The organism is Spirosoma sp., from assembly GCF_026391055.1.
In the GTDB taxonomy this organism is placed as follows: domain Bacteria; phylum Bacteroidota; class Bacteroidia; order Cytophagales; family Spirosomataceae; genus Spirosoma.
Map to the genome: position 1 here is coordinate 57,672 of NZ_JAPLET010000021.1, position 57,671 is coordinate 115,342.

The 57,671-nt window shown below is 48.6% G+C and carries 51 protein-coding genes (2 of these 51 cut by a window edge); 33 read left to right on the forward strand and 18 right to left on the reverse strand.

From position 1 onward, the window contains the following. Both NT073_RS14815 and NT073_RS14820 read left to right on the forward strand, forming a co-directional pair. Positions 1-916 carry the 3' portion of an ROK family protein gene (locus NT073_RS14815; RefSeq protein WP_297374904.1) on the forward strand. 29 nt of this gene lie to the left of the window's left edge, so only the last 916 of its 945 coding nucleotides appear in the window; its start codon lies off the left edge, out of view; the stop codon is at positions 914-916. Positions 917-958: 42 nt separating this feature from the next. Then, a complete protein-coding gene (locus NT073_RS14820; protein ID WP_297374907.1) occupies positions 959-1,516 on the forward strand; it encodes an SIS domain-containing protein in 558 nt (185 codons plus the stop codon). 102 nt (positions 1,517-1,618) lie between these two features. Here the strand turns inward: NT073_RS14820 and NT073_RS14825 are convergent, their stop codons facing one another. The 3 genes from NT073_RS14825 to NT073_RS14835 form a co-directional block, all read right to left on the reverse strand. After that, positions 1,619-2,311: a sulfite oxidase-like oxidoreductase gene (locus NT073_RS14825; protein WP_297374910.1), complete on the reverse strand. Its 693-nt coding sequence runs from the start codon at positions 2,309-2,311 to the stop codon at positions 1,619-1,621. A 111-nt stretch (positions 2,312-2,422) separates the two neighbouring features. Continuing rightward, the gene (pheA, locus tag NT073_RS14830) at positions 2,423-3,496 is read right to left on the reverse strand and encodes a prephenate dehydratase (protein WP_297374913.1); all 1,074 of its coding nucleotides are present in this window, start codon (positions 3,494-3,496) and stop codon (positions 2,423-2,425) included. Between the two features lie 101 nt (positions 3,497-3,597). Next, positions 3,598-5,496 (reverse strand): DNA topoisomerase IV subunit B, encoded by a 1,899-nt coding sequence (locus NT073_RS14835; protein WP_297374916.1) that lies wholly within the window; start codon positions 5,494-5,496, stop codon positions 3,598-3,600. 480 nt (positions 5,497-5,976) lie between these two features. Here NT073_RS14835 and NT073_RS14840 point away from each other — a divergent pair, with 480 nt between their 5' ends. From NT073_RS14840 to NT073_RS14930, 19 genes are all read left to right on the forward strand, one after another. Continuing rightward, complete coding sequence (locus tag NT073_RS14840; RefSeq protein ID WP_366107334.1) at positions 5,977-8,337, forward strand: SLBB domain-containing protein; 2,361 nt, start codon at positions 5,977-5,979, stop codon at positions 8,335-8,337. 17 nt (positions 8,338-8,354) lie between these two features. Further along, a complete protein-coding gene (locus NT073_RS14845; protein WP_297374919.1) occupies positions 8,355-9,476 on the forward strand; it encodes a hypothetical protein in 1,122 nt (373 codons plus the stop codon). A 31-nt stretch (positions 9,477-9,507) separates the two neighbouring features. After that, on the forward strand, positions 9,508-10,347 hold the full coding sequence (locus tag NT073_RS14850; protein ID WP_297374921.1) for an ABC transporter permease: 840 nt from the start codon (positions 9,508-9,510) through the stop codon (positions 10,345-10,347). A 77-nt stretch (positions 10,348-10,424) separates the two neighbouring features. Further along, on the forward strand, positions 10,425-11,684 hold the full coding sequence (locus tag NT073_RS14855) for an ABC transporter ATP-binding protein (protein WP_297374924.1): 1,260 nt from the start codon (positions 10,425-10,427) through the stop codon (positions 11,682-11,684). 83 nt (positions 11,685-11,767) lie between these two features. Next, a complete protein-coding gene (locus NT073_RS14860; protein ID WP_297374927.1) occupies positions 11,768-12,877 on the forward strand; it encodes a DegT/DnrJ/EryC1/StrS family aminotransferase in 1,110 nt (369 codons plus the stop codon). 95 nt (positions 12,878-12,972) lie between these two features. Beyond that, a complete protein-coding gene (locus NT073_RS14865; protein WP_297374931.1) occupies positions 12,973-15,057 on the forward strand; it encodes a glycosyltransferase family 39 protein in 2,085 nt (694 codons plus the stop codon). A gap of 83 nt (positions 15,058-15,140) precedes the next feature. Further along, positions 15,141-15,839, forward strand: coding sequence for a WbqC family protein (locus NT073_RS14870; RefSeq protein ID WP_297374934.1), 699 nt, complete (start codon positions 15,141-15,143; stop codon positions 15,837-15,839). 69 nt (positions 15,840-15,908) lie between these two features. After that, positions 15,909-16,562 (forward strand): acetyltransferase, encoded by a 654-nt coding sequence (locus tag NT073_RS14875; RefSeq protein WP_297374936.1) that lies wholly within the window; start codon positions 15,909-15,911, stop codon positions 16,560-16,562. A 26-nt stretch (positions 16,563-16,588) separates the two neighbouring features. Beyond that, the gene (locus NT073_RS14880; protein ID WP_297374938.1) at positions 16,589-17,809 is read left to right on the forward strand and encodes a glycosyltransferase family 4 protein; all 1,221 of its coding nucleotides are present in this window, start codon (positions 16,589-16,591) and stop codon (positions 17,807-17,809) included. 40 nt (positions 17,810-17,849) lie between these two features. Beyond that, positions 17,850-18,920, forward strand: a complete 1,071-nt coding sequence (locus tag NT073_RS14885) for a glycosyl transferase (RefSeq protein WP_297374940.1) — start codon at positions 17,850-17,852, stop codon at positions 18,918-18,920. Positions 18,921-18,922: 2 nt separating this feature from the next. Then, entirely contained in the window at positions 18,923-19,957 is a 1,035-nt protein-coding gene (locus NT073_RS14890) for a glycosyltransferase family 9 protein (protein WP_297374942.1), read from the forward strand. Next, positions 19,954-20,781: a DUF5672 family protein gene (locus tag NT073_RS14895; protein WP_297374944.1), complete on the forward strand. Its 828-nt coding sequence runs from the start codon at positions 19,954-19,956 to the stop codon at positions 20,779-20,781. Before NT073_RS14890 ends, NT073_RS14895 begins: the two co-directional genes overlap by 4 nt. A gap of 8 nt (positions 20,782-20,789) precedes the next feature. Beyond that, positions 20,790-21,815 carry a glycosyltransferase gene (locus tag NT073_RS14900; protein ID WP_297374946.1) on the forward strand — a complete coding sequence of 342 codons (1,026 nt, stop codon included), beginning with the start codon at positions 20,790-20,792 and terminating at the stop codon, positions 21,813-21,815. 18 nt (positions 21,816-21,833) lie between these two features. Further along, entirely contained in the window at positions 21,834-22,841 is a 1,008-nt protein-coding gene (locus NT073_RS14905; protein ID WP_297374948.1) for a hypothetical protein, read from the forward strand. Between the two features lie 121 nt (positions 22,842-22,962). Next, the gene (locus NT073_RS14910; protein ID WP_297374950.1) at positions 22,963-24,072 is read left to right on the forward strand and encodes a glycosyltransferase family 1 protein; all 1,110 of its coding nucleotides are present in this window, start codon (positions 22,963-22,965) and stop codon (positions 24,070-24,072) included. Between the two features lie 3 nt (positions 24,073-24,075). Next, entirely contained in the window at positions 24,076-24,966 is an 891-nt protein-coding gene (locus NT073_RS14915; protein WP_297374952.1) for a glycosyltransferase, read from the forward strand. Between the two features lie 81 nt (positions 24,967-25,047). Then, a complete protein-coding gene (locus NT073_RS14920; RefSeq protein ID WP_297374954.1) occupies positions 25,048-26,427 on the forward strand; it encodes a hypothetical protein in 1,380 nt (459 codons plus the stop codon). Beyond that, complete coding sequence (locus tag NT073_RS14925) at positions 26,427-27,593, forward strand: glycosyltransferase family 4 protein (protein ID WP_297374956.1); 1,167 nt, start codon at positions 26,427-26,429, stop codon at positions 27,591-27,593. Before NT073_RS14920 ends, NT073_RS14925 begins: the two co-directional genes overlap by 1 nt. Positions 27,594-27,614: 21 nt before the next feature. After that, positions 27,615-28,769, forward strand: a complete 1,155-nt coding sequence (locus NT073_RS14930; protein ID WP_297374958.1) for a glycosyltransferase — start codon at positions 27,615-27,617, stop codon at positions 28,767-28,769. A 1-nt stretch (position 28,770) separates the two neighbouring features. Here NT073_RS14930 and NT073_RS14935 read toward each other — a convergent pair whose 3' ends face one another. The 3 genes from NT073_RS14935 to NT073_RS14945 form a co-directional block, all read right to left on the reverse strand. Next, positions 28,771-29,625: a polysaccharide deacetylase family protein gene (locus NT073_RS14935; RefSeq protein WP_297374960.1), complete on the reverse strand. Its 855-nt coding sequence runs from the start codon at positions 29,623-29,625 to the stop codon at positions 28,771-28,773. 97 nt (positions 29,626-29,722) lie between these two features. After that, a complete protein-coding gene (locus tag NT073_RS14940; RefSeq protein WP_297374962.1) occupies positions 29,723-30,487 on the reverse strand; it encodes a formyltransferase family protein in 765 nt (254 codons plus the stop codon). A 65-nt stretch (positions 30,488-30,552) separates the two neighbouring features. After that, the gene (locus tag NT073_RS14945) at positions 30,553-32,538 is read right to left on the reverse strand and encodes a sialate O-acetylesterase (protein ID WP_297374964.1); all 1,986 of its coding nucleotides are present in this window, start codon (positions 32,536-32,538) and stop codon (positions 30,553-30,555) included. A gap of 134 nt (positions 32,539-32,672) precedes the next feature. Between NT073_RS14945 and NT073_RS14950 the strand changes: the two genes are divergently transcribed. The 4 genes from NT073_RS14950 (at position 32,673) to NT073_RS14965 (ending at position 36,341) form a co-directional block, all read left to right on the forward strand. Continuing rightward, the gene (locus NT073_RS14950; protein ID WP_297374966.1) at positions 32,673-33,605 is read left to right on the forward strand and encodes a glycosyltransferase family 2 protein; all 933 of its coding nucleotides are present in this window, start codon (positions 32,673-32,675) and stop codon (positions 33,603-33,605) included. Continuing rightward, entirely contained in the window at positions 33,556-34,194 is a 639-nt protein-coding gene (locus tag NT073_RS14955; RefSeq protein WP_297374968.1) for a WcaF family extracellular polysaccharide biosynthesis acetyltransferase, read from the forward strand. The genes NT073_RS14950 and NT073_RS14955 overlap by 50 nt, the downstream gene beginning before the upstream one ends. After that, complete coding sequence (locus tag NT073_RS14960) at positions 34,191-34,961, forward strand: glycosyltransferase family 2 protein (RefSeq protein WP_297374970.1); 771 nt, start codon at positions 34,191-34,193, stop codon at positions 34,959-34,961. Before NT073_RS14955 ends, NT073_RS14960 begins: the two co-directional genes overlap by 4 nt. Positions 34,962-35,132: 171 nt before the next feature. Then, positions 35,133-36,341 carry an MraY family glycosyltransferase gene (locus tag NT073_RS14965; protein ID WP_297374972.1) on the forward strand — a complete coding sequence of 403 codons (1,209 nt, stop codon included), beginning with the start codon at positions 35,133-35,135 and terminating at the stop codon, positions 36,339-36,341. A 64-nt stretch (positions 36,342-36,405) separates the two neighbouring features. Here NT073_RS14965 and tkt read toward each other — a convergent pair whose 3' ends face one another. Then, positions 36,406-38,451 carry a transketolase gene (gene tkt / locus NT073_RS14970; protein ID WP_297374974.1) on the reverse strand — a complete coding sequence of 682 codons (2,046 nt, stop codon included), beginning with the start codon at positions 38,449-38,451 and terminating at the stop codon, positions 36,406-36,408. 391 nt (positions 38,452-38,842) lie between these two features. Here tkt and NT073_RS14975 point away from each other — a divergent pair, with 391 nt between their 5' ends. From NT073_RS14975 to NT073_RS14990, 4 genes are all read left to right on the forward strand, one after another. Beyond that, positions 38,843-39,508: a GNAT family N-acetyltransferase gene (locus NT073_RS14975; protein ID WP_297374977.1), complete on the forward strand. Its 666-nt coding sequence runs from the start codon at positions 38,843-38,845 to the stop codon at positions 39,506-39,508. 273 nt (positions 39,509-39,781) lie between these two features. Next, positions 39,782-40,741: a sugar phosphate nucleotidyltransferase gene (locus NT073_RS14980; RefSeq protein WP_297374979.1), complete on the forward strand. Its 960-nt coding sequence runs from the start codon at positions 39,782-39,784 to the stop codon at positions 40,739-40,741. A gap of 52 nt (positions 40,742-40,793) precedes the next feature. Further along, positions 40,794-44,153, forward strand: a complete 3,360-nt coding sequence (locus tag NT073_RS14985; protein WP_297374981.1) for a UTP--glucose-1-phosphate uridylyltransferase — start codon at positions 40,794-40,796, stop codon at positions 44,151-44,153. Between the two features lie 862 nt (positions 44,154-45,015). Further along, positions 45,016-45,489 carry a response regulator gene (locus NT073_RS14990; RefSeq protein WP_297374983.1) on the forward strand — a complete coding sequence of 158 codons (474 nt, stop codon included), beginning with the start codon at positions 45,016-45,018 and terminating at the stop codon, positions 45,487-45,489. A gap of 14 nt (positions 45,490-45,503) precedes the next feature. On the opposite strand, the gene NT073_RS14995 is transcribed toward NT073_RS14990, so the two are convergent. From NT073_RS14995 to NT073_RS15045, 11 genes are all read right to left on the reverse strand, one after another. After that, the gene (locus NT073_RS14995; protein WP_297374985.1) at positions 45,504-45,902 is read right to left on the reverse strand and encodes a response regulator; all 399 of its coding nucleotides are present in this window, start codon (positions 45,900-45,902) and stop codon (positions 45,504-45,506) included. A gap of 52 nt (positions 45,903-45,954) precedes the next feature. Next, complete coding sequence (locus tag NT073_RS15000; RefSeq protein WP_012927154.1) at positions 45,955-46,200, reverse strand: hypothetical protein; 246 nt, start codon at positions 46,198-46,200, stop codon at positions 45,955-45,957. A gap of 328 nt (positions 46,201-46,528) precedes the next feature. Continuing rightward, positions 46,529-46,954 (reverse strand): LytTR family DNA-binding domain-containing protein, encoded by a 426-nt coding sequence (locus tag NT073_RS15005; protein WP_297374988.1) that lies wholly within the window; start codon positions 46,952-46,954, stop codon positions 46,529-46,531. Between the two features lie 521 nt (positions 46,955-47,475). Next, the gene (locus NT073_RS15010) at positions 47,476-47,925 is read right to left on the reverse strand and encodes a response regulator (RefSeq protein WP_297374990.1); all 450 of its coding nucleotides are present in this window, start codon (positions 47,923-47,925) and stop codon (positions 47,476-47,478) included. A gap of 818 nt (positions 47,926-48,743) precedes the next feature. Then, complete coding sequence (locus NT073_RS15015; RefSeq protein ID WP_297374992.1) at positions 48,744-49,085, reverse strand: HPF/RaiA family ribosome-associated protein; 342 nt, start codon at positions 49,083-49,085, stop codon at positions 48,744-48,746. 22 nt (positions 49,086-49,107) lie between these two features. Continuing rightward, a complete protein-coding gene (locus tag NT073_RS15020) occupies positions 49,108-49,476 on the reverse strand; it encodes a heme-binding protein (protein ID WP_366107343.1) in 369 nt (122 codons plus the stop codon). Next, the gene (locus tag NT073_RS15025) at positions 49,445-49,576 is read right to left on the reverse strand and encodes a hypothetical protein (protein ID WP_297374996.1); all 132 of its coding nucleotides are present in this window, start codon (positions 49,574-49,576) and stop codon (positions 49,445-49,447) included. Before NT073_RS15025 ends, NT073_RS15020 begins: the two co-directional genes overlap by 32 nt. A gap of 18 nt (positions 49,577-49,594) precedes the next feature. Beyond that, positions 49,595-50,524, reverse strand: coding sequence for a 2-dehydropantoate 2-reductase (locus NT073_RS15030; protein WP_297374998.1), 930 nt, complete (start codon positions 50,522-50,524; stop codon positions 49,595-49,597). Positions 50,525-50,533: 9 nt separating this feature from the next. Beyond that, positions 50,534-51,313 (reverse strand): methyltransferase domain-containing protein, encoded by a 780-nt coding sequence (locus tag NT073_RS15035; protein WP_297375000.1) that lies wholly within the window; start codon positions 51,311-51,313, stop codon positions 50,534-50,536. A 72-nt stretch (positions 51,314-51,385) separates the two neighbouring features. Further along, complete coding sequence (locus NT073_RS15040) at positions 51,386-53,305, reverse strand: CocE/NonD family hydrolase (RefSeq protein ID WP_297375002.1); 1,920 nt, start codon at positions 53,303-53,305, stop codon at positions 51,386-51,388. Further along, positions 53,302-54,741: a PLP-dependent aminotransferase family protein gene (locus NT073_RS15045; protein WP_297375004.1), complete on the reverse strand. Its 1,440-nt coding sequence runs from the start codon at positions 54,739-54,741 to the stop codon at positions 53,302-53,304. The genes NT073_RS15040 and NT073_RS15045 overlap by 4 nt, the downstream gene beginning before the upstream one ends. A 199-nt stretch (positions 54,742-54,940) precedes the next feature. On the opposite strand from NT073_RS15045, the gene NT073_RS15050 reads away from it, so the two are divergent. The 4 genes from NT073_RS15050 to NT073_RS15065 form a co-directional block, all read left to right on the forward strand. Beyond that, positions 54,941-56,140 carry an aminotransferase class V-fold PLP-dependent enzyme gene (locus tag NT073_RS15050; protein WP_297375006.1) on the forward strand — a complete coding sequence of 400 codons (1,200 nt, stop codon included), beginning with the start codon at positions 54,941-54,943 and terminating at the stop codon, positions 56,138-56,140. A 48-nt stretch (positions 56,141-56,188) separates the two neighbouring features. Next, positions 56,189-56,794 carry a DUF1572 family protein gene (locus NT073_RS15055; RefSeq protein ID WP_297375008.1) on the forward strand — a complete coding sequence of 202 codons (606 nt, stop codon included), beginning with the start codon at positions 56,189-56,191 and terminating at the stop codon, positions 56,792-56,794. Next, positions 56,791-57,144 carry a nuclear transport factor 2 family protein gene (locus tag NT073_RS15060; protein WP_297375010.1) on the forward strand — a complete coding sequence of 118 codons (354 nt, stop codon included), beginning with the start codon at positions 56,791-56,793 and terminating at the stop codon, positions 57,142-57,144. The genes NT073_RS15055 and NT073_RS15060 overlap by 4 nt, the downstream gene beginning before the upstream one ends. 485 nt (positions 57,145-57,629) lie before the next feature. Further along, positions 57,630-57,671, forward strand: partial view of a hypothetical protein gene (locus NT073_RS15065; protein WP_297375012.1) — the start only. It continues 303 nt past the right edge of the window; the window shows 42 of its 345 coding nt (coding positions 1-42); it begins with the start codon at positions 57,630-57,632; its stop codon lies beyond the right edge, outside the window.

Genomic DNA, 57,671 nt, shown 5'->3' on the forward strand with positions numbered 1-57,671 from the left:
AAAGCTGCAACTGATCACAGGCGATGCTACCGGTCAGATTAGCCAGCGATTCCGCTACATCGTTGACCCCGCACAGGGCGCTGAAGGTATTCTGACCCAAATTTCCACCACCATCCGACAACTTCCCGAACCACCTACCGCCATTGGTGTTGGCTTCGGTGGCCCCGTCGACTGGACAACGGGTCGCATAGCTACATCACATCAGATTGGTGGCTGGTCGGGAGTCGACCTCGCCGGATGGCTTCGGGATCAGGCGCCGGGCGCTACGGTTCAAATTGAGAACGACGCCAACGTGGCCGCCCTCGGCGAAGCCTGCAAAGGCGTTGCAACGGGTTTTAACCGGGTGTTTTACATTACCCTTGGCAGCGGTGTTGGCGGGGGCATGGTCGTCGACCAAAACCTGTATCACGGCGCGCTACCCGGAGAAGCAGAAATTGGTCATTTGTGGCTTGTCCCGCCCGGCGATTCAACACCGGGGCAAACGGTTGAGCAGACCATCTCGGGCTGGGCCGTTGACCAGCAGATACGCGACCTTTTGCCGCAGTTACCGGACGATTCGGCCCTCAAGATGGCCGTGCAGGAAGCCCATGCTACCGGTGCTGTTGGTAAAGAAGCCCGGTTTCTACATCAGGCCTACGAAGCCAGCGATCCGGTTGCCAAAATGCTGATCGAACAGATTGGTTCGGTGCTGGCACTGGCGTTATCGCATGTTGTTCACTTGTTTCATCCAGACGCTATTGTGCTGGGGGGCGGCCTGTCGCTCATTGGCGAACCTCTGCGGGCAGCCGTACGGCAAACACTCCCCCGTTTTGTCATGAAGACCTTTCATCCAGCTCCTGTTGTACTTCTCGCCAAACTCGGTGAAGACGCTGTACCAATTGGCGCGTTAATGCTTACCATAAATACGGATGACTGATGAATTTACACAGAGCTATCATCACTCATCATTCCTTTACCCATGAACCAGACCTATTTCAAGAACTACCTCGACCGGCAGAAAGCCGCGTATGATGCTATTCCCATTGACCGGGTAGAGCATTTGATTAACCTTATCAAGAAATGCTGGGAGGAAGACCGGCAGTTTTTCGCCTTCGGCAATGGGGGTAGTGCCTCCAACGTATCGCACTTTATTACCGACCTCGGCAAAAGTGCGTCGGACCGCATGGGCAAGCGGTTTCGGTGTCTGTCGCTCAACGAAAATGTATCCTGGATCACGGCCCTTGGCAACGACTATGCCTACGAGGATATTTACCTGCGGCAACTTCAAAACTACGCCCGTCCCGGCGATCTGGTGCTTACCTTAAGCGTGAGTGGTAACTCACCCAACGTTGTCAAAGCCGTAGAATGGGCAAACGAGAACGGACTTACTACTATGGCACTCGTTGGCGGCAAGCGTGGTAAAATTGCCGACATTGCCCACGAGTCGATTGTTATTCAGGATGAGCATTACGGCCGGGTCGAAGATGCCCAGATGACCATTTGCCACATGCTGTGTTATGGATTTATTGAGAGTTAGGTGTTTGTAACAGGAGATGGGGGTTAGGAGCGAGAAGTGAGGAGTTGCTGACGCGTCTGTTTTTTGCATGCGTTAGCAACTCCTCACTCCTATTACTACGGCTCAAGAATACCGATCATTTCTCCAGGGGTAAGCGGTGTTGGAGTAACCGCGTTCTTCCCAGAAGCCCAATTGATTTTTAGTCAGGAATTCGATCCGTTTGATCCATTTTGAGCCTTTCCAGGCGTATAGCTGCGGGGTGATCATCCGCAGCGGGCCACCGTGTTCACGAGTTAAGGGCTGGCCATCGGCGGTGTGCACGAGCAAGACATCGGGCTTTAGGGCTTCTTCCAGCGAGACGTTGGTAGAGTAGCCATCATAGCCGTAACACATAACGTGCGTAGCTGTGCCTTTGGGGTCAACCAGGGCTGCCAGGTCCATAAACCGGACACCTACCCAGGGGACGTCTAACCGCGACCAGGTCGTTACACAATGAAAATCGCTGGTGTCCTCTACCTGCGGCAGTTCCATCAGATCTTCCCACTTCAGACGAACAGGGTTATTTACTTCACCATCAATATTGAGTTGCCACTTGTCGAGCGGGATGGCGGGCTGATAGCCTAAATCCAGCACCGGCCATTTTGTTGTAACCGTCTGGCCAACCGGTACGGCTGGCATACCATGTCGGTTTATCGGCCCGGAGCCCCGTGGCTTCTCGTCCGTCATGGAGGGCGTCTGGGCCATTTTTTCCTCAAACCGACGTTTGAGTTTCAGGCGGGCCTCAATGATTTTATCGGTCTTTTCGTTTGCGTCCATCGTATGCGAACTGGAAGTGTGTAGCGACTTTTCCTTTGTAAACTGTAATTTCTATTTTGTAGTTTTACACAAACGAAAAATGGCGTTATGGTAGCAAACCAGCGCCCTATTTTAGCTTACACGCACGTAACTGCCAAGTAGTTTAACTTCGGCCGCGTGGTGATTCAATATCTCGTGCAAATCAGGATCGCTGGCGTGACCTTCACACTCCAGCAGGAACCAGTAGCGGAATGTAGCCCCATCCCGTAAAGGCCGACTTTCAATCTTTGTCAGGTTGATGTTCCGGGTATTGAACTCCTGTAGAAACTCAGCCAGTACCCCCGGCGACTGAGTATTCGGCAAGCGGGCAATTAACGTGGTTTTATCATGCCCGCTGGGCTGATTCACAAAATCCTTAGCCAGAATTAAAAACCGGGTTCGGTTCAGGTCACTATCTTCAATATTATCGAATAGTACCGGCACATCGAACAGCTTAGCGGCAATATGCGAGCAGATAGCTGCGGTATTGGGTTGTTGAGCGGCCATTTTAGCCGCCTTCGATGTCGACTCGACCGGCACCATCTCGGCTTTCAACTCATCGAAATAATCGTTCAGGAACCGGCTGCACTGCCGGAAGGCGATGTCTTTTGAATAGATGTGGGTGATATCGGCTAAATTCTCGGCTTTTGTGGCAAAGGTAAAATGCACGGGAATCTGCACTTCGGCGGCTATTCGCAGGTCTTTCTCCAGTAGCAGATCGATGGCTTCTTCCACGACGCCCTCCTGGTTGTTTTCGATGGGCACAACGCCAAACCGAACCCGCCCTGTTTCAACACTTTCAAATACTGACCGGATTGTTGGCAGGGCCATATAGGCACTCATCGCCCCGAATCGGCTTTCGGCAGCCTGGTGGGTAAAGCTACCTTCGGGGCCTAAGTAAGCCACTCGTTCAGGTAACTCAAGGTTACGGGATACGGCGAAGATTTCAAGAAAGATCGCTTCAATGGCCGAACGGTTCAGCAAACCATCGTTTTGTCCATGAAGCCGGTCCAGGATTTGTTTCTCACGCTCCGGCCGGTAAATGACCGTATTGGTTGTTCGTTTGAGGTCGCCAACCCGGCGCACAAGTTCCATTCGTTGATTCAGTAACGTCAGGAGTTGATCATCGAGCGCATCAATGTCATTACGGAGAGACTCTAAAGTCATAAAAAAGTCGGTAAGGCAAAAGTCAATAAGTTGGTAAGCACGAAGCCAACATACAAACTTAGCACTTACCGACTTATTGACTTACTTACTTACAGACTTTTCTACACCAGAGCTACTTCGTCAACATCTTTTTCGACACGCAGATTGTCGATAATGAAACGCTGCCGGTCGGGCGTATTTTTGCCCATGTAATAACTAAGGAGCTTGGGAACAGATGTTTCCTTCTCCATGATGACCGGTTCCAGACGCATGTTTTCGCCGATAAACAAGCCAAACTCATCGGGAGAAATCTCGCCAAGCCCCTTAAAACGGGTTATCTCAACTTTTTTGGCGGCTTTCGTCAGTTTATCAATCGCCTTCTGTTTCTCGTCTTCCGAATAGCAATAGGTTGTTTCTTTATGGTTCTTTGGATTGCGAACCCGGAACAACGGAGTTTCGAGAATATACAAATGCCCATTACGCACCAGATCGGGGAAAAACTGAAGGAAGAACGTCAGCATCAAGAGTCGGATGTGCATGCCATCAACGTCGGCATCGGTTGCAATAACGATTCGGTTGTAGCGCAATCCCTCCAGGCCCTCCTCTATATCCAGCGCATGTTGCAGCAAGTTAAATTCTTCATTCTCGTACACCACCTTTTTTGTGAGTCCAAAACAGTTAAGCGGTTTACCACGCAAACTGAAAACGGCCTGCGACTGCACATTGCGGGATTTGGTAATAGAACCACTGGCAGAATCCCCCTCGGTGATAAACAGGGTCGACTGGTAGCGGTCATCGGCTTTCAGATCGGGCAGGTGATTGCGGCAGTCGCGCAATTTTTTGTTGTGAAGGCTCGCTTTTTTGGCACGATCATTGGCTAGTTTCTTGATACCCGCCAGTTCCTTCCGTTCCCGTTCCGATTGTTCGATCCGCTTCTTGAGGGCTTCCCGAACAGCGGGGTTCATGTGCAGGAAATCGTCCAGGCGCTCTTTTACAAAATCCTTTACGAAAGAACTTACAGATTGTGCATTCGGCTCGGGCGACATATTCTGCGAACCAAGCTTAGTTTTCGTCTGTGATTCAAAAACGGGTTCCTGCACCCGAATACTAACGGCCGCAATGATTGACGAACGAATATCTGACACCTCATAGTTTTTATCGAAATGGCGTCGAACCGTTTCCACAACCGCTTCTTTAAGCGCGTTGAGATGCGTACCTCCCTGGGTGGTATACTGCCCGTTTACGAACGAATAATACTCTTCGCCGTACTGATTCCCGTGAGTCAGGGCTATTTCGAGGTCATTTCCTTTCAGGTGAATAATTGGATACCGCAGCGAATCCTCATCCTTCTTCGTTTTATCACGAAGCAAGTCGAGCAGTCCATTTTGCGACAAGTATTTCTGCTTGTTGAACGAGATGGTCAGGCCAGCATTCAGGTAGCAGTAGTTCCAAATCATGTTCTCCAGAAACTGGGGGATGAAATGAAAATGCTTAAATACCGTATCATCCGGTTCAAAGCAGATGAGGGTACCGTTCCGCTCAGTCGTGACGTCTTCGCCCCGCTGTTTCAGTTCGCCCCGGTCAAATTCGGCCCAAACCGTTTTACCCTCCCGGAACGACTGAACCCGGAAATAACTAGACAGTGCATTGACGGCTTTTGTACCGACTCCGTTGAGGCCTACCGATTTCTGGAAAGCCCCGGAATCGTATTTACCTCCGGTGTTTATTTTAGAAACAACTTCAACAACCTTACCAAGTGGAATACCCCGGCCAAAATCCCGTACCTCAACGCGATGATCCGTTACGCGTACTTCGATGACTTTACCAAAGCCCATGACGTGCTCATCGATACAGTTGTCGATGGTTTCTTTGATTAATACATAGATGCCATCATCGGCGGCTGACCCATCGCCAAGTTTACCGATATACATACCGGGCCGCAAACGGATGTGCTCTCGCCAATCCAGTGAACGGATACTATCTTCGTTGTATTGAACAGCTTGATTTAGCAATTCTGCCATAAGAGATTTTTTACTAATAGGCTAAAACCGACTATGTAATTGAATAGCCATTTTAACGAAACATTGGAAAAATTATACCCTGTGTTTTGGAAACGCGAAAATTTGCCGCTCGATATGAAACTATTTATAATCCAACAAAAGTTCGCTTACTTTGTCGACTGAACTGCACTATGTACCACAAGATTCACTTTGTTCGTTAGATACAGGCTTCGTCTTCTTCGGTGCCGCGCTGTTCGACTTCTTAAAAATATGCAAAATCTAAGACTTTTCCACCTCTCGTCGAAATTTTTTTTTCATTTTTCTGCGGCATCAGTTCAAGGCCAAATTAAGGCTTTTCTAATCATTTTTACACTACTGATAGCGGGCTCTACAGCACAGGGTCAAATTGCAGTTCCCTCATCCTCAGGTTCAACAGGGCTTCCGGGCGGCACTACCGGAATACCCGCAAACGCTATACCGAAAGGAGTTAACCCCGCTAATTTGCCAGCTAACGTCAGGCAGCAGGTCAACGGCAAAACCAGCCAGCCCCGGACTACGACTACGGGTCGTACGTCGCCTACCTCACAAACACTTAAAGACAGAAAACAGGGTGTCAATGCGGCCAATCAGCAGGTCACCCCGGCCGATACGACTGATCCCGGCCCCGTCTCCGATGAAGAAATTATCCGGGAAGGAGCCGAGCGCGCACAACGTCGTGAACAGCAGGAAAAGCGCCAGAGAACGTTTGGTTACTCGCTCTTCAACGATCCGGCTATGGAGCGCACCTTCGAACCCAATCTAAACATAGCTACCCCCCGAAACTACGTTGTAGGCCCCGGCGATCAGCTTAACATTCAGATGTACGGGTATTCGGAAATTGACTTTTCACAAACCGTTTCATCGGAAGGTAATGTCTATTTCGGACAGTCGACCGGTGTTGGTCCGGTTTCCGTAGCCGGCCTCACGATCGAGCAGGCCAAAGCGCGGATCATCGGGCGGCTCACTAAGCGATTTGCGGGTTTGCGCAGCTCTGCCTACGGTCCCCAGAATACATTCCTCGAAGTATCGCTGGGCGGAACGATACGGAGTATACGTGTAACGGTAACAGGCGATGCTGTCCGGCCGGGAACGTACACGCTTTCTTCATTGGCAACGGTTATGAATGCCATTTACCAGGCTGGTGGTCCAAATGACATTGGCTCTTATCGCCGGGTACAGCTCATCCGGAATAATAAAGTGGCGGCCACCCTCGACTTGTATGATTACCTGCTAAGTGGTATTCAGCGCAACGACCTCCGCCTGCAGGATAACGACAATATCCGATTTACAACCTTCCTTGAGAAAGTGGAGATTACCGGAACCGTAAAACGTGCCAACATTTTTGAGATGTTACCAGGTGAAACCCTCGACCGGCTTCTGTTCTATGCAGGTGGTTTTGCGGCTCAGGCGTACAAAAACAGGCTCAAAGTTACCCGGCTGACCGACCGTGAAGTAAAGGTAATTGACGTTACAACGCCCGAGTTTAAAACCTTTGAGATTCAGGATGGTGATCTGGTCACGGTTTCTCGTTTGCTTGAGCGTTTCGAAAACCAGATCACGATTGAAGGGGCTGTGTTTCGCCCCGGCCAGTACTCGCTCGATAAGAACCGAACGCTGAAAGAGCTGATTACCAACGCGGAGGGGCTGAAGGGCGATGCCTTTACCGGCCGTATTACAATCGTTCGCACTCGGGAAGATCTGGCTATCGAAAACCTCTCCGTTAATCTGGCTAATATCCTGGCGGGTAACGAGCCTGACGTACCGCTGCAACGCGAAGACCAGGTTATCGTGCCATCCCGATTTGATCAGGTGGAGCAGGCAACCATTTCTGTGCAGGGGGAGGTCAACGCGCCCGAAACGGATATTCCTTATATTGCCAATATGACCCTGAACGATGTACTGCTGCGTACAGGCGGTTTAAAAGAATCGGCGGCTGCGTCTATGGTTGAAGTGGTTCGTCGCAAGAAAGACGCCGATCCTCGCTCTCCAACAGCGCAGATTGCTGAAACCTTCCGGTTCAACGTTGACCGTGACTTATCGATCGGAGCGGATGCAAACAAGAATTTTATTCTGCAACCCTTTGATCAGATCATCGTTCGTCGGTCGCCCAACTATGCCATTCAAACGTATGCGTATGTGGCCGGTGAAGTCATTATGCCGGGCTCCTATCCAATTCGGTCTAAAGACCAGAAAGTATCGGATCTTGTAACCCAGGCAGGTGGTTTAACGTCTCAGGCTTATGTAGAAGGAGCAACGCTGGTCCGCCCGGTTAAACTGAGCGCTGACGAGCTAAAACGAAAGCAAAAGGCAATTGAAGAAGTTGCTGACAATACAACCAAAACGATTGTGGAAACGGAAGTCGTTACGCCGAACGTTGCCGAAGCGATTGGTATTAATTTGAAGAAGATTCTGGCAAAACCCGGCTCATCGGAAGACATTCTGCTACAGGAAGGCGATACATTACGTATTCCGAAATTGCTCGAAACAGTGCGGATTCAGGGGGAAGTACAATTGCCGAATACAGTAAAATTCCGGGAAGGTGAAACGTTTCAGGACTACATTTCACAAACGGGTGGCTTTACGTCGAAATCACAGCGTCGCCGGGCATTTATTATCTATGCCAACGGCTCGGTCGATCGGACCCGGAAATTCATGTTCTTCAATGTGTATCCGCGTGTTGAGCCAGGCTCTGAGATTGTAATCCCCAAACGGGCGACTTCGCCACTCACGGCACAGCAGATTCTGAGTTCGACGGTTGGTATTGCCGGCTCGTTATTAACACTTGTTACAACCCTGATTTTACTCACCCGGGTTAGCAACTAAAAAGGAATTTTCAGTATATGGCTTCTACAAACTTATCTGATACAAACAATCCGAACCATCTGGCAGCGGCTCGGCCGTTACCACCTGATCAGATTTCCCCCAAATCGGTGGTGTTAAGCGTTTTTCAGTTGAAGCATGTATTCATGCGCAACTGGAAGGTACTTCTGCTTCTGGTATGTCTGGGTGGCGCTATTGGGTTCATTTATGACTTATTTCATAAGACAAAGGTTACCTATACCGGCACCATCATGTTTAACCTGGGCGGCAGTTCGTCGGGAGGTGGATTCGGTGGTGAATTGGGCCAGTTAGCGGGCGCGTTTGGCCTAAGCTCAGGTGCTCCCGATGCCAACATATTTGTTGGCGACAACTTCCTGATTTATGCCAAATCAAGACCCGTTGTCGAAAAGACGTTGATGCAGACCGATACTATCAACGGGAAAGACACCCTGCTTGTCAATTACTACATTCGCCATAGTGGTATTCGCGACCAGGAATGGGAAGACAACGATTCATTGCGGGCCTTTTATTTCAAGAGGGCCAAATTACCTAATGAATACACCAAGACGGAGCAACTGGTAATGTCGGACATTTACGCCCGAATTGAAGGTGAAATGGCCGTTAAGCAACCGGAACGGAAATCGTCGTTTATGGAGCTTAGCTGTTTTATGGAAAATGAGCAGTTGGCGGCCACCTTTCTGACCAATCACCTTAAGACTATTGAGCAGGATTACCAGAAAAAGCAGACGAAAAAAACCCGCGAAATGTATGACCTGCTCATAGACAGAGTGGACTCCCTTCAGTCACGTTTGACGGGTACAGAAAATAAGCTGGCCCAGTACATGGACCAAAACCAGCAGGTGGTTGTTGCACAGGGCCGTATGACGGAAAATAAGCTGACACGAAATTCCGGCTTTCTCACTACCCTGTATTATCAGGCACTCCAGCAGGCCGACAACATGCGCTTATCCCTGATTCGGGAAACGCCGTTGTTTACCATCATTAAACCCGTTTATTATCCACTCCACATAGACACGATTGCAACGGCTGGCCTACAGATTGGCATAATCGTTGGCCTGGTGCTGTCTATCCTGGTTATTTTTCTGCGAGAAACGTACCGCTCCGTAATGCGGGAAGCTTAGTAATGACATCTTTTTTTATTGCCCTAATACATTGAAAACGCACGAAGTTATCATCCAGCCTGGCCGGTCAGAACGGCACTATTGGCGCGACCTGTGGCGTAACCGCGAGTTGATGTATATTTTATCCATGCGGGATGTTTCCGTGCGGTATAAGCAGACAGCTCTGGGTACAGCCTGGGGGCTGATACGTCCATTGACGACCATGCTCATCATGGTATTTGTGTTCAGTAAAATAGCCAAACTACCCGCCGACCCTGGGGTTCCTTACCCGCTTATGGTACTGGGCGGAATAACCGTCTGGACATTTTTCGCAACGGCTTTTACGCAGATCAGCAATAGCGTGACCATGAATTCAAACCTGGTCACGAAAGTTTATTTTCCACGCCTGATCATGCCCATTAGTTCGGTGGCGGTTAGTTTTATTGACTTTCTCGTATCGCTGGGGTTGTTCATTGTCCTTGCCATGTGGTACCGGTTTATTCCCGACTGGCATTTGCTCATGCTGCCAGCATTTATTGTACTGGCTTTACTGGCTTCTTTTGCATTCGGATTATTTTTTGCGGCTGTTAATGTACGTTTTCGTGACATAGGCCAGCTTATTCCGTTTATAGTACAGGTAGGTTTTTATATTTGCCCAATAGCCTACAGCAGTCGGCTAGTAGCGGATAAACAAGACGAATGGTGGACGCCTTTTTACTGGATGAATCCTATGGTTGGTATAATTGACGGGTTCCGCTGGTCGTTACTGGGTGAAAAGGCATACTTTAACCCGCAAAGTCTGCTTATATCCATTAGCATTGTGGGCGTTTGTTTGGCCTTGTCACTTTACTTCTACCGGAAACGCGAGAACACATTTGTGGATGATATTTAAAGAATTACAATTTATTATTTATGACGCGTGGATGGCCCAGGCGGCCGTAAACTGTAGATCGTAAATCGTAAATCAATATGTCTGTTATTACTGTCGAAAATATAAGCAAGCAATACATCATTGACCACAAAAAGGGCAAAGGTGCCAATACGCTGCGTGATGTGATTTCGGAAAACGTCCGGTCTCTTTTTGGAAATAAAAAAGAAAAGGATGTGGTCACGCACGAAGAGTTCTGGGCACTTCGCGATGTAAACTTTTCGATCGAACAGGGCGACCGCGTGGGTATTGTTGGTCATAACGGGGCCGGAAAATCAACCATGCTCAAAATTCTGAGCAAGATTATCGAACCCACCACCGGCACTGTCCGCATCAAAGGCCGGGTAGCCAGCCTGCTCGAAGTAGGAACGGGGTTCCACCCTGAACTGACCGGCCGGGAAAACATTTACCTGAACGGTTCATTACTGGGTATGACGCGCAGCGAAATCAGGAAGCAGTTCGATGAAATCGTGGCGTTTGCGGGTGTCGAAAAATTCCTCGATACGCCCGTCAAACGCTATTCATCAGGCATGTACGTTCGATTGGGATTTGCTATCTCGGCACACCTCGACCCCGAAATCATGATTGTTGATGAGGTGCTGGCGGTAGGTGATGCCGAGTTTCAGAAAAAAAGCCTCGGTAAAATGCGGGATAACTCGGCCAGCGGCCGAACCATCATTTTCGTTAGCCATAACCTTACGGCCGTTCAGGCGCTGTGTAACAAGACCCTTTACTTCGAAAAAGGGCAGCTTATCGAACAGGGTGAGACCAACCAGGTTATTGCGTCATATCTGAGCAAGGTGTCGAAAACAAGGCTCCTGCGCCAGTGGGAAACGCCCGAAGAGGCTCCCGGCAATGACCTCGTTCGCGTGCGCCGGATTGAACTCGTTCCAGAATACCTTGACGATCTGACCCATATCGATGTCAGAACGTCGATGAAATTCAGGTTTGAGTTTTGGAACCTGATGGATCATGCGAACCTCAACCTGAGTCTGCATCTGAATTCGATGACCGGTGAGTGTATCTTTAACATTGGTACACAATCAAAACCCTTTGGCAAAGGATTGATTGCCGGAGAGTGTACCATTCCGGGATTTTTCCTGAACGACGGATCGTACACAATCTCCATGATGATTGTTAAGGATACAGTTACCCCCCTATTCGTAATGGAAGAAGGCATTACCTTTGATGTGGAAGATTATCGGGAGGGAATTGCCTGGTATGGAAAGTGGCCGGGTTACGTTCGCCCGCAAATACCCTTTCATACAATAATGCTGGAACCAGTCACCAGTGAACAATAACTTGCAGGCAGTTTTGCCGTTACAGTTAGTACTATCGGCATTCACTACCTATTTATTGTTGACTCTTATCTTTTAGTTGCTTAATGATTAATGTCACGAAATCTTATCTGCCAGAACTCGACGAGTATACTGCCTACTTGAAAGGTATCTGGGAGCGTGTTCATTTGACGAACGATGGGCCACTTCTGCGCAGGCTGGAAGATGAGCTGAAAGAGTTTCTGGATGTAAAATACCTGAAATTCTGCACCAACGGCACTATTGTGCTTCAGATGGCTCTCAAAGCACTGGACATAAAGAAAGAAGTCATCACAACGCCTTTTTCCTACGTGGCTACGACGAACGCGCTGCTCTGGGAAGGCTGCACACCTGTATTCGCCGACATCAGCCCGGATGATTATAATATCGATCCGGAGAAAATCGAACCGTTGATTACGGCCGATACGCAGGCAATTATGGCCACGCATGTGTATGGCAATGCGTGTAAGATCGAACAGATTCAGGCCATCGCCGATAAGTATAATTTAAAAGTTATTTACGACGCAGCTCATACATTCGGGGCAAGTTATAACGGCAAGTCTATCTTGAGTTACGGCGACCTGAGCACCTGTAGCTTCCACGCTACCAAGGTATTCCATACTGTTGAAGGAGGTTGTATCGTAACCAACGATGCCGATATGGCCCAGAAGCTGCACTACATGCGGTCGTTCGGGCATCAGAATGATAACTACTACGGTGTTGGCATCAACGCCAAAAACTCGGAGTTACATGCCGCCATGGGTTTGTGCGTGCTGCCAAAAGTACCCGAGTTGATTGCTGCCCGTAAAGAACGATTCGGGTATTACGACAGTCAGCTGGACTTCAGTAAAATAACCCGACCCACCCTGACGCCCGGTGTCGATTATAACTACGCCTATTATCCGGTAATTTTTGATTCTGAAGAGACGCTGTTACGGGTAACTGATGCCCTTAAGGCAGAGGATGTTATGCCGCGCCGGTATTTCTATCCTTCGCTCAACACCTTACCTTTTACCTTTAGGCCGGGTACGACAACTGCGCAACCCTGTCCGGTTTCGGAAGATGTATCCTTACGGGTGCTTTGCCTGCCCCTCTACCCTGACCTGGCCGAAGCAGATGTTGACCGCATTGTTGCGACTGTCAATCTGGCCGTCGGTATCGTACCCGAAAGCGTATAACAGAGCCCCAAACTGGCCAGTAGACTGACTTACATCGATCAAGTCGGTTTATGAGGCCTTTTTTTTAGGTGCATCTGTCCGAGAACTATCCTTCTATGAGTAGCTTATACATTATTCCTCTTATTCTGTTTGTCATTTATGTCGGACGGCTTTCCTCGCAGATTTGCCGACGCTCCCTGACAGAATGGTGGCTGACAACATTTTTGCTAGGTGCCGGTAGCGTTATTTTGACAGGCTTCGTGCTATCCGCCCTGTATCTGACGGCCAACGCACCAGTTTGGGCGGGTTCGGTATTTATTACGGCAACCTTACTCGGAAAACTACTAAGTCGCCTATCTGGCCAGAATGCCGGTTTTTCGGTCAGAAAACTTGTTCAGGAACGTCTTCAAACGGGTAAGAACTGGTTCGCAGAGTTGTCTGCCTACCCCCGTTTTTTATTCATACTGTTATTCAGCACCTTAGGCATCATTGCGGTTACCAACCTCCTGCTGGTGTTCTTTACCGTTCCTAATGAATGGGATAGTATGACCGGCCACCTCAACCGCGTGATGCAATACATACAGCGGGGTACCATGCGGCATTTTGGCGGGACGAACTGGAACATAGATACGTATCCGAAGAGTGTTTGTACCCTTCAGATTTATTCGTTTCTGATGACCGGCCATTTTGAGAATGGCTTCAAATTTATTCATCACTTGAGTTACTGGACAGCCATTGTTGCCGTTTTCGGCATTGTACAGCGCATTGGTCAGAACCGGCTATCGGCTAGTTTTTTCTGTGCGTTGGCGTATGCCCTGCTTCCCGATTTTCTGATGCAGGCGATTACCACCGAAACCGACATTGTTCTAACTGCCTACCTGAGCGTACTGCTATACATGCTGTTCACGTACCGCACGATCGGTATCCAAACGGCCGATAGCCGGTATCTGTATCTGGCGGGTATGGCGTTTGGGATTGCATTTGGGCACAAAATTACCTTTGCCTTACTGTTGCCTTCTGTATTCGTCATCATGATATATACGGTTTTCCTGTCGCGTTCGTGGGCCATAACGTTCGGGCGGGTATGGCGTCTGGGACTGGCAATCGGGGTTGGGGTTTGCCTGTGGACACTACCGACCGGTTACCTTAAAAACATTGAAGTATTTGGTCACCCAATTGGTCCTCCAACAGCCCTTAAACACCAATCAGTGGAGCGGGCAGGTTCTCTCCCCAACTTACTTGAACAGGGGAGCCGCAATGTGGTTCGGTACGTCTACGACCATGTGAATCTGGACGGCATCCGAAACGTAAAAGCTGGCGCCGACCTGAACCATGCTATGCGCAAGCCAATGGTATTGCTGGAAGATAAATTACATATGCGGCTGGACGAAGAGACCGACTTTTCCATTCAGGCGTTTGCCTTCGATCGTAAGTTTGTGTTTTATAACGCCAATCCCTATTGGGGCATTTTCGGGTTTGGGTTGATCTTGCCACTATTGGTGCTGGTATTGGTGGGCTTCATTCGCTCAACCCCGCACATTTATGTAGGGATTGCCCTGTTGCTCCATTTTGCAGCTCTATCCTATTCGGCCCCGTATGACCCCTTTAAAGGACGTTATTTTATAGAAACAGGGTTGTTTGGCGTTACCTTTCTGGCGCTGCTGTTTCTCCACCCACGCACAACCGTCGATGTACCCAACCGACCAATCTGGAAAGGCTATGTAGCCCTCGTTACGGTAATGGGCTGCCTGTCGGCACTCATGTGCGTCTTCCTGAACACCCGTGCACTACCATTCGCCTGGACGGGCCCCGATGGCATTTCCTTCCCGTCGGCATTCACGTCTGACAGAATCCGGCAGATAACTATTGGGCGCCCTGACACTTACACTCCCTACAAACGCTTCGACGAGTTGGTGCCCGAAAGTGCAACCGTCGCGCTGGCAACCATCAACGATGACTATGAGTATCCACTCTACGGACCCAAATTATCCCGTCGGTTGATAGCCATCAATCCGTTTGAGCAGGGACTTAAACCAATTCCGAAAGAGGCCGATTACCTGTTTTTCGACAAAAGCGTTATTTCACCCCAACCCGGCGATATACGTCTGGGTACCGATACCACCCTGCGCGCCAGAATGATCGTACCGGGAGAAGATTATTATCTACGGAAACTGAAAAAAGGAGTGAAGAGCGAGGAGTGAGGAGTTGCTGACGCGCGAATACTACCAGCGTCAGCAACTCCTCACTCCTGACACCTCACTCCTGACACCTAACTCCTGAAAAGATGACCCTTGCCATAATGCAACCTTATTTCCTGCCTTACATTGGCTACATGCAGTTGATGGGAGCAGTGGATACCTTTGTTTTGTATGATGATGTCGCGTTTATCAACCGGGGGTGGATTAATCGAAACAGATTGCTGATTAATGGTCAGGAGTATTTATTTACCATTCCGTTAAAAGATGCCAGCCAGAACAAACGAATCAACGAAGTTCATCTGGCCGATGACCCAAAATGGCGCAGTAAATTGCTGAAGACCATTGAGCAGGGCTATCGGAAAGCGCCCTGTTATCAAACGGTTATGCCCCTAACGGAAAAAATCATCAATTTTACGACTGATTCCATCGCCGATCTGATCTATTTTAGCCTCGTCGAATTAAATACGTACCTTGGTTTATCGACGCGACTGGTTGCCTCTTCGACCATCTACGGCAATAGTGAATTAAAAGCACAAGAACGGATTCTGGACATCTGTCGGCAGGAAAACGTATCCCGTTACATCAATCCCATTGGGGGCATGGAGTTGTACACTACCCCAGCTTTTGCCCAGGCAGGTATCGATCTCAAGTTTATAAAAGCCAAACGGGCTGATTATCCACAGTTTAAAAATGATTTTGTCCCCTGGTTATCCGTCCTGGACGCACTTATGTTTAACGACATACCAAACCTCCGGAAGTTGCTGGGGGAATATGAATTAGTTTAGTAGTCGAAGCAAGAAGTTGTCCGAATACATATCCGGTCTAACTTTCTGCTCCTCCCACCTTATCAAACTATGGCAAAAGTGATCATCTTCGGGGTTATGGACACGGCAGAGCTGGCCCATTTCTACCTCACCCACGATTCGGAACACGACGTAGCGGCTTTCACCGTAAGTCGTGAATACATAACAGGCACTGAATTTCAGGGTTTACCACTAGTCGCATTCGAAGACGTAGAAACGCTGTTCTCTCCGCAGGAGTACAAGTTTTTTGCGCCTATGACCGGCCGGAACATGAATCGTAACCGGGAGCGTATCTACCTCGAAGCCAAAGCCAAAGGGTATGAGTTCATTTCCTATATCAGTTCAAAAGCCACCTTGTTTGGCAACCAGATCGGGGAGAACTGCTTTATTCTGGAAGACAACACCATCCAGCCATTTACGACCATTGGCAACAATGTGGTTCTATGGAGCGGCAACCATATCGGGCACCACGGGCAAATAAAAGACCATGTATTCTTTACCTCGCACGTAGTTATGTCGGGCCACTGCGTGATTGAGCCTTACTGCTTTTTTGGCGTGAATAGTACCATTCGCGACTTCCTCCACATCGCTACCGGAACCCTTGTTGGCATGGCCTCTGCTATTTATAAAGACACCGATGAGTGGGGTTTATACCTCGGCAACCCGGCCAAAAAACTTCCCAAGCCCAGTTACGAAGCGTATTAAAGCGTAAAGCCTGCTAGTCTATACTATTGAAAAAGCTGCTGTTAATAGGCCACGATGCCAACCGTGCCGGCGCACAAATTGTGCTGCTCAACCTGATGCGGTTGTTGAAGCAGGAAGGCCTTTCCATGCATTTACTGCTGGGAGAAGGCGGTCCGCTGCTCGACGACTACCGGGCAATTTGCCCGGTAACCATCTGGCCTGCCCCCAGCCCGTACGTAGTCGGAGCACTCGCCGATAAAGTGCTGTTTAAAACAGGACTATGGGAGCGATTTCAAAAGCGGCAACGGGTGAGTCGGCAACAGGCTATACAGGCGGAGATTAACCTCGATTCGTTCGATCTGGTGCTCGTCAATACGGTTACCAGTAGTCGGTGGTTTAGCCAACTGATGATACCCGCCCGCACGCCCGTCGTTACCTTCGTGCATGAACTCGACATGTCGGTTCGGATATACACCCAACCCGACGAGCTGGCTTTCTTGCTTAACAGAACAACACAGCTGCTGGCGGTATCGAACGCGACTGCCCGGTATTACGAACAGCAGCACGGCTTCGATCCAGCCCGAATTACGCTCTATACACTTATCGATACCCCTACCCTGTCTCGAACGGTTCAACAGGCCCGCAAGCAGCCAAGTCCCTATTTGTCGCTGGGTTTGCCGGATAACGCCCTGATTGTGGGCGGGTGCGGCAATGCCGAATGGCGAAAAGGCAACGACCTCTTTATCACACTGGCCCGACAGGTAATTGGGCGCGTGCGGAACGACACAACAGCCCAAAAAGCGTCAATCGACCAACCTGTCCATTTTGTCTGGGTTGGCGTGCCATCGGGAAATCTGCGGGACGATCTGCTGGTCGATATTCGTAAAGCAGGGCTTGGTGATTACGTTCACCTGATTCCGCCTACGCCGGACGTACTGCGTTATCTGAGTCGGTTCGACGTTTTCGTACTCTGCTCCCGCGAAGATCCTTATCCGCTGGTGGTGTTTGAAGCGGGGTTAAGCGAAGTGCCGGTGGTCTGTTTTGACGATGCCGGTGGCTCGCCCGAACTGGTGGAAACAGACGGTGGTTTTGTTGTGCCTTACCTCGACCTCGACGCCATGAGCAACCGTGTCATCGACCTGCTCCAGGAGCCGGATTTACGAAAAAGGATGGGGCAGCAACTTGCTCAAAAAATACTTGACCGCCATCCGGCTCAGCAAAGCGTCGAAACTCTTGTAACTTTGTTTGAGAAACTGACTCGACAATAGCCCCTTCTACCCCTTAGTGGTCGTTTGCCGTGCCCCCTGTATGACTCTTGCATTCACGATTTGTTCCATAAATTATTTAGCTCAGGCCCGTACCTTGGGCGACTCATTACGACAGACCAACCCCGATTACCAGTACATAATTGGGTTAGTTGATAAATTGAGTGTTGCTAACTTACCCGCAGAGCTGGTTCCGGAATACCCCATGCTGGAGGTAGACAAAATCGGCATTCCTGATTTTGCGGCCATGTGCGATCGGTATGATATTACGGAGTTAAACACCGCCGTAAAGCCGTTTTATATCGACTACCTGTATCAAACGTACCCCAATGCCAGCGAGGTTATCTATTTTGATCCCGATATCATCGTTTTTCAACCGCTTCAGGAGTTAAATGAAGCCTTGGCTACACACAGTCTGGTATTGACGCCCCACACCTGTTCGCCAACCACCGACTGGGAGCGCCCGAACGAACAGCATCACCTGAACACGGGCATATTCAACCTAGGTTTTATTGGGCTGCGTAACGATGCCACCGCCCGTCAGTTCGTCAACTGGTGGAAAGATAGACTGGTGTATGAGTGCCGGATTGACCTCTGCGAAGGCCTTTTTGTCGATCAGCACTGGGCCAACTTCGCTCCCGTTTACTTCAACAACGTCCTGGTTGACCATCACTTAGGCTACAATATGGCCTACTGGAACCTGCATGAACGATTTATCAGCCAAAACGAAGCCGGAAGCTGGATGGTTAGTGGCGAACGGACGTCGCAGCATCTCTATCAAACCGAACCGTTGCAGTTTTTTCATTTCAGCGGTTATAATCCCGACAAACCCGAGGAGATTTCCAAGTACCAGACACGCTATAGCTTTCCCAAGCAAGCCAACCAGGCCAGTGGTAAACCAGTCCGCTTTGCCGATCGGCCCGAACAGCAGCGACCCGATGTAAGGCCTTTGTTCGATTTGTACCGCAGCCGACTGCTGGCTAACCAGAACGAACTGTACCGCCAGTATCCCTGTGTGTATATCAAGCCGCCTAAAATTTTTCGTTATCAACGGGTACGCAGGTTGTTGAAGACTCCTTTCAACCGCCTTATCACGCTCCTAGAATCTCGTTAGTTATGACAGAAGGGCCTCGTTTTCGGGAAGTCTGGATTTACCGCTTTCATAAAATCACCCATATTATCGGGAAATTCTGGTCGTTTGCCGTTAAGTACCTTCAACTCCGGTTACTGAAAAGTAGACTAGGGAATCGGCAGCTAATCGCCATTATCCTGTCGGAACAGATGGGTGATATTATTGCCTGCGAGCCGGTTTCGCGGGAAGTACGCCAGCGTCATCCTGATGCCTATATCCTCTGGGTCGTAAAGGAAGCCTTCGCTGATCTGGTTAGGTACAACCCCAATCTGGATGGATTCCTGACCGAAAAATGCCCCGGAGAACGGGTACAACTGCTCCGCTCCGGCATCTACGATAAGGTCTACAACCTGCATATTTCGCACCGTAAGTGCAAATACTGCCCCGAAGACCCCGTGAACCCAACGGCCGATCAGATTGGCCTTACCTTCGATAATTACTATCACCAGGGCGATTTACTGTACATGTTCTCGCAGGCGGCCGGGCTACCACCCATGACCGACGAGCCCCGGATGTACATTCCGGAAACCATTAAAGAATCTGTACTAGCCCGGCAACTTCCAGATCGGCCCATTGTTATACATTGTCAGTCGAGCCATATTGCCCGAGACTGGCCCGCTACGAACTGGAATAAGCTGGTAGACTGGCTGCTGGCAACGTATCCTTATCCAATTATCGAAGTGGGACTTACGCCAACTATCCGTACCACTAACTCACGGTTTATTAACTTGTGCGGTCAGCTAAATTTACTTGAAACGGCCGAAGTTATCCGACAGGCGCAATTGTTTATTGGTATTGACAGCGGGCCCGCCCATATGGCCAATGCAACGGGGGCAAAAGGCATTCTGCTTTTGGGCAAACTGTATGATTTTGTCGATTATCTGCCCTACTCAGGTCGTTATAAACGCGGAGAAGGTGTGACTATTCTAAACAACTTTGGTCATCCATGCGCTGAATTACCTTACGAGTGGGTACAACAGGCCGTTCAGCAACAAGTAGGTCAACCCAAACGAGTATGATGCAGTCCAGGTCTGTTAGTGTCAATATAGTTATACCGGCCTACAAGGCTCAACTTACCGATTATGAGCGCATTGCCTTAACGCAATGTGTGCGGGTGCTGGGCAATTATCCCATATGGCTCGCCACACCCCACACCCTAGATATTACGGCTTATCAGGAAATAGGTCCCGGTATTAATGCACGTACGTTCGACGAGCGGTACTTCACGGATGTACAAGGCTACAACCGGCTCATGCTGTCGGAAGAGTTCTATAGTGCTTTTGCCGATCAGGAATACCTATTGATTCACCAGTTGGACGCGTTTGTTTTTCAGGATGATCTGGCTTACTGGTGTCAGCAGAACTACGATTACATTGGCGCGCCCTGGCTCCGTGACCGCGACTTTACAGGCTTGTTCGACAAACTTGACTTTACAATTCGACAACGCCTGGCTACCTGGTTGAACATGAAAAAACCGGACGGCATTACCCCGCGCGAAATCATTAACCTCAACGGCGTAGGCAACGGCGGCCTTACCCTCCGGCGCGTATCGGCGATGTTGCGTTGCTTAAAACGGTTCAAGCATAAAATTGAGGAGTACGAGCGCAAAACGATGCATCAATACCACGAAGATGTTTTCTGGGGTATTGAAGTCAATCGGTACTGGCCCCATTTACGCATTCCGCCTTATCGGAAAGCGCTCCACTTTTCGATTGAATTTTTCCCTGAATGGGCGATTGAGCATTATAATCAGGGCAAGCTACCCTTCGGTTGCCACGCCTGGAATATACACGGTACTGATTACTGGCGCACTGTTTTCGCCCGGTATGGCTACCAAATCTGATTTTTTGCATGAATGAAAGTCCGCGTCCATCCATCTCAATTGCGCTTTGTACGTACAATGGCATGGCCTACTTACCCGTACAATGGCAGAGCTTGCTGGAGCAGCAGCAACTGCCCGACGAAATCGTTATCTGCGATGACCAGTCTACCGACGGAACCGACGAATTGCTTACCCAACTTGCCGCCGACGCACCTTTTGTGGTGCGGGTTCTTGAAAATACCGTACGGCTGGGGTCTAATAAAAATTTTGAACGGTCACTGTCGGCCTGTACCGGCGATCTGATCTTTCTATGCGACCAGGATGACTTCTGGCTGCCCGAAAAAATAGCTACGATGACCCGTTATATGACTCAGCATCCCGAAGCGCAGGTGGCTTTTTGCGACGCCTGGGTTACGGATGAGCAGCTTCAGGAAAAGAAGGGCCGGTTTTGGGAGGTTGTACGCTTTGATAAAAAAGCACAGCATCGCTGGCGAACGGGCGAATCGCTGGAAGTACTGCTGGACGGCAATCGAATGATGGGCTGCGCAACCGTTGTCCGGAAATCCTTCCTGAAAGTGGTACTGCCCGTACCCAACGATTTACCCGCCGATTATATTTATGATGGCTGGATGGCTTTAGTAGCCGCCACCAGCAACTCGGTACATTTTATTGATGCTCCTTTACAGCTATACCGGACGCACGTTCATCAACAGGTAGGTGTGCGTGAAAAAGAAGCGACTGATTCGGTGCGATTGCAGGACCGATTGGCCCGGCGTAGAGCGGGCAAACTTGCTCCCCTTCGTGAGAAGCAGTTGAATCTGAACAAAATAAGCCAGTTATTGAATGCGCGTGTTTCAGCAACTGCGCCGGGATTTTCTCAACTTCGCCGGCGATTAGGCCATTTTACGATGCGCAGCAGTTTACCTGACAACCGGCTTGGGCGTGTACTACCGGTTCTGCGTAGTTTACAACGTGGCAACTACAACCGGTATGCCGATGCATCAGCCAACTGGTATGCCCCATACTTGGCAATGTTGGGCGATTTACTTGAATGACGTAGCTTTGTATTTACTGTGCTATTAACCATCTGTACCCTCTCACAACTTCCCCAGGCTATTGCACTGGGCGATAGTTTTGTCCGCCATTCGGGCAGTTCGACCAGCATCCCTCCGGTTATTCTGGGTCTGGTCGATGATCCGGCCCGATTACCTGCTGGCTTTGTTTCTCCCTATCCGCTCCTGCCGGTCAATGAACTGGTTGCGTCTGTGTCACTGGCAGAGTTATCCTCGCTTTATACACCCACCGAATTCGCTGCGGCCTGCAAACCAGCTTTTATAACGGAAGTATTTCGGCGCTATCCCGAAATTGATAAACTTCTTTATGCCGACCCGAATATCTGTTTCATGGGTCCGTTGTCGACAATCTGGCAGCAGCTTGAAGAGTCAACCGCCCTGCTGACACCGTTTATTACGCGCAATCCAGCCGATTCGCTTTGGCCCGACGAGAAGTTTTTTCAGAACATCGGCCTGTATAGTTCCGACTTCCTGGGTTTCCGCCGATCTGACGAAACGGATCGATTATTAGCCTGGTGGACGGACCGGGTTCAGCAAAGAGCGTTTATAAACTACTGCGAAGGGCTTTGTCTCGACCAGATCTGGCTAATGCACGTACCGGTCTTTTTCAAGCATGTACGTATAGTTAAAAACCCTGGCTGGCACGTTGCTCTCTGGAATCTGCCCGAGCGTAGCCTCCACCAAACCCAAAACGGCTGGCAGGTAACCGGCCCCGAAGGGCAGAACCAGCCCCTTTTGTTCATGAATGTTAAAGGATGGCTTTATCCCGATCAGGGCTTTTTTCCGCATCAGAACCGGCTTCGCCTGTCGGACAGACCCGAACTTGGCTCCTTACTGGACACTTACCGGCAAACATTGCCCCCTTCTTCAGAGCTTAGTGGGAAATCAATAAAACCGGCTTATGGGCAACAGCCTGAACCGGTGGTTCTGCGCGGATGGCGTTATTCGGCTGTTCAGTCATTTCGAAGTATTACCCGATTTATTGATCAGTTATCTCTCCCAGGCTAAGGCTGCGGACCGTTCGAGGAATATTAACCAACGAGTAAGGTTTTATCCCCTATTAACTCTAATTTTGTAGGCAAATCATCTCAGAAAAATACAAACGCCTGCCGTTTGTAGATTTCCCTTCATGAAAGTACTTTACGACCATCAATCGTTCACGGGCGTACCCTACGGGGGCGTTTCCCGCTATTTTTTTGAACTGATGCGTTCGTTTGCCAAGCGAACAGATATTGAATTTGAACTATCCCTGCGATTATCTAATAACGAATATCTTGATCAGGCTTCCTTTAGTCGGCACCTACGGTATCGAAGTTTGGCTCAGGTACGAAATGTTCATCGGGTTGCCTCCGTCCTAAATCGCCTTTACAGCCTTCGGCGCGTGAAAGCGGGCAAATACGACATTTTTCACCCAACCTACTACCATCGCTATTTTCTGGACGCGCTGGGCAATAAACCCTTTGTCATCTCCTTCCACGACGCAACCAGCGAACGGTACGGCAAACTATACCCCGAAGTGGGCGAAGGATTATACGACCTAAAAAAGCTGTTGCTGCGCCGGGCTGATTGTATCATTGCCGTTTCGGAATTCTCGAAGCAGGAAATTCTGCGTTTTTTTACCGTCGACCCGGACAAAATAAAAGTTATTCACCTGGGTACTACCCTTGGAGAATATGCTTCGGCAAGTGAATACACCACCCCGCCCTTACAGGCACCATACCTGCTGTATGTTGGCAAACGGGGTTTATACAAAAACTTCACCGGCTTTTTTCGGGCTATACAGCCCGTTTTACAACGGTATCCCGATGTTCACCTGATCTGCGCCGGAGGTGGCGCGTTCAGTAAAGAAGAACAAACCCTGTTTCATGCAGCCCGGTTAGCTAACCGCGTCCATTACCGACCGGCTTCCGATGCCAGTCTGCTGGCCCTGTACAAACACGCCCGTGCCTTTGTTTTTCCGTCACTCAATGAAGGCTTCGGTATACCGGTTTTGGAAGCCTATAGCGGAGGCTGTGCTACTGTGTTGAGCAACCGCAGCTCATTGCCCGAAGTAGCCGCCGATGCTGCGCTTTATTTCGACCCTGAAAACGATGAGTCAATGGCTTCGGCCATCGAACGCATTATTACAGACGATGCGCTGTGTGCAGACCTGAGCCTGAAAGGAATTGAGCGGCTGAAGAATTTTTCATGTGATAAAACCGCCTGTCAGACATTGGAGGTTTATCAATCTCTACATTAACCGATGGCATCGACTCCCGCTTCACTCCATCCATTTGTTACTAAGCCGTACTCGTCTGTTTCTACCAATCGCACGGATAGCCGAACGTATCCCAAACTTACTGTCGTTACCCCGTCTTACAACCAGGCCCAGTACCTGGAACGTACTATTTTGAGCGTACTGAACCAGCAGTACCCTAATCTGGAGTATTTCATTATGGATGGCGGCTCTACCGATGGCAGTGTCGATATCATCAAAAAGTATGCGCCTTACTTAGCTGGCTGGGTGAGCGAAAAGGATAAAGGGCAAACCGATGCGATAAATAAAGGTTTTAAACGGGCAACCGGTGATTACGTCGCGTTTCAAAACTCCGACGACGTGTTTGCTCCAGACGCGTTTCATCGGGTTGCCGAAGCTTGGCGCAAAGCCCCGGATACGGACGTTTTTTTCGGAGATATGTACATCACAGACGAAGCTGACGTTATTCTGGAAGAAATGCGGGCACCGGCCTTCTGCGCAGAATGCCATATTTACGAGGGAATGCAGGTGTTTAACCAGTCGCTTTTTATTCGCCGGGAACATTTAATCCGTTTTGGCATGCTCGATGAAAGCCTGCGTTTCGTGATCGATTACGAAATTGTAGCGCGGTTGGGCGTTCAACCCGGTATGCAGTTTAAACACGTTAACGGGTTCTGGGGCGGCTTTCGGGTCCAGCCCGACGCCAAATCGTCAACGATTGCAAGCACCGTAGGCCTTCAGGAACACAGGCAGGTAAAAGAGAAATACCAGCCTATGTTAACCTCGCACCTGGGAGCCTCCTTCTGGCAACGGTACTGCCGCCTGCGTAAGCTGATGACGTTCGTACTTAAAGGCGAATTCGCCTATGTACGGCACCGGCTTCGGCTGAATAAATAAATTGTCAATTAGTTACAGAAATACGTATGCCAACGTCAAACCAGTACAATTGACCTTAAACCTATTAACCGATTCGCATTTATGAACAATTTCATTCGCTTTGTACAGACACTCGACTATATGCGAATGGTTGTCGGTATCTGTATTATTCTTGATGGGTATCCTTTAATCTTCTTTTTTCGGGAAACCCTGAAACTCGCCCCCGGTAGTACTGCCTTTACGGCGGCTGCACTGGCAGGGGGCTTATTACTCATGGTTCCGTTTACGCTACTTCGCCGATTGTATCGACCCAATATGTTAATGCTCACGCTGGGAATTAGCTACATTCTACTGAGCGTCTTTTACATGTTCTATTTCAATGCGGTACCAGGCTTTAAAGATTATGACCGCGACCTGATTTATTTTGCGTATGTTCTTATCTTTTTATTCCTGCTCATAAACGTACCAAATGAGGTCATCCGGGTTTTTATCCCTATAGTTGTCTTGTTCACGCTGGTTTCTAATCTGGGCTTAATTTATGCGTTAATTACAGACCCTACCTGGGCCATTGGTCAGCGGGCAACCATTACCCTCAATAATGGAGACGAAGGGTCTGGCAACCCTCACGCTTTTTCGCGAAATGCGTACATGGGCATCATCGCCTGTGCCATCGGCCTTTTACGGCCTCAGTCGAATATCCTGTTCAAGTTACTTTGTTTCTTTGCGGGGGTGTTGAACATTGCCGTTCTGGTACTTACCCAGACTCGGTCGGGCATTCTGGCTTTTATTCTGGCAACAATTCTATTTATGTATTTTCACGTTCGGCCGGCTGAGATTCGTTCGGCGGTTCGTAGCCTCGTCAAACCGGTCCCCATCTTTATCATGATTGTGGGCGTGATTGGAGTCGTCTATTTCTTTCAGCGCTACTTTACGGCTTACCTGATTTTATATGACTATGTTTCCAGCTTTTTGGAGCGTAACCTGGAAAACGTCTATGCGCTGTTTGGACAGAAATCGCAGGGGGCTGATTACAAAGCGGTACTCGATGACTCGGCGGCTAACCGAACCGTTGGTCTGACATTCCTTCGAAACCTGATGGGCCCCAAAATTTATATGCTTATTTTAGGCTACGGGTATAAGTTCCAGTATTTCGATGTGCCTCTTCTGGAGGCACTAGTCAACCAGGGGCTTCTTGGCTTGTTGACATTCGGGGGCATTAACGGCATGGCGTTCTATTATTCCGTGCAAAATATGCGCACAAATCCCAATCAGCTAAATACTTTCCTGGCCTATTTTTATCTGCTTCTGATTGTACAGCTCTTCACCAATGGGCGACCGACGGAGATTTCTTACTGGTTTCCACTCTCAATGATGATTCGGTTTATGGGCGTGGAAAACTTATTTCCCGCTCATCTTACCAACCATGCCGTTGACAATACCCAGGATCAATTTATTGTTGTGCCTTCCGCTGAACCAGCCTGATGCGTATTCTTATCGTTCATAATCTATTATGGGCTCATTATAAATCCACTGTCTTTCAGGCGTTACAACAGTTGGTTGACCAGCAGCAAAACACTGAGGTTCGGGTTCTGCAAATTGCCCGTAACGAGCGCTCACGTGCCGGCCTGGAAGCCTTTACCGACGCTTCGGCACCTACTTATGCATACGAGCATGAATTACTGTTCGATCGATTCGTAGAAGAAGTTGGCCTGTATGAACGAGTTAAGGCCTTACTCCAACGCAGCAGGGCTTATCGACCCGACGTTATTCACCTGACGGGTTATTACGATCCGGCACAACTTACCCTATTACTCTGGGCAAAGGCCAACGGCATTCGGGTGGTCATGCAAAACGAAAGTACAGCTTCTGATCACCAGCGCGGGGGGTGGAAAGAGCAATTCAAACGCTGGTTTTTTCGTCAGTGCGATGGTTTTTTTTGCTTTGGCAGTCAATCGGCCGACTACCTGTTGCAGTTGGGTGTTCCGCCGGCCAAAATACTTCTTCGAAAAAATGCGGTAGATAACAACGCCCTTCGATCCGTTTACGAGAAGACACTCCCAAACCGGGAAAGCATCCGGCAGGCGATGGAGTTGCGAGCCAAAAATTTCATTTTTGTGGGACGGCTCATTCAGGCCAAGAATCTACCCGTTTTACTTGATGCGTTCAGCCAGGCCCTTCAGCGTACAGTCAATCCGTCTGTTTGGGGGCTAATACTACTGGGCGACGGCACCGAACACGAGCCCCTTGTTGAGCAGATCAGCGCACTTACCTTATCGAACGAAGTAACTATTTTACCCGGTCGACCCTGGTTTCGGGTGCCTGAAGTACTGGCTTTGAGCGACGTTCTGGTACTGCCAAGCCGCTCGGAGCCTTGGGGACTAGTTGTTAACGAAGCCATGGCTTGTGGACTGCCCGTTATTGTTTCGGACCACTGCGGCTGCGTGAAAGACCTGGTACATCATGAGAAAAACGGGTTCGTTTTCGACCCGGACCAACCTGCTCAACTAACGCAATACCTGCTTCGATTTATGGATGGTACTGTGAATGTCCGCCAAATGAGGCAATTCGCCAGAGAGTCTATTGAACCGTATGCGCCCGAAGTAGTCGCAAAGGAAATGCTTGATGGCTTTAGAAAAATCATGAATTAATCGAATTACCACGCAGCGTCTATGCGAATTTTAAATATCTGCGCTTACACCTGGCAATCGGGTGGTCCTCCCAAGATTATTTTCGATCATACCGAAGTCGTCCTCCGATATGGCCATCAGGTAGACATTCTGAGCCCTGTTTCGCCCGGCGAAAAGCCCTATCCTGTTCCAGACGGCGCACGGCTGATTTTATGTCAGCGGACCCCTGTTATCAATAAATTCTTCCGCGAATTCTCGATTGAGCTGTATCAGTATCTTAAAAAACACGCTCATGAGTACGACATTATCCATTGCCACGGTCTTTGGCATTTCGGCACGCTGGCTCCCTTCATGATTGACCGTACTGTGGCCAAGGTGATTACTGTTCATGGAGTACTGGATCGGTGGGTGTACGCGCACAACAACTGGAAGAAGCAGTTAATGGACTCACTGGCCCAAAAAGCATATCTACAGCGGGCTGATCTGGTGCAGATAAACAACACCGACGAGCAGGAAGATGTGCTGCGTTACCTTGGGCATGTTCATCCGAACCTGGTCATCATCCCAAACGGGGTTAAGATGAGCGACTTCGCTACGCTTCCGCCCAAGGGTACGTTCCGCCGGAAGTTTGGACTGCCTATGGATAAAAAGCTGGTGTTGTTTATGAGCCGCCTGAATGCAAAGAAAGGACTCGATCTACTGCTGCCCGGCTTTCGTGAATACGTTCGACAACACCCGGACACGGTGCTGGCTCTGGCGGGTCCTGACGACGGCTATGAAGCAACTGCCCGGCAGTTTATCGAACAATACAACCTCAGCGAATCGATTCGGATGGTGGGCATGCTAACCGGCGACGACAAGAAAGCGGCTCTCGCCGATGCCGATCTGTTTACCCTTCCCTCCTATTCTGAAGGTTTTTCAATGGCTGTACTCGAAGCTATGGCAGCGGGCACACCCACCCTGGTTTCCGATCGGGTTGGCTTTGGCGAAGTGATCCGGGAACACAAAGCAGCCGGGCTGTTAGCCAGTTTAACCCCGGCAAGTGTAACGGAAGGGCTGGAAATAGTACTTGCCGATGAACAGCTGCGCCAGAATATAGCCAGGAATGCAACGGCCTTGCTAAAAAAACAATATGATATCGATGTAGTTGCCAAACAGCTCCTGGATGAGTACACCAGAATTTGCAAAAAGCCCTGACCTACACCCGCACATCGCGACGTATTACAGTAGACCAATCAACCTGCCTGTCGGCTTCGGCGAGATCGACAAAGGGGAAATCGAGAAGTAGCCGCTGCAACTTGGGCAGACAGCTCTCCAGGCCATAATACGACTTAAACTGGCGGGCCCTGTTTAGGCCGGGAATCATGGGTTGGCCCGGATCGAAATCGCGGGGATGAAAATAGGTCATGACGTATTTTGACCGGCTCACTAACCCCTTTATGACCCGGTAGGGAAAAAGCCGGAAATAACCGCCACCTGAAAAGATAAGGTCCTGACCGAATACGGGGGCGGTATTGATCGGAAACTCCTTAAGCAACGCCCCGCCAATGTTCAGATAACCCGGCTCAAACATATTCAGAGACGCATCGCCCCCGTGCGAGCGACGGGCCGAAAAAACGGAGCAATCAATTTCGATTCCCTGTTCAAGCAAAACTGGGAAAACCCAGCGATTGTATTCTTTGATGGAAAATCCTGGTGCTCGATACGAGCGAACTTTTTTACCAGTTAAATCCTGTAAGTGCTTGATTGACCGCTCCAGATCGGCCTGAAATTCGGCGGGTGTCTGCTCATAAGCAAGCTGGTGTGCATAAGAATGGGTAGCAACCTCATAACCGGCAGCGTCGATCCGACGGATAATCTCGGGGTGCTTATCGGCCACCCAGCCCAGGCAAAAGAATGTGGCCCTGCTTTTAGTTTCTTCCAGGAGTTGAAAGATCCGGTCCATATTATGGTAAATCCGGGTCTCGTATCGGCTCCATTCCGCTTCTGTTCGGGTCGAAGCATTATCCAGAAGGTGAAACCACTCCTCAATATCAAACGTCAAAATATTCATAATAAGATCGAAAGGGACGAAGGGGAGGACAAGGACAGGAAGGAGCGCGGCTAGCCTCTCCTTTTTCTCCTTAATCCCTTTCCTCCCCTTCTTCCTTTTAATAAAACCGCTTACCGGCCGCCAGAAAAGCTTTTACATCGTCACGGGTTGGAAACGTGAAGTAAGTCATCTGGGATGCATCATTCTCTATTAACTCATACTTACCCGAGTGAATTTTTTCGATGGACTTGAGCATGGCGTCCATACCCATTTTCTTGGTCACATCAATTAATTCGGCCTGGGTCATGTTGCCAATGGCAAGCTTCTCCTGTACCAGAATAGGGCCGTTGTCAATGCCTTCATCCACAAAGAACACCGATACGCCCGTATGCGTTTCCCCGTTCTTTAACACCCAGAACGACGGCATCAGCCCACGATATTTGGGCAAAAGGGCCGTATGTAGGTTTATACAACCGTAAGTAGCTACATCCAGCAGCTTACGTTTAAAAATTTGATTCCCGGCAATCGAGAGAAATAAGTCAGGCTTATATTCCTTCAGCTTTTCCAGATTTTCATCTTTATTGATATTCCCATCGATATGAATGAGTGGAATATTTCGATCAGCCAGCACCTTGCGCACGTTGTTTCGGCTATCCAGTTTCGACGCGACAAATTTGAAGCCATAACGCACAAAAAACGGCAGGCCAAAAATATCGTACGTTTTCTTCATCTTCTCACTAAAGCTTTCCCGCTTACCAAACGGCGAAACATCAAACACAACTGTGGCAACAACTTCGGCGTATGGCGGTAAGTTTTTCAGCAAATAATCGATATTACGAGCAAGATAGAAAGGATCATCCTGCGTAAGAATCACAAGGCGCATAAACGAGTATATAACATTGAAGCCACAAAACTACGCATTAGGACCCGAAAGGCAGTATTCGTTTATCAACGTATAATCAGTTTTTGGCGAATTAAGTGTCCGTTAACGGTTTGTATGTCGGTAACATAAAGACCCGCTTCCAGATTGTCGAGTGCCAGCGAAACAACCTTTTTAGGCGTACCACGCCAGGTTTTTACGGCTCTCCCCAGTAAATCCCGCACAGTTAATTCAGTAAAAAGAGCCTGATCTGCTTCTACATACAACACTCGGTCAGATGCCACAGGATTCGGGTAAATCTTAACGAGCGGTTCGTTAGGTTCGGTACCCAGCACCAGCGGGCGGGCACTAACGACGTTGCTGTAGGCCGACTCGGAAACAGCACTGAACGCCCGTAAGCGGTAGTAATAGGTGCCAAACATATCCGGAACATTAGTATCGTTATACGCGCCGACTGTTCCGCCGAGATTGGCTAACGGTGTAAAATTTGTGGGGGTACCGATGGCCCGTTCCAGAATCTGGTTTTGGGTCGTTGGCAAGACAGCCCAGCTCAATTGTATCTGTTTTTCGGATATGGGCTTGGCCGCCAGTGTTGTTACAGCGGGGATCGCATCGGCAATAGCCACATTATCGAATGAGAAAGCCCGCATTCCGCGTGTATTCCGAAGCGTAGGCCCATCGTAGAACGGTGAAACGGCATCCGAGAAATAGGCAGGCAGATAGCGGATCGTTTTGGCCGAAGTCGGCTGTTTTAAACTTAAAATCACCCGATTTCCATTGGCCGAACCACCCGTCACCAAGCCCGACTGCCGGTCCAGATAAAAGAAATCCTTCTGTTCCCGGAAGGCAATTTTAGCGCCTGTTGCAAAATTGTAGAAGGTGGTATCGTTTTTCCAGACCATCTGCATCTGATCGTCGAAAACCAGCGTAATGGAATCTTTGCGGGTGTTATAAAATACCTTTTTTATATCCGGCGAGTTGATCTGGAGCGTATCCTTCGACCCATATATATCGCGGGCAATGAGCCTGAACTGCTCGAAAGCCATTCGCTGGTGCGCAAGTCCACTGTAATGAACCCCATCATAACCCGGTGTTCCAACGGTAGCAATGGTTTCTACATTGTTGAAGATATATTTTGTTCGTCGCTGAAAGTCGCGCAGGGCAGCAGCACTATCCTGCGGGTTGTTTAAAATATTGATTTGCCCTACGTAAATACGGGCGTTGCCGTAATCTTCTCTGAACTGATTATAGAGTGTAGTAAACTTTGCCGGGTACCCGGGCAGACCACTTCCCGCGTCTTCTTCGCCCTGTTTCCAGATGATCGCTTTCGTTTGTTTGGCAATCCCAGCCCATTGCGCCCGATTTAGCAGATCGCCATAGAACGTAATTGGATTGGCGTGATTGAGCGGGTCGCGAACAGACAAGGCACTGATGGGTGTTCCGCCCATGGCCCCATTGATGACACAGGTAGGAATACCATAATTTTCAAGAATAAGCCGCTGTAATGTCAAGCCTAACCCGCCAACGCTGGCAAAGGGCTGTTTGGCTGGATACCAACTCATTTGAGTGGGTAATCCAAGATAAGGGTAAGCTACATTCCGCATGTACTTGTCATTGAAATTAAACGAGTACAATTCATCGAAGTTACTCAGCGCCAGTGCGTTAGACTGCCCATGTATGATATAGACATCGCCACAGACAATCCGCTGGGAATTGGCAACCAGTAATGAATCCTGTCCCTTAAAGAGATATACCTGAAAAGAGTATTCGGCGGGTTCGGCTTTGATAATTGTTGATAAACTAAATGGGGCATTACTGCTCGATGGCTCCAGACTTTGGCTCACCACTTGCGTCAACACGCCCTCCCGCGCCATTCGCATCGTTATTTTTGTATAACCGGGCGTATCCATTTTGCCACTTACGATAACTTCGGCCTGGTTATTGGCATCGCGCGGATATAACTGTAATTCACGGGGTAGCCGCTCAAAAACCAGTTGTCCCTGAGCTTGGAAATAGTACAAAAACAATATAACCCCAATGTAAAGTCTATTCATTGGCTTTGTTGACTATAAAAAAAGTTATAATATTGTGCGCATTCTAGTTACGCAAACAAGCGGGTAAAAATACATTCTTTTTTTGCATAAAAGAATGAAAACACGCTTATATAAGGCCTATAGTTCATTTGAGTATGACCGATGTATCAGTCATCATTCTGACACATAACGAGGAAAAACACATTACTCGCTGTATTCAGAGTTTGCTGCCGTTTACACATAAAATATTTATTGTCGATTCGTTTTCGACTGACAGAACCGTTGAGATAGCCCGTTCACTGGGTGCTCAGGTGGTTCAAAATGTCTGGGTAAACTACGCTACTCAATTTAATTTTGGCATAAATAACACGCCTTTTCAAACAGGCTGGCTTATGCGTATGGATGCCGATGAGTACGTTATGCCCGAACTGGCCGACGAAATAAATCGACGTATGCACACCCTCCCCGCCGATGTAGGGGGTGTTTATGTAAAACGCCGGGTGTTCTTTCTGAACCGGTGGATGCGCCACGGAGGCTTCTATCCGATCTGGTTACTGAGGCTCTGGCGACGGGGAGACGGTTTCTGCGAACAGGTTTGGCACGATGAGCACATTAAACTGACCAAAGGAGCGCCCATTCAGTTCGATCATGACATTGTCGACCATAACTTGAACAACCTGACCTGGTGGACGCAAAAGCATAATCATTATACCATTCTGGAAATGATCAATCTGCTTAATTACCGCTATCATTTCGACAAAGCCGAAACGGTTCAACCGAGACTATTTGGAACACAAGATCAACGGATCCGGTTTTTAAAAGAGAAATACGCGTCGCTACCGCTTTTTACCAGGCCCATGTTATATTTTATCTACCGGTATTTTGTCCGGTTAGGTTTCCTGGATGGCCGGGCGGGCTTTGTCTGGTGTTGCCTACAGGCACTTTGGTACCGTTTTCTGGTTGATGCCAAACTCATGGAGGTAAACATTCGGGTAGGCACCGACAAAGAAGAACTTATCAACTATTTCCGAACGGAATATGGAAAAGACCTTAGACCAGCCCGACCCGAGCAAGTCAGTCAGCCCTGAATTAAGTACTAACCAGGCAACAGAACCTGACTTTCAGAACGGAAAAACAGATTTTACGAAGTTCAATATCAGCTGGTATAATCCGGGACCACGCTGGAAAGTTATACTTTGGTTTCTGGTAAATGCTTTTTTCCTAAATACTTATCTGCCCATTCCCATTGCCCTTAAGGTACTGGTACTCAGAATTTTCGGAGCAAAAATTGGTGAAGGATTTGTCATTAAACCAGCTGTTAATATTAAGTATCCCTGGTTACTTACAGTGGGTAATCAGGTCTGGATTGGTGAAAACGTCTGGATTGATAACCTGAGCGATGTGACCATTGGTAACAACGTTTGTCTATCTCAAGGTGCTATGTTGTTAACTGGTAATCATGACTACTCGCGGTCTACGTTTGATCTAACTACTCGGCCGATTGCCCTCGAGGATGGGGTCTGGATTGGGGCCAAAGCCATTGTTTGTGCGGGTGTTCGCTGCGAATCACATGCTGTGCTGGCCGTTAATTCGGTAGCTACGCATGCGCTCAAAGCATATGGTATTTATCAGGGAAACCCGGCTGTCTGGGTCCGTCAACGAAACATCAAAGCGTGAAAGTATCAATCATAACTGTTGTCTTCAATGGTGCAGAATTTGTCCGGGATTGCATTGAGTCTGTGCTCAGCCAAACGTATACCGACATCGAATACATTATTGTCGATGGGAAGTCGACTGATGGAACCGTAGCTATTGTCCAGTCGTATGGCACAAGAATTGCAAGATTCATATCCGAACCGGATAAGGGCTTGTACGATGCCATGAACAAGGGAATTCACTTAGCAACCGGCGACGTAATTGGCCTGTTGAATGCCGATGATTTTTACCGTCATGACCGCGTCATAGAAAACATGGTGGCCACATTCGAACGTACAGACAGCGATGCTGTGTATGGTGATATGCTTTATGTGGACCGAACAGACACCAAAAAGCTCAAACGTTACTGGCGTTCGGGCTGGTATAGTGAGAATGCGTTTCTTTGGGGATGGATGCCCGGGCACCTGTCATTCTTTGCCAAGCGATGGATGTATTTGCAGTACGGGCTTTTTCGCCTGGATATGAAGAGTGCTGCTGATTATGAACTGATGTTACGGTTCATTCACAAGCATAAAGCTAAACTGGCCTATATGGACGAGGTTACTATCGTTATGCGGGTTGGCGGTATCAGTAACAGCAGCTTACAAAACCGCCTTCGCGCTAATAGAGAAGATCAATTGGCCTGGCAATTGAATGGTTTAAAGCCTTATATGTTTACATTTTGGCTAAAGCCTTTACGTAAAATTAAGCAATACATCACAAAGCCGCCAGAAATACATATTAAGTAACTAAACATGCCATTAAATCAGATTTCGCAGGTATGAATAGGTAAAACCATAATTTTTACGCTCCTTCGATTCTCAAACCGGGCAACCGGCTTACGTAGGTAGCGTTATTTACGAGTTGTTTTTAACACTCAACGAGCTTAAAAGCTTGATAGTCTTTAAACGCCCCGCCTTATGAATATTGATTTATTAATTGCATACCTGCAAAATAAATTCAATGATGAAGCATTTACAATTGGCCTTTATCAGTGCGTACTGTCTTTTTTAGTTGCCTGTTTTGTGGCCGTGATTGCCATTCCCGTTGTAATTAAGATTTCGGAACTGAAATCGCTCATGGAGAAGCCCGGCGAGCGCCGGTCGCACTCCACCCCAACGCCAACTTTCGGTGGTATTGCCATCTTTGCCGCCATTTTGATTGGCTATTTCCTATGGCCCAGTCTTGACAGAACAGACATTTACAGTACCAATCTGTCAATCGTTGGCATGACCATCCTGTTCTTTATTGGCATTAAGGATGATCTGGTTGGTATTGACCCGGCCAAAAAGTTGATGTTTCAGGTGCTGGCAGCCATGATTTTAATTCTGTTCGGCGATTTGCGTGTCGATTACCTGTATGGCATTATGGGTTTCCACCATATACAACCCGCAGTAGGTGTCCTGTTAACCTGCTTCATTTTTATCGCCCTAACCAATGCCATTAACCTGATTGATGGCATTGACGGGTTAGCCGGTGGAATTTCAACAATTGCCAGCGCTACCTTTGGCGGCTGGTTTTTGCTGACAAATCATTTCACGATGGCGTGTCTGGCCTTTACGATGGCTGGCGCCCTGCTGGGCTTTTTACGGTTCAATTTTTCGAAGACCAGCAAAATTTTCATGGGTAATACCGGTTCGCTGATTATCGGCTTTATGCTGGCTTTCTTCGCGGTTCGGTTTGTTAACCTGAACGCGGCTTACCGATACGAACCAACCGCCTTCTTCAACGCCCCAATCATTGCTATTGTCATTTTGATCGTACCGATTTTTGATACATTGCGAGTCTTTCTAGTTAGAATTCTCGCTGGACGGTCGCCCTTTTCAGCCGACCGCAATCATATGCATCATATTTTGCTGGATAATGGCCTGTCTCATGCCGGAGCAACGGCTGTACTGTGCGGTATCTCCCTTTTCAACACCGTCTTGTTTTTATTCCTGCACCGTAATATCTCAAACACCTTATCCCTTGTAATCCTGGGCTGTTTATTTGGGTTATATATGATCGTAAGCTTTACGCTTAAAATGCGGGTGATGTACGTTTCAACCCACCCTCGCCGGAGAAAAGCAGTTTTGCGGAGAGAGTTGCAGAATGGAATTGTCGGACGACGAATCGTTGACTATCTATAATCACATTAGAACTCATAAGAAAATCCCTTCGAACATGTTCGAAGGGATTTTCTTACAAACAACCTCAGGACAATACTTCTTTTTTCTCGATACCGTCAGGATTGCCGTCTAAAACCGATTTAGCCGTATTTACTACATTTTCCACCGTAAAGCCAAAGTAAGCCATTACTTCTTCGGCGGGGCCGGACAAGCCAAATCGGTTCATACTAATTGTTGTTCCCTCGTCTGTAACGTACTTGTGCCAGCCAATTGGTGACCCCATTTCTACGGCCAGCCGCTTCCGAATTGAGGGTGGCAATACTTCATGGTGATAAGCCTGATCCTGCTTTTCGAACAACTCCCAGGAAGGCATACTGACAACCCGCGCCTGAATACCCTGTTTCTTTAGCTCCTCTTGCGCTTCCAGCACCAACGATACTTCAGAACCCGTAGCAATCAGTATCAGCTCGGGCGTACCATCGGCTTCACTTAGAATATAGGCTCCCTTCTCAAGACCACGCGCCGAACCATACTTTTCCTGATCCAGCACGGGCAACTTCTGGCGGGAAAGTATCAGCACCACGGGAGTTTTTGGCTGTTGCAGAGCCACGCGCCAGGCTTCAACAGTTTCGTTGGCGTCGGCCGGTCGCAAAACAATAATGTTCGGTATGGTTCGTAGCGAAACGACCTGTTCCACAGGTTGGTGCGTGGGTCCGTCTTCGCCCAAGCCAATGCTGTCGTGCGTAAACACGAACGTTGCCGACGACTCCGCCAGCGCCGTTAGCCGAATGGCTCCCCGCATATAATCGGAAAAGTTGAGGAAGGTACCGCCGTATGGGTGCACGCCACCGTGCTGGGCCATACCGTTCAGGGCCGCTCCCATGGCATGCTCACGTACCCCAAACCAGATGTTGGAATTTCCGTAATGACCGGGCTGAAAACTAATGTCGCCTTTCGTTGGCATCTCATTGGATGAAGCTAGATCGGCAGAGCCACCGAAGAGATAAGGCACTACTTTTTTGAGAGCCTCCAAGGCTTTGCCAGAAGCCTGTCGGGTGGCCAGCGGACCATCAGCAGGTGCAAACCTAGGCAGATCGGCTTCCCAATCGCTGGGAAACTTACCCGCAAATGACACGTCAAATAGCTCCGCCTGGTCTGAGAACTGGTTTTTGTAAGTCTCAAACCGTTTTTGCCAGTCGGTCTGAAGCTCGGCACCCCGCTTGCCGGCTTCCAGTAAATGAGGTTTTACTTCATCCGGAATGACAAATGACTGATCTGGGTCGAAACCATAAAACACTTTGGTTTTCCGTAAATTTTCATCACCCAGCGGGCTTCCGTGTACTTTGCTGGTTCCTTCCATTGGGCTACCAAAGCCGATAACCGTACGCACAGCAATTATAGACGGGCGATCTGTCTCGGCCTGGGCTGCGCGAATGGCCGCTTCAATGGCGTCCAGATCGTTGCCATCGGCAACATGCTGCGTATGCCAGCCATATGCATCGAAACGAGCCATTCGGTCTTCCGTAAACGCCAAGTTAGTAGGTCCATCCAGCGAGATGAGGTTATCGTCGTACAAATAAATCAGCTTCCCCAACTTAAGGTGGCCCGCCAGCGAAGCCGCTTCAGACGCGATCCCTTCCATTAAATCGCCATCACTCACAATGGAGTAGGTGTAATGGTCCATGACCGTGTGGCCTTCCCGGTTGTAGGTTGCAGCCAGAAATGCTTCGGCCATGGCCATGCCTACTCCGTTGGCAAACCCCTGCCCAAGCGGGCCAGTGGTTACTTCAACTCCCGGTGTCAGGTTAGACTCGGGGTGACCCGGCGTGCGGGAATCAATTTGCCGGAAACTTTTTACGTCCTCGAGCGACAGATCGTACCCATACAAATGCAATAAGCTGTACAACAAAGCCGAACCGTGCCCGGCCGAGAGCACAAACCGATCCCGATCCGGCCAGTGGGGGTCTTGTGGATTAAACCGCAAAAAGCGTGACCAAAGAACATATGCCATAGGAGCCGCGCCAAGCGGCAAACCAGGGTGTCCGGAATTGGCTTTCTGAACCGCATCAACCGACAAAAGCCGGATGGTATTGATACTGAGTTGGTCGAGGTCAACCGATTGAGTAGTCATAACAAAAGAAGGCAAACGTTGAAAAAACAAGTCGAGATAGCCGGTACAGGTAGTCAACCAGCTAACAGGTCCTATAATTAACTGCTAAACAGATAAGAAGATTGAAAATTTTTACCTCTTTCATGTTAAACTCTTGACTATCAAACACCTAATAAAGTCAATTAGTTAGCATTCGTCTTCTTTTTAAACAGAGCATGGATATGTAGGGGTGGTTAAATTCGTTACCTAATAAGAAGAATGGTACTTTTTATAGGGTTGTTCTGCATAATTTTCATTAAATTAATGGAGTGTACTTCCTGTCTTCCTTACTATATCTGTACATATTTTTACACTAAATTGCCTTCTATCGATAACCGTAAAAAAGGCGTTCACTGTTAACGTCTCTCCCTGCATGAAAGGAAGCGAATTGGACTTATTCCTCAGTATAGGCTATTTTCGAATGCAACAGGAAGTGTTCACGTGCCAGTACATTGTCTTCAATGATACTCTTTGTCCAGTACATTGGCTAAGACTTGCACTGGCGAACGTTACATTCGGTCCAAAGCAATCCCGGCTGTTTCGCATTAATGAGCCGTTTTCAGTAACCGTCAAGCCTTTTGTTTTAACGCAGGAAGTTGAAGCCCTTTATGCGCTTTATAAGCGATCTGTCGATTTTGACGCGCCCCTCTCGGTTGAATTCTGGTTACTGAATGGGGCGCTGAAATCGGGATTCGATACCTACGCCATCGAAGTACGGGATGGCAGTCGGCTTATTGCCGTAGGTATATTCGATAACGGGGAAACAAGCATTGCGGGCATTATGAATTTTTATCACCCGGATTATCGAAAGCAGAGCTTGGGTAAATACCTTATGCTGCTAAAGATAAACCACGCCCGGAGTCAGCAAAAACGCTACTATTACCCCGGTTATCTGGTTAGCTACTACCCAAAATTTGACTACAAGTTATTCCCCTGCGAAGCCGCCACCGAGGTATTTGATGAGAATACGGGCCGATGGGTCCCTTTCTCATGGGAAACAGTAGATGCTATGGCGACTTTTAAACTGGAACAACAATAGCAGATCCGTACCACTACGGTTACACCTCAGCCACTTACTGTTTTACCAAAACAATTTCGGTTTCCTACGCCTTTGGCGATGTCGTTGATCGATCAAGTGTCTTTACCACCAGCGCACAACTTTTTCCGGGCAATGGGTTTCTTTTACTGACCGATAGGAATAGAATTTATTACTTATGCCAGATAGTCAATATAAGGATGATTGATCAGGTGATTAAGGATAGATAAATTAGTTTTGTCCTATTATCTTCGACAGTTGAATACTCACTAGCCAATGAAAATAAGAAAAGCAGTAATTACAGCAGCCGCTCGCGGGGAACGATTGTATCCGGTAGCCGATACCATTCAGAAAGCTATGCTCCCCGTTATTGATACGGATGGCTTACACAAACCAGTCATTCAGGCGATTGCCGAGGAGGCTTTTCTAAGCGGCATTGAAGAAATATGCGTCGTTTGCGCCCCCGGTGATGGAGAACGTTACATCAATGCATTCACATCTTTACGAGATAATCTGGTAAAGTCGTATAAAGGGGTCGACTGGGCAAGGGAAGAGGCCGAAAAAATTGACAACCTCATCAGCCGAATTCAGTTCACCGAGCAGCAGGAGCCTCTTGGTTATGGCCATGCCGTTTACTGCGCCAGAGAATTTGTAAATGAAGAACCATTTCTGCTCCTGCTCGGCGATTATCTGTACGTCTCTAATCTGACTTGCAAGCGGTGTGCTGCACAGCTGATTGAACTGGCGATGCAGGAAGACTGCTCCGTGTCGGCGGTTAACCCAACCATTGAGCATCAGATCGGTCGTTATGGCACCCTGACCGGCAAGCACGTTGCGAACATGAACGGGGTGTACCAGATTGAAAAACTCATCGAAAAACCATCTCTGAGCGTCGCCGAGCTTGAACTACAGACGCCTGGTTTGCGCGTGGGCTACTACCTCTGCTTCTTTGGTATGCACGTGCTAACGCCTACGGTTTTTTCCTTGCTCGAAAAGCAACTAAAAGAAGGCAGCAAGAACGTCTTGTTAACTCCCGCCCTCCAGGCACTGGCCGATACGGAAAAATACTTGGCGTTGGAAGTGAAAGGAAATCGATACGACTTAAGCGGACGCCAGGGCCTGCTGCGGGCTCAAATGGCGCTGGGACTGGCGGGTATGGCTCATGACGAAACCCTGACCTCTATGGTAGAACTGCTGGCTGAAGCTAATACCAGAAAGGCGCAATTGGTTCAATAAGGCCCTTTTGGTTATCTCCAAACGTCCAACTCGTTTTCTAGCCTCACTCAACATGAATGTTTTTATAGAAACAATTACGTCTGCCAACACCGCTGCCCGCAACCGATCCTTTTTTGAATTAAGCCGAAATCTGTCGGCCAGAGATTTATTAAAAGACCTGCGTGAGCTAGATGAGTTCAGAAAATCCACCCCAAACCTGTACGATAAAGTCAGAGCCATTCTCTTCCTGTATGCCGGTTTCCGGTTTTTTCTGATGGAAGACCGGGCAACACCGGCAATTGGCAAAATTCCTTACGCTGGTTTTGAAGATTTACTGTCTCGTCGGTTTGAGCAGGCAATCGCTGTTTTTTTGCAGGATCTGGATAAACACGGCCCTAATGCCACCTTATTCAGTGCCTTGGCCGATAGTTATCATCAGTTGTCGTTCCAAATTCTGGCCGATCAGGTTCGTAAGAGCGTCCGTTCCAGCAAAGGCAATCAGTGGATGTTCCGGGTTGGCCATCAGGCCGAACACCCGATCCGTATTCACCCCAACCTGCTGCAACGCCCGGACAATTCCCTTTTCTACCCTATCCTGCACGAACAAACATCGGTTCGGATGGACCTGACCCACAGTGGATGGTCCGATATTTTCTTTCTGGGGATGGACTACCCCGAAGGCGCCAGGGTTATCAACATCTCGATTGACCTGGGGGTCTTTGGCCGCGACAAAGATATCAGGCCACCGCTGCACTGTTATGTGCGGGTGATCTCGGAGCCCGTCTTACGCCTGACCAGCGTTGACCTGAATACGACCAAGGATATTCATGACCTCGCCGATCTATTTAATTTTGGCAACGACTACCTGAGTCTGGTAAAAGCCGGGGTCATTGCTTCCGGCTTGATTCCTCCTTCTTTTGAGGGCACAAACCAGTCGCTGGCAGAAATCCTGACCCGCATTGTGGCGCCCGGTATGGGCATTGAACTGGTCACGAAAGTAAACGACATTCCTAAAGGTTCCCGTTTTGCGGTTTCTACAAACCTGCTCGGGTCCATTATCAGCCTGCTGATGCGGGCCACCGGACAAACGCAAAAGCTGGAAGGCGGTTTACTGGAAAGTGAACGGCGGCTGGTCGCATCGAGGGCCATTCTGGGCGAGTGGATCGGCGGCTCCGGCGGTGGCTGGCAGGACTCCGGGGGCGTTTGGCCGGGCATCAAAGCCATTCAGGGTACGTTTGCGCAGGAGGGTGATCCCGAGTCGGGCATCAGCCGGGGAACGCTACTCCCCCGCCACCGCGTGCTGGAAGGCAGCGAGGTACATCCCGAGATTCAGGAAAAAATCATGAACTCGCTAGTGCTTATGCACGGGGGTATGGCCTCCAACGTGGGACCAATTCTGGAAATGGTTACCGAAAAGTATCTGCTTCGTGGAGATAAGGAATGGGCGGCCCGTCAGCAGACAAACCAGATTTTCGACAATATTCTGGGCGCGATCAAGGAAGGAGATATCCGGAAACTGGGCGAAAATACTGCCCGTAACTGGGAATTTCCCATCAAAACGATCATTCCCTGGGCGTCAACGTATTTTACCGAGCAGATCATTGCCAAAGCAAAAAAACAGATTGGCGATGATTACTATGGCTTCCTGATGCTCGGGGGCATGTCTGGCGGGGGCATGGGCATGTTTGTTAATCCGGATCGCTACGAGGAGTATAAGCTACAAGTGCTGGAAATGCTTCGTAAAACAAAAAACGAGCTGTCCGACTCCTTGCCTTTTGCCATGGAACCTGTGGTGTATAACTGGAGCATCAACCCGAGAGGCACCTGGGCTACCCTGCAGGAAGGCAATCAGGCACTCATGCCGGAGCAGTATTATGGCATTCAGGTATCGGAACTAGTGCGTAAAGACCCTAGCTCCATACCGTATGTGCGTCGGGCGGAGATCGACTTTTTCACTACCTATTGCGATCAGAACAATTTGGCCTACCCGCTGCTGCGCACCATTGTCAGTAACCTCTTTAAAGTGTCTGATCCAACCTCTCAGGGTAACCGGGGTGCCGAAAACGACAAAGCCGACCGTATTAAGAAGGAGAACGGTTTCGACTATATTCAGCACGGAGAGATTCGTGAAGAGCTTCAGAAAGGCCGCATCGGACTTGCCCGCAACCGCCTATCGGCAGAGACAACGATTGAGGATGTTTTGCCGGATGATCTGGTCCAGTTCGACGCACTGGCCGCGTCAACTCAGGCTGGTGAGCAGGCGATCCGGTCGGGCCGGGTAGCTATTATGAGCCTGGCCGCCGGTGTTGGCAGCCGATGGACCAAAGGAGCCGGGGTCATCAAGGCGATCAATCCATTCGTTGACATTGAGGGAGAACACCGGAGTTTCCTGGAGATTCACATGGCCAAGACCCGAAAGGTAGCCGAGCAGTTCAACGCGACTATTCCGCACCTCGTTGCAACCAGCTATCTGACCCACGAGCCTATCCGGAAAAAACTGGAACAAACGGGCAACTTCGGTTATGGCGGGCCTGCTTTTCTATCGCCGGGTCGTTCTATTGGGCAGCGTTTTGTACCGATGGAACGCGATTTGCGGTTTATGTGGGAAGAAATGCCCCAGGAAACGCTGGACGAAAACAAACAAAAAGTGCGGGATGCCGTACGTCAGTCGATGATTGCCTGGGCGAAAGCAAAAGGCGAAGGAACCGATTACGTAGACAACATTGCGGCTCAACGGTTTTCTCCACTGGGCCACTGGTACGAGGTGTCTAACCTGTTGCGAAATGGCACGCTGGCCAAACTCCTTGCCAGTAATCCGCAGGTGGAAACCATCATGCTACACAATATTGATACCCTAGGCGCCAACCTCGACCCGGCCGTTCTTGGGTATCACCTTGAATCAAGCAATGCACTAACGTTTGAGGTTGTTCCCCGTCGAATCGAGGACAGAGGGGGCGGACTTGCGCGGGTAAATGGCCATGTCCGTCTATTGGAGGGTTTGGCACAGCCTCGTGAAGACGACGAACTGAATCTGAGCTACTATAACACCATGACCACTTGGATTCAGATTGATCCGCTGCTGCAGTTGTTTGGCCTGAGCCGCGCTGATTTGCAGAACGGCGACGAAGCCCAACTGGCCAAAGCGGTGCGGAGCGTAGCCCACCGGATTCCTACCTATGTAACCATTAAGGACGTGAAATACCGCTGGGGACATGGCCAGGAAGATATTTACCCTGTTGCACAGATTGAGAAGTTATGGAGCGATATGTCTGCACTGGCCGATGTTAAATGTGGCTATATTGCGGTTCCCAGATACCGTGGGCAGCAGATGAAAGATCCGGCTCAACTGGATTCTTGGGTAACAGACGGCAGTAAAGACTATGTAGCCTCGCTTTGCACATTTTCTGCTGTTCAAGCTGGACCGCAGCCTTAGGTAAGCTAGTACCAGCCACTTGAGTGGCACAAAGAATAAGTCTGATATTGAAGCCTCTGGTTTGACATTCAATACAGACTTATTCTTTGTGCCACTTTTTTTAAGCGTATCCTTACAATGAGTCAGCGCAGGATTTATACTTAGCTGCTCATATTGCTTTGGCGCTACAGAGCACCGCGCTTCATAGTAACTGACCGCCCAGTAAACCAGTATTAAATATTTACTGGATGGTAACTCTAAATCTTCAAAAAATACGAATTTGCATACAAGTTTTCACTGTAACTTCTACCTAACAAATGATAATGATTTGCTTTAAATATTCCGACTCGTCAGGCGACGTACAGGAATGTAGCTATGGAGGTCCTAACCTCGAATCGGGTCTGGACATGTTAACTGAGCTGATAAATCATGGATGGAAATTAACCGATATCCGGATCATCGGCACCAATAAGAACTTAATCAGTCTACCATTAAATGCATTTGATGGTAACTACTTCAGCGAGCCATTAGGAAAGCTTCAACAGGAATGGGAACATATTCTTCTTCCTGTTTCCTGAAAGTAAAGCCAAACGGGGGGGTGGGAAACCGATGAATTGGCTTCCATCGTTCAACCCTTTCAACAAGCAGATAGTACATAACAACTTTCTACACTCGCGAACTCCCTCCATTCAATTCTCTAAAGACTACTAGTATCTTAAGAAAACTGTAAGAATAAGTTGTATCAACTGATATGGCTCTATACGCTATGGTCAGCAATCACCTACTGTGTACGCTTACTAAATCGTATATTTTGCCTTATATCAGTACAACTAATTTCAACGTTACTTAGTGTAACGTCAACTACCTACCGGCTAACTTAAACATGAATCAATTTTCCTGTGCGTGCGTCTTTCACGTCGACGACGATGAAGACGATCGTTTTCTGTTGCAACAAGTATTTCGTCAGTATAGTCCAGAATGTGAAATTAAGCCGCTAGATAATGGCGAAGAACTGCTGGAAGCTTTAGCTGCTACTCCTGTCTTACCCTCGCTAATTCTGTTAGATTTGAATATGCCCATTATGGGTGGGTTTGAAGTACTGCGTTCTATCCGTCAGGAGCCCATATACGACTCCATCCCGGTCGTTATACTAACAACGTCTGACCAATCGACAGACCGTCACATGGCTTCTGAATTAAAAGCTGATGGATTTATCCCTAAACCACCTACCTTAAAGCAGTTAAATCAGATTGTTCTTGAGTTAAAACAAAACTGGTTAGAGGGTAGGTGTGCAGCTCTTACGCAACCTCTTCATAAATCCCCCACCGACACACCTAAGTCCATATCCGCTGAGTAACGTTAGCCGGAAGTTCAATCGAGTAGCCAGCTGAGGCATATTTTTTCAGAAACCAGATCAAGCTCTACCAAATCGCAAGGTTTGGTAATATAATCAGCGGCTCCTGCCTGCTTGCAAGCTTGTGGCTCAATTGCTAAGCTGGAATACATGACTACTGGAATGTTCTGGCAGCATTCATGCTCTAAAAATAGTTTTAACCAGTCCAAACCATCTTCTCCGGGTAAAATAAACTCTAACAGGATAAGCTTATAGCTGTGCTCTTCATTTTGCCATAACTGAGAATTTATGAACTCATCACCCGATACAAACCGATAGATCACTAGATTGGATGTTTGTTTTTGAAGCCCCTGCTCCAGGAATAAACAGTCATCATCATCGTCGTCAATAACAATCACTTGTTTTACATTATCCATATTTCATAATAGTTGAGTATAAGCTGCGCAAATCTGGCTATACCCTTAAAATTCACCGGGCTGATGCTGTGATCAATAAATCGTGACCTTTTGTATTCAACTCCCAGTCGTTGAACGCTTCATTCCAGCTAAAGAGTAATTGACGTTCGCTGGCATTCCCGTAATCGTTGGTAACGGGAAATTTTATGGCGTAATGATGTTGCTGTCCATCATTAGTTTTTGGAAGTTGCTTAAAAGCATCTATTAATTCATCCAGACTAACTTCCAGATTTACCAAGGGATGGGTGTTCATTTTCATGGCTATGTTGGTTTAAGCTGTATTCAATTAACGAATTGATGACACAGTGGTTCGATAATACCAGTTACTAAGTCATTACAAAACCGAAAAAATGTTATTACCAGCCGTCGTCCCAACACAGAATTAGTCAACGTTACGAACCATTACCCGCTATTTTTCTTAGCATAAAACAATTATCATTTATTTATTTTACAGCTATTTAAACACAATAAACGGCCTAAAAAAACACGGATTCGCTATTACTTTCCCAGCGGGAAGTCATAGCGAATCCGTGTTTATCAGGTAGGTTAGGCCAAATTACCTGAATTGCATGAGGCCGAATTATCGATTACTTATAAGGTCTAACAAGCTGGCTGGCGGCAAGCTGTATAGTCCAGGCCGAGCCCCGCTGAGGTAAATTGCGTCGGTCTTCTTGTTTTTGTAGCACCGCCAATAAGTCGGCACTACGACGCCGGGCAACTGGCAGTGTCGTACCGTCACTTAATTCGATTTCCATTTTTCTGGCATCCCACCGAATCACCTTAACAATATCCGTAGGATTAATCAGACTGGATTTACTCACTCGAATAAAATCCGGCAACTGCTCAGCAAAATAGATCAGACTTTTACTTACCAGCAAAGGTTTGTCTACTTCTCTTAAATAAATTAGTGTATAGTTACCGCTCCCTTGTAATCTACGAATACTTTGGGCATCCTGAATATGCCGGTAGCCAGGGATCTGGATCGGTAATGTTAAGTTAAGTTGAGTTCGCATAGAGAAAAAGTCAAGGTAACCAGTTATAAAACTGATCTAGTATATTAAAAAAGCAGGGTAACCGATAGGGCAAACCCTGATCTTGCTTTCACTTAATCTGTAAGATTTACTGCAGAAAAGGTAAGAACGTGGTGAGTATAGATAACCACGTTCTTAAAAATGCATTGTGTGGATGATAAACGGAAGCAGGGTAATTCGAAGCTCAAACAGGCGCTTTGACTAGCTTATTTATAACGGCTTTTTCTAATTGGACGACGTCTGTAAATGAAGCTTTGGTATCGCTAATTAACCGGTTTTTCATAACGAGAATGGTTTTTCTAACATGATCTTATGTTGTATTAACATATTGATTTATACTAACTGGAAGCACTTACTTTATGTTTAAATCACTACTAATGAATGACTTAAACTATAAAATCTATAGACAATAAACTTGCACATAGACAAATCGAATTACCTCAGTTGGTAATCTCTTGATTACGAATAAAATCAGAGATCGTTAGTTTATTCGTGCGAGCAGATTACATGCTTGGAGGCAGCGTAACTACCCCAGACCAGTAGGCGTTAAAAACCCGAAAATAATGTTCCCACTCCTCTAAATAGACAGGTTTGATAAGGAATGAATGAACTCCGAATTCATAAGCTTGTTTAACGATGTCTGCATCAGGATCACTACTGATAGCGACTATGGGTAAGCAGGGATAAGTGTGCTTAATGTATTTTACCAACTCGTAACCGACCTGTAGAGTAGGAAGGTGTACATCCAGAAGGACCAATCGGGGAAAAGGTTCTTTACCATTTCCTTTCGCCAAATACGCGATGGCCTCATCTGCTGTTGCAGCAAACGAGGCCATCGCCTGGGGCATGCTGGCTAATAGGCTATACTGAATGAGCAGTTGATGATCTTTGTTTGCTACAGCCACTAAAAGTGGAAAAGATGCTTTTTGATTCCGTCGCTGGTCATCGGGCATGGGTTTAGATGAATACGCAACCGGTTGTCTACACGACGTAACAGCTGCTGTGTGATTTAGATGAAGTGTCTACGAAACGAACTCGAAATTTATACCATTGTTTAGAGAATATTGGACAAAACATTGACACAATATCAATCTACTCAATCTGTTGGATTATAAAATGAAAAAGTGAGAGTATGGATCTGTTTATTTAATTAGTCGTGGCCACTGACTTTATACCTTTCACCTTTATTGGAAATGGCCGTTAGCTAACTCGAATTTAACTGGCATTATGACCGATATTGTTACTAATAGTCACATATAATAAATTATTAATATTAGTTTTTCTCCTACCAACAATATTTAAGTGCAGTAAATTAATTTTTATATACTTATAGTTAAAAAATATTACATTATTTACTGTACAGCAGTTTAATTGATGTTCCAGAATTATATACGATACCCTTATCCTTTACCACCTGTGTCATTAAAACTCCTCTAACTGACCCGTGTTGATGAATAGTCAAGCTTCACGACAAAGCATATAGAGCAACAAAGGCAATTGATTACTCATTCCGCAAAGCCTTTCCAAACGAGTTAAAGAGACGAGTATCAGCGTTACTGTAGTTAGTTTTGCAGTAAAGAATGATACCGGATTAACAGGACTTATATCAATTTATAAATCCTGTTGACCCGGTACAATAAACATTTATGCTTCTCTGACAATCAAGACAATAGACACTTCAGAACCATCCGCATTACCATAGGTCCGCTACGGCTACTTACTGATTCATCCGCAATGAATTATTCTTATAGCTTAGACCTCGACCCGTTCGTTAATGCTGCCGATAGCTATTCTGTGAATTAGTGAATTTACGCTCAAGTTGATGCTTAAGTTTACCTGTTACAGTATGGAGCATTGTATCCCAATTTTCACCCTCTTCTTCGGCAAAAGCACCTGTACCCGGAACGCCATAAACAATGCGCAGTGATTTATCGTTGGGTCCTCCATGCGCTTCCACGCGCAGAAATACTTCGGCCGTGATCAGATCACCACTATAATAACGCCGAAGTTTTACCAATGCCTGGGCTATTCGGTCCCGAAATGCATCATCCACGGTAATATTAACCGCATTAATTGACAGACGTACATCGTCCAATCCTTTCTGATCGCTCATAATCGTTGAATACAATTGGTTACTAAACTATAACAGTACTCAGTACTGGCCAATAAGTCGGCCGAAGAATAGCATAAATGAGGTTGCGGCCCCTGTTAATCCGGCGGTAGAGTGGCGACGGCAGCCGCACCGATTGCCTGGTTCTGTTCAAAATACCACCAGCAATACCCAATGCGCCAACGACTGCCCCTGCACAACGGAATAGAAAACCACCAGGCAGTCCGGATATATCAGGATTAGCCTTGAACGACACTTGAAGAGTATGAAATTTCAGCCCGATCTCACCCACAACATGGCTTAACATCTGAAGTTGTGAAGCCGTTATGGCCTTGTGGCGGCTGCTTTCCGGAGCGTAATAACTACCCTTCCTGCCATAGCACGGCCCGCACATGCCCAACCGTATCGACTACTGCTACTATAATCGACAAACCTTGCCAGTTTGCTTCCTGGCTAGTCAGCAGAAAAAGTTGGTCAATCAGTTCTTGTTTCACGGGCGGCTCAGTCAGTTTCTATGGAACCCGGCTCAGTTCTGACTTTAACTGGATTAGTTCGCCCAGGAGCCGGGTTCGATTAGCCAAATTAGGTTTGCCGAGCCGTTGTGCCAGGCGGGCTACGGCTAGATTCAGTGACTCAATTTCTGTTGGGTGGCCCTGGTTAATATCGACTAATGTTGAAATGAGCTGCCCGTCCGAACGTTGACTGATTTGCAGCAGCCGACTTTCCACGTCCATTCGATTCAGCGTTATACCCGCTTCATTGGCTACGGCCAGGCATTCATCGATGATCTCACGGGCTAAAGCTAGCGCCAATGCATTCCGATGAAAAATACCATTATCGACACCAAGCAGTGGACAGATGGCATTGAAAACACAATTGCTAATAACCTTCTCCCAAACCGCCCGCTGAATGGCTTCCTCAATCCGAAACGGAAACTGCGCTGTGTTAAGCTGCTCAACAAGTTCGGCCAGGCCGGATTCATGGCCCCGAATCACACCAATAGGTGAAGCCGCTACAGGTTTATAACGAACTCGAAACGGAGCTTGCACCTGGCTGGTCGCTAATAACACACAGCGATACACTTCGGGAAAATCAGCATCTATAAACGGCTCTTCAATTCCCAGGCCGTTTTGCAACAGGATTAGGGGCGACTGACCTGTCTTGCCAATCAATCGTTGGGCCAGTTCCGGGTTGCCGAATGCCTTTGTCGTCAGTAAAACAAACCCGTCTAATATCGTAAACTGGTCCAGCGTCGAAATGGGAACGGTAGCCTCCAGAGTAATTCCGTCAGTATAATCAAGGATGATCCTGGCGTCTTGGGTTTCCGATAGGCTATCCTGGCGACCACGAATCAGGATAACTTCTTTACCTGCCTGCTTCAGCAACACGGCTAAGGTCATACCAATGGCACCAACGCCAACAATATAGATAGGCTTTTGCATGAGATGGGGCTAAGGCTCAAGTGGTTTTACGGCGATAAACCGAAGGCGTTTATAGTCAGCGAACCAGTATCCGTCGCGGAAATTAGTAGGGCGAAGCTGGTTGTTTACGTTCGCTAATACGGTTTGTCGATCGTGATCAGAGAGGGCGGCCAATACATCCCCTCGAAACATGGCAATCCAGTCACTTAGTCCGGTTTCAGGATCGGTCAGCGGGGTATCCCGGTCAAAAAACTGCGCTAGCGTAACGGAAAAACCAGCCGTCTCCAGCATCGTTGTGTACTGCCCAACGCTTGGAAAGAAATTCGGATTTACCGGTTGGGGCATGCCCAACTCATTTAAGGCCTTCGCTAATGCGTTTAGAATACGTACTACATTGCCCTGACCTCCCAGTTCAGCAACGAAACGGCCGCTCGGTTTGAGCGCATTGAAAGCAGCCGACAGGACGGATGGTTGATCTGTTTCCTTGACCCAGTGGAGTGTAGCATTGCTGAACAGGGCATCGAACGGCTGATTCGCACCAAAATTCCGAGCATCGCCCTCCTGAAAGCTGAGATGGGGAAAAGACTGCCGGGCTTTCGCAATCATCGAAGGCGAGGCATCCAGACCGACCACTTCGGCTCCACTTTCGGCGATTTGGGCGGTAAGCTCTCCAGTACCGCAGCCAAGGTCAAGGATGCGTTCATCAGGCTTTGGGTTAAGCAAAGTCAATACGTCTGCCCCAAAATGAAAGACAAAGGCATGTTTTTGTTGATAAAGATCAGCATTCCAGGAGCGATTCGATTGATTCATAGACGATGAACAGTAATTATTGATAGCTAACCGTTGGAATTAACGTGACTCTCTGGCCAATAATCTCATTGATTAGGGTAGCGTGGAAACTTCCACAAATGAGTCACTGTATAGCCGATGACGAGCTGGTTTAAAATCAGTATTTCGCGCTTTATAGATGTTTTCCACGAACGTTTGCGGGTTTCGATCGATCAGCGGGAACCAACTGCTTTGCACCTGAACCATGACCCGATGCCCTTTTTTAAAGGTATGCAGTACATCCTGAAGCTGAAAGGTCACCTCCGTAACCTGATTCGGGGCAAAAGGCTCCGGCTTCTCAACGCTATGGCGAAACCGGCCGCGCATGACATCAGCCCTGACCAACTGCTGGTAGTTAGCTAACTGCGTTTTGGGATTAGGTAGATAAGGGTGATTTGGTTCGTCAGGTGGATACACATCTATCAGTTTCACGACCCAGTCGGCGTCGGTACCCGTGGTACTGACTTTCAGCCGGACCGTTATCTCTCCGCCTACGGTCAGATTTTCTGAGAGTATATCCGTTTTAAACGTCAATACGTCAGGGCGTTCGCTGGCAAACCGCTGATCGGCCGATATATAGCTGGCCAACGCACTGAAATCGGGTTCGGCAGTCAGGCTCGCTTCGCTGTAAGGGACTGGATGAGCTGGATCGCTGGTATATTCCCGAAAGCGAACGGGCTTAGCTGGCTGCGTGTTTAGTTGGCCACTAGCCATTAAATACCACCTTACCGTTCGGCTGGTCGGTGCACTCCCTCCTGATACGGGCCACCCGGCAAAGGTTCGCCAGACTTTCAACCCTGTATCGAACAGACAGACGTTGGGTAATCCGGTTTTGCCGTCACCAGCTCCTTTTAGATGATGGTGAAAAAAGGGAGCTTCAATCGTCCGTTGGTAATAGGTCGCCAGACTGTCGCCAAAATACAGATCATTATGCAGGGAATGGCCCGTTTCTTCCGACCAGCCCCGATGGCCAAACGGACCCATCACCAGTATCGGCCTTGATTCCGGGCTTTTTTTTGCCAGCGTCTTGTAAATACTCAGTGGCCCGTACAGGTCTTCGGCATCGAACCAGCCCCCAACAACCAGCATGGCGGGCCGAACGTGCTGCAAGTGAGGCAAAATGTTGCGCTCCTGCCAGAAGCGATCATAATTAGGATGCGCCACCGTTTGCTGCCAGAACGCATTTCGAGCTAAATATTGCCGGGCGTTAGTCAACGGACCCAACTGCTGATGCCACTTAAATTCGGTCTGGCCCTCCGTTTGAATCCACTCAGGCAGAAACCAGGGCTTAGTGGTCGGTCCGGTTGAGCGGTCGTCGAACAACGGATAGGCATGCAGATAGACCTGCGTGAAGGCTCCATTATGGTGAATGTCATCCCGGAACAAGTCAGCAATAGGGGCCTGTGGTGAAGAGGCTTTCAGGGCCGGATGCGCATTGATCGAGCTCGCCATGGCATAAAATCCTGCATAGCTTATGCCCCACAATCCGACCCGGCCGTTGTGATCGGGTACGTGGCTGAGTAGCCAGTCAATGGTATCATACGTATCCGTGCTTTCGTCGATCGCGTTAGCGGTTGATGGGTTCGGGCGGTCACTGACCACCGGTGTCATGTTGGTCCAATGCCCTTCGGAAGCCCATCGGCCGCGTACATCCTGATAGACAAAAATGTACCCATCCGCCTGTAGGATGGGCGACGGTCCCAAGGCAGCTTTATATTGTTCGGGACCATACGGCATCGACCCAAAACAAGTCCGTTGCATCAGAAACGGGTAGGTATTCCCGGTCGACGCACGACGGGGCACATAAACAGCGGTGTACAGTTTAACGCCATCGCGCATGGGTATCTGGTATTCAAATTTTTGATACTGTTCGCGCACCGAATTTGCCAGACAGGCAGTTGTAGAGGGGCATATCGATAGAAGTGTGGTAAAGGCTGCGATCATCCAAACCGTTCGCCAGTGTATTGGTTTCATCTCCTTACCTGTTGGTGAATAAGCTGTCCAATCATTTGCAGCCCCCAAGCCACGCGTTCGTCAAATGGCAGACCGTAGCTGAGCCGCATACAGTTGGCGTACTGCGGCTGAAGACTAAATAAACTGCCCGGCATGATGCTGATTTTATGTGGAGCCAGTTGGTCGGCAAGCACCAGCGTATCCACCCGAACATCGGTTTCAACCCATAAAGTAAATCCCCCTTGTGGTTCGCTGATACGTGTGCCAGGGGGAAAATAAGCCCGAATTGTCTGCTGGTATCGTTGACAGTTGCTTTTCAGCCGCTGCCGAAGCCGACGCAGATGCAATTCGTACCGATCGTTGGCCAGAAAATTAGCCACAGCCTGCTGGGTGATACCCGGCGAGAATCCGGCCTGATACCGCTTCACCTGAAGTAACGCGTCAAAATAGCGTCCCGGCGCTACCCACCCTACCCGGTAACCAGGAGCCAGAGTTTTACTGACAGACCCGCACCATAAGACCAGCCCCTGCCGGTCGAAGGCTTTACAGGGGAGTGGGCGATCCGGTCCGAAATGAAGGTCGCCGTAGAGGTCATCTTCAATGAGGGGTATCTGGTAGGTCTCCATCAACTGCACCATCCGTTGTTTATGGGCGTTCGGCATACAGCAGCCAAGCGGGTTGCTGAAGTTGGGTACCAGCAAACAGGCCTGTACCTGTCCGGCTTGCAGATGACTTTCCAGAACGTCCAGATCAACGCCCGTTAGAGCGTCAGTTGGTAGCTCGAGTACTTTCAGGCCCAGCGAGAGAATCGTTTGAAGGATGCCAAAATAGATCGGGCTTTCTACGGCCACCGTATCGCCCGGCCGGGTGATAGCCTTCAGGCATAATGTCAGGGCGGCTGTGCAACCCTCCGTTGTGATGATCTCCTCGTCGGTCAGCAGACTTCCCCAGAACAGCGCATACCGGGCAATCTGCCGACGTAAAGCCGCATTGCCCGTTATCAACTCGTACTCGATTCCACCGTGGGGTAGTTCGCGCTGAGCCTGCTGGAGCGCCTTCATCAGCTTAGTAATCGGCAATAGAGAGGGAGCTGGTACACTTAGTGAGAAGGGTAGCCAGCCGGGTTGTCGCTGCTGGTACATCAGTCTCAACAGAACCGACTCCTGATCAGACTGAAGCGGCTGGTTGGCTATGGCCTGGGGAGCCGATCGGCGCGGCACATTACCCAGCCGCTCGATTAGCGTTCGTACATAGTACCCCGACTGGGGACGAGCTTCGATCAACCCTTCGGCTTCCAAACAGTAATAGGCTTGCTGAACGGTATTGATACTAACTCCAAGTTCCTGGCTGAGCATACGCACGGACGGGAGCTTGTCGCCTTCCGCGAGCGTACCCCCTCGTAACTTATCGCCTAATTGACGAGCGATCTGCTGATACCTGGGAGTCGATACACGCATAGACGAAATGGTCGGCTACTGATTTTAATTTACGGAACAAAAGTAATCGTCCAATCTGTACGTATTACCATACAGATTTTGCAAAATTTGCCCGTACAATTTATTGGGTCTACCCAATTCTTATCCAGGCAATCTGTATGGTTCCGCAAACCCAAAAGTGCGTCTGTTTCCGTACAGCCTTGTTGCCTTTTTTTGCGCTATGCAATCCCAATCTGCCATCAATCTAACTATCGCTCAACTGCGAGCAGACACGCCAGGCTGTCAAAATAGCCTGTTTCTCAATAGTGCTGGAGCTTCCCTGATGCCGCAGCCCGTCGTTCAGGCGATGCAGGATTATCTCCAGTTAGAAACCCAATTAGGCGGTTATGAGGTCGAACGGTTGCGGCAGGCCCAGATTGGCCGGTTTTACGAGGAAACTGCCCGGCTCCTGAACACCCGGCCTGAACATATTGCCTTTGCTTATAGTGCTACCCATGCCACATTTCAGGCCCTATCGGCCATCCCGTTTCGGGAAGGTGATACCATACTGACTACGACGAACGATTACGTGTCCAACCAGCTAGCCTTACTATCTATGCAACAGCGGTTAGGCATTAAATCACTACGGATTCATGACCTGCCCAACGGTGATCTGGATTTGACACACGCCGAGGAGTTGATACGTACACACCGACCGGTCCTGGTGGCGATAACCCACATCCCAACAAACTCGGGGCTGGTGCTCCCGGCAGAGGAAGTAGGCAAACTGTGCCAGCAATATGGAGCCTGGTATTTACTCGACGCGGCTCAGTCGGTGGGGCAGTTGCCGCTCGACGTTACCCGCATTCACCCTGACTTTCTGGTAGCAACGGGCCGTAAGTTTCTGCGAGGGCCACGCAATACGGGTTTTCTGTATGTATCGGATCGGGTACTGACGGCTGGCCTTGCTCCTCTGTTTATTGATCGACGGGCCGCTACCTGGACCGTGCAAGACTCCTACGCCTTACAGCCAGGTGCCCGCCGGTTTGAACCCCAGGAGATTTCGTTGCTCAGTGTCGGGTTAGCCGAAGCGGTCGGGTATGCCAATCAAGTCGGTATAGAGGCTATTGCCTGGCAAAACCAACGGCTGATGCACCGGCTCCGAACAGGCCTGGAACAGATCGACGGTATTACCTTACTAGACTGGGGGTTCTGCCAAAGCAACCTGCTAACCTTTCACACGGCTCGCCAGCCGTTATCGGCGCTTGATGCCGCTTTACGACACAGTCGTGTGGTGTTTACGGTGCAGTACCCAAATTCTGCCTTAATCGATTTTGGACGGAAAGGCATAGACTGGCTGGTTCGACTTTCGCCCCACTATTTTAACACGCTGGACGAAATGGATGAAGTAGTCGATATAATAGCTCATTTTTTACGATAAACTTCTTCTAAAATCGAGATTATTTTTCCCAAAACCCCAACCTACCCGATGCAAAGCGACTATTTACAAAGCGCGATCTGCCAGTTTGAGTATTATAAATTACTGGGTGAAAAAACATTGGCTCAACTCCCCGATGATGCCCTTTTCTGGCAATACAACGCCGAAAGTAACAGCATTGCCATCTTGGTAAAGCACCTTTGGGGTAATATGCTGAGTCGTTGGACGGATTTTCTGACCACCGATGGCGAAAAAAGCTGGCGCGACCGGGAGGACGAGTTTGCTAACGATAGTCAATCCCGAGCCGAATTGATTCAAAAGTGGGATGAAGGTTGGCGCACGCTTTTAAATACGCTGCAATCACTCCGGGAAGAAGATCTGAGTAAAACCATTTATATCAGAAATCAAGGACATACGGTGCTGGAAGCGATCAACCGGCAGCTAGCCCATTATCCGTATCACATTGGCCAACTGGTATTCATGGGGAAAATGCTGGCCCAAAACTGGACGTCACTCTCCATTCCAAGAGGTGAGTCTGGCCAGTATAACGCTCAAAAATTCGCTCAGCCGAGACGTAAAGAACATTTTACGGATGAATACCTAAAATCGGATCAACCGATTGACAAAAACGGATCATCAACAGAATCAACGCTATGACCCAGGAAAAAGCCCTCCACTTTGCCGATGAATGGATCGGGGCCTTTAATGCTCATGACCTAGCCGCCATTATGGCGCACTATGCCGATGAACTGGAATTTTATTCGCCGTTTATTCCACTGCTAAAGTTTAATGAAACAGGCTGTATCACCAACAAAGGTGATCTGGAACGCTATTTTCAAATAGGCCTGAGCACCTACCCCGACCTGCATTTTACACTGCACCATGTTTTTGTGGGTGTTCACACGTTGGTCATCTATTACACGTCCGTAAATGGCCGACTGGCTAGCGAAGTCTTTCAATTGAATGAGCGTGGCCAGGCCCAGAGGGTGTTCTGCCACTATGCCTGAACCAACGACAAGCAGCTGTTTAATTCACACCACACCTTGTTACGCAGACACTATTTTCTCTGGCTTGTTTTCTTGTTGCCTAATCAGTTTCCAGCCAGGTAAGGATGGCCGGTCTCCAGTAGTTGCGGGTAAAATAAAAAGTACCTACCCCTAAGAAAACCGTGCCAGCGGGTGGGCTATTGGAGATCGATCCTGGTAATCATGTCTTTAGTCAAGTGAATTGTCCATCAGGCAATTGAGAAGGAAAAAGGCGGCTTCTTTTGCTGACTAAAGATAGTCAGAAGTAATATGGGTGCTAGTTTTCGATCCAATTACACTGCAAGTAGAATGACAGAAGTCACTTTGGCAGCAGCGGGCAATGCTTCTGCCCTCAGAACTAAACATGTCGAGTCTGCACCGAACTATCATGAAGACCAATAACGACGCAGCCTTAAGGCCAGGCGCATATCCTCTCAAGGCACTGTGTTACAGATCGGCAACGTTTATTGCTAAATGGCAGCAGCTTCTCGGTCACTACGGAGTTTGCA

Coding starts and splice junctions, on each gene's coding strand:
- NT073_RS14845 (WP_297374919.1), top strand. CDS start 8,355: ATGGCTTCTACAAACTTATCTGATACAAACAATCCGAACCATCTGGCA.
- NT073_RS14980 (WP_297374979.1), top strand. CDS start 39,782: ATGAAAATAAGAAAAGCAGTAATTACAGCAGCCGCTCGCGGGGAACGA.
- NT073_RS14985 (WP_297374981.1), top strand. CDS start 40,794: ATGAATGTTTTTATAGAAACAATTACGTCTGCCAACACCGCTGCCCGC.
- NT073_RS15030 (WP_297374998.1), bottom strand. CDS start 50,524: ATGCAAAAGCCTATCTATATTGTTGGCGTTGGTGCCATTGGTATGACC.
- NT073_RS14855 (WP_297374924.1), top strand. CDS start 10,425: ATGTCTGTTATTACTGTCGAAAATATAAGCAAGCAATACATCATTGAC.
- NT073_RS14920 (WP_297374954.1), top strand. CDS start 25,048: ATGAACAATTTCATTCGCTTTGTACAGACACTCGACTATATGCGAATG.
- NT073_RS14860 (WP_297374927.1), top strand. CDS start 11,768: ATGATTAATGTCACGAAATCTTATCTGCCAGAACTCGACGAGTATACT.
- NT073_RS14825 (WP_297374910.1), bottom strand. CDS start 2,311: ATGGACGCAAACGAAAAGACCGATAAAATCATTGAGGCCCGCCTGAAA.
- pheA (WP_297374913.1), bottom strand. CDS start 3,496: ATGACTTTAGAGTCTCTCCGTAATGACATTGATGCGCTCGATGATCAA.
- NT073_RS14875 (WP_297374936.1), top strand. CDS start 15,909: ATGGCAAAAGTGATCATCTTCGGGGTTATGGACACGGCAGAGCTGGCC.
- NT073_RS14890 (WP_297374942.1), top strand. CDS start 18,923: ATGACAGAAGGGCCTCGTTTTCGGGAAGTCTGGATTTACCGCTTTCAT.
- NT073_RS14910 (WP_297374950.1), top strand. CDS start 22,963: ATGAAAGTACTTTACGACCATCAATCGTTCACGGGCGTACCCTACGGG.
- NT073_RS14820 (WP_297374907.1), top strand. CDS start 959: ATGAACCAGACCTATTTCAAGAACTACCTCGACCGGCAGAAAGCCGCG.
- NT073_RS14915 (WP_297374952.1), top strand. CDS start 24,076: ATGGCATCGACTCCCGCTTCACTCCATCCATTTGTTACTAAGCCGTAC.
- NT073_RS15055 (WP_297375008.1), top strand. CDS start 56,189: ATGCAAAGCGACTATTTACAAAGCGCGATCTGCCAGTTTGAGTATTAT.
- NT073_RS14885 (WP_297374940.1), top strand. CDS start 17,850: ATGACTCTTGCATTCACGATTTGTTCCATAAATTATTTAGCTCAGGCC.
- NT073_RS14925 (WP_297374956.1), top strand. CDS start 26,427: ATGCGTATTCTTATCGTTCATAATCTATTATGGGCTCATTATAAATCC.
- NT073_RS14835 (WP_297374916.1), bottom strand. CDS start 5,496: ATGGCAGAATTGCTAAATCAAGCTGTTCAATACAACGAAGATAGTATC.
- NT073_RS14900 (WP_297374946.1), top strand. CDS start 20,790: ATGAATGAAAGTCCGCGTCCATCCATCTCAATTGCGCTTTGTACGTAC.
- NT073_RS14975 (WP_297374977.1), top strand. CDS start 38,843: ATGAAAGGAAGCGAATTGGACTTATTCCTCAGTATAGGCTATTTTCGA.
- NT073_RS14990 (WP_297374983.1), top strand. CDS start 45,016: ATGAATCAATTTTCCTGTGCGTGCGTCTTTCACGTCGACGACGATGAA.
- NT073_RS14895 (WP_297374944.1), top strand. CDS start 19,954: ATGATGCAGTCCAGGTCTGTTAGTGTCAATATAGTTATACCGGCCTAC.
- NT073_RS14935 (WP_297374960.1), bottom strand. CDS start 29,625: ATGAATATTTTGACGTTTGATATTGAGGAGTGGTTTCACCTTCTGGAT.
- NT073_RS14965 (WP_297374972.1), top strand. CDS start 35,133: ATGAATATTGATTTATTAATTGCATACCTGCAAAATAAATTCAATGAT.
- NT073_RS15035 (WP_297375000.1), bottom strand. CDS start 51,313: ATGAATCAATCGAATCGCTCCTGGAATGCTGATCTTTATCAACAAAAA.
- NT073_RS14940 (WP_297374962.1), bottom strand. CDS start 30,487: ATGCGCCTTGTGATTCTTACGCAGGATGATCCTTTCTATCTTGCTCGT.
- NT073_RS15010 (WP_297374990.1), bottom strand. CDS start 47,925: ATGCCCGATGACCAGCGACGGAATCAAAAAGCATCTTTTCCACTTTTA.
- NT073_RS15005 (WP_297374988.1), bottom strand. CDS start 46,954: ATGCGAACTCAACTTAACTTAACATTACCGATCCAGATCCCTGGCTAC.
- NT073_RS14870 (WP_297374934.1), top strand. CDS start 15,141: ATGACCCTTGCCATAATGCAACCTTATTTCCTGCCTTACATTGGCTAC.
- NT073_RS14930 (WP_297374958.1), top strand. CDS start 27,615: ATGCGAATTTTAAATATCTGCGCTTACACCTGGCAATCGGGTGGTCCT.
- NT073_RS15000 (WP_012927154.1), bottom strand. CDS start 46,200: ATGAAAATGAACACCCATCCCTTGGTAAATCTGGAAGTTAGTCTGGAT.
- NT073_RS14995 (WP_297374985.1), bottom strand. CDS start 45,902: ATGGATAATGTAAAACAAGTGATTGTTATTGACGACGATGATGATGAC.
- NT073_RS14955 (WP_297374968.1), top strand. CDS start 33,556: ATGGAAAAGACCTTAGACCAGCCCGACCCGAGCAAGTCAGTCAGCCCT.
- NT073_RS14945 (WP_297374964.1), bottom strand. CDS start 32,538: ATGAATAGACTTTACATTGGGGTTATATTGTTTTTGTACTATTTCCAA.
- NT073_RS15060 (WP_297375010.1), top strand. CDS start 56,791: ATGACCCAGGAAAAAGCCCTCCACTTTGCCGATGAATGGATCGGGGCC.
- tkt (WP_297374974.1), bottom strand. CDS start 38,451: ATGACTACTCAATCGGTTGACCTCGACCAACTCAGTATCAATACCATC.
- NT073_RS15015 (WP_297374992.1), bottom strand. CDS start 49,085: ATGAGCGATCAGAAAGGATTGGACGATGTACGTCTGTCAATTAATGCG.
- NT073_RS15050 (WP_297375006.1), top strand. CDS start 54,941: ATGCAATCCCAATCTGCCATCAATCTAACTATCGCTCAACTGCGAGCA.
- NT073_RS15040 (WP_297375002.1), bottom strand. CDS start 53,305: ATGAAACCAATACACTGGCGAACGGTTTGGATGATCGCAGCCTTTACC.
- NT073_RS14865 (WP_297374931.1), top strand. CDS start 12,973: ATGAGTAGCTTATACATTATTCCTCTTATTCTGTTTGTCATTTATGTC.
- NT073_RS15045 (WP_297375004.1), bottom strand. CDS start 54,741: ATGCGTGTATCGACTCCCAGGTATCAGCAGATCGCTCGTCAATTAGGC.
- NT073_RS14950 (WP_297374966.1), top strand. CDS start 32,673: ATGACCGATGTATCAGTCATCATTCTGACACATAACGAGGAAAAACAC.
- NT073_RS15020 (WP_366107343.1), bottom strand. CDS start 49,476: ATGTGCGGGCCGTGCTATGGCAGGAAGGGTAGTTATTACGCTCCGGAA.